The sequence below is a fragment of the Oleisolibacter albus genome, from assembly GCF_003336875.1.
In the GTDB taxonomy this organism is placed as follows: Bacteria; Pseudomonadota; Alphaproteobacteria; order Azospirillales; family Azospirillaceae; genus Niveispirillum; species Niveispirillum album.
In genome coordinates, this window is record NZ_QGNJ01000012.1 from 56993 (window position 1) to 114663 (window position 57671).

Consider the following 57671-nt stretch of genomic DNA (forward strand, 5'->3'; position numbering starts at 1 on the left):
ACGGCCGGACGGGTCAGGGTTGCGACGGGATGTCCTTTTCCAACAGGCCCGTCAAATGGCCGGCCTGTCCCCAGGCCCGATAAGTCCGGCCTGTGGCGGCAATGTCGCACTGCAAAGTTGCCAGAGGGTTACAGATCCGCCGTATCCTTGGCATACTATCCGTCAGGCGAGGCCGGTCGCGGTGCGGGGCCGGTCGCGGTGCGCGGATGGCGGGCGGGTCGTCGCCGGCCGAGACGTCAGTCCTCCTTGCGGCAGCGGGCACGGTTCCTGTTTTCCGCGACGCAGCGCATGCCGGTGGACACCTTGAAGCTGCCGTCGCTCTGGCGGCGGATGGAGGGGCCGTTGCTGAACTGCACCCAGCCGGCCGAGCCCCAATGGGCGGAGATGCCATTGCTGAAGGACAGGCTGCCATCCGGATGCTTGACCACGGTCACGCCGCTGTCGAAGGCGATGGCGCCGCGTTCATCCAGCCGGGCGGAGCGGCCATTGGTGCACAGAACCATGTCGCTGGTCACGGCGTCCTGGCGCGTGCAGGTGACGGGGTTGGTCCCGCCGGACAGAACCAGGGCGTAGATGGCGATTTCCAAGGGATTCACGGAGAAACGCTCCTTCCGCCCCATCTGATGTCCCGATAGATATCGCCGCTCCCGCCCGCGGGATCAATATCACTCCGGTACGGTGCCGATGGTATGGGGCGGAAAGGTTGCGCGCCGCCGGGAATCGACTACTTCCGCATGCCCTGGGCCGGAAATCCGAGGGCGAAGACGGTCCCGCTGCCGCTGCTGTCGAGCAGACGGAGGTCGCCGCCATGGGCGCGCAGGATTTCCTGGGCGATGGGCAGCCCCAGGCCGCTGCCATTGGCGCGGGTGGAGGCGGCGAAGGGCACGAACAGGTTTTCCCGCGCCCGCGGAGCCAGGCCCGGGCCGTCATCGCTGACCAGCAGCTCCAGCCGGCCCGGACTGGAGCGGGCGGACAGGGTGATCCGCGCCGCCCCGGCCTCCACGGCGTTGCGGCCGAGATTGGCCAGCACGCGGAACAGCTGCTCGCGGTCGGCCAGCAGCGTCGTCCCGGCGGGCACCGCATTGTCCCAGACCAGCCCGGCGCCTGGGCGCAGCGACTCGCCCACCGCGTCGATCAGGGCGTGCAGATCCACCGGCGCCTTGCGCAGGGGCAGCAGCCCGTCGCGGCTGTAGTCCAGGGTCTGGCCGCAGAGCAGCGCCGCCCGCTCCAGCGCCTCCAGAATGCGCCCGCTGGTCCGCTGCACGTCCGGATCGGGACTGGACAGCAGCCGTTCCGACAGCAGGGTGGCCGAGGCCAGCACGCCGCGGATGTCATGGTTGATCTTGGCCACGGCCGTGCCCAGGGCCGCCAGACGCTGGCGCTGGCGCAGGGCCTGACGGACCGCGGCCTGGAGCGCGATCAGCTCGCGCTGGGCGATGCCGACCTCGTCGTCGCGGTCGGTGGCCAGGGTCAGCGCCGGGCCGGTGCTTTCGGGGTCGCGCTTGAAGGCCATCATGGCCTCCACCAGCCGGCGCATGGGCCGTACCGTCATCACCAGCAGCGCCAGATAGACCAGACCGGCGGTGATGACGGAGATGACGATCGACAGCAGGACGATCCGGCCGGAATAGTCCAGCAGGGCCGCCCGCAGCGGTGCCTCGTCGATCAGCAGCATGACCCGAACGCCGGCATCCTTGGGCGACGGCCCGGCCACGCCGATGACCCGGTTCTCCTGCCGCGGCAGCAGCAGCAGGGCGTCGCGGATCAGCACCCAGGGCGAAGCGCCGGCAAGGTCATAGCGTTCCGCCGGGGCCGGGGTGTCCGGCGCCATCAGCATCAGCACCCGCATGTCGGTCACCCGCGCATCGACGGCATAGGCACCCACATGGCGCAGCAGTTCGGCCTCCAGTTCCCGCGTCACCATGCCTTCCGGCGCCGCGCGCACCGACAGGGCGGCCAGATGCCCGGCCGCCAGCCGGCCGTTGAGCCATTCCAGGCGGAAGCGGGCGGCGGAGGGCACATAGATGAACACCTCCGCCAGCAGCACGAAGACCATGGTCAGCAGCAGCAGGCGCGAGGACAGGCTGCGGACGAAGGGCGGCAGGGACAGGGCCAAGGGCGGCAGCCTCGACAGGGGAGCGGGGGATGACAATAGCGCCGCCGCCGCCGCGGGTCAGCCCAGCTTGGCCAGCCAGCGCACCAGCCGCCGGGTGCGGTCGCTGAACAGGCTGGGGGTATAGAAGGACCCCGCGGCCCGCTTGCTGACCTCGCCCAGGGTGGGATAGGGGGCGATGAGGCCGGTGAAGGCCCCGATCTTCAACCTGGACGCCAGGGCCAGCACCCAGGGCTGGATCAGCTCGCCGGCATGGGCGCCGACGATGCTGGCCCCCAGGATACGGCCGTTGCGGCGCAGCACCACCTTGGCCAGCCCTGCGGTCTCCCGCTCGGCCTGGGCCCGGTCGTTCTCATGCAGGGGCCAGCGCACCACCCGCACATCGCCGAACCGCTCGCGCGCCTGCGCCTCGGTCAGGCCCACATGGGCCAGTTCGGGATCGGTGTAGGTCACCCAGGGCAAAGCCGAGTAATCGACCTTGGCCGGCAGCCGGAACAGGGCGTTGCGCACCACGATGCCGGCATGGTAGCCGGCCACATGGGTGAATTGCGGCCCGCCCGCCACGTCGCCGATGGCGAAGACGCGGCGGTTGCTGGTGCGCAGACGCGCATCCACGGCGATCCCCTTGGGTGTGGCGGCGATGCCCGCCGCGTCCAGCCCGAGATCCTCGATATTGGGACGGCGGCCGGCGGCAACCAGCAGATCGCTGCCCTCCACCCGCTCCTCCCCATCCAGCCCCTTCAGCAGCACGGCGACACCGGCGGCGGCCGGCTCCACCCGCAGGATCTCCACCCTCTCGCGCAGGTCGATCCCCTCCGCCGCCAGCCGGCCGCGGACCACGTCCACCAGTTCGGGATCATCCTTGGGCAGCAGCGTCCCGCGCTCCAGCACGGTGACGCGGGCCCCCAGGCGGCGATGGGCCTGGGCCATCTCCAGCCCGATGGGGCCCCCGCCGATGATCAGCAGATGCGCCGGGGCGGTGGTGCGCTCGAACAGCGTCTCGTTGGTCAGCACCGGCACCCGGTCCAGGCCGGGGATGGGCGGCAGCGCGGCGCGGCTGCCGGTGGCGACGACGAAACGGCGGGCGCGGATGCGGTGGCCGTCAGCCGTTTCCACCACATCCGGGGCCGTGAAGCGGGCGCTGGTCTGCAGCACACGCACACCCAGGCCGGTGAAGCGCTCCACCGAATCATTGGGCTCAATGGCGGCGATGACGCCGTGGACATGGGCGTGGACAGCGGCGAAATCGACCTGCGGCTCGCCTGTGCGGATGCCGAACCGGCCGGCACCGCGCACGGCCTGGGCCGCCTTGGCCGCCGCCAGCAGCGATTTCGAGGGGACGCAGCCGGTGTTGAGGCAGTCGCCGCCCATGCGGTGCTTCTCGATCAGCACGGTGGGGCGGCCGAGCTGGGCCGTGCCGGCGGCCACCGACAGGCCGCCGGAGCCGGCGCCGATGACGCAGATGTCGGTGCGGATCTCCTCAGCCATGGCGGGCCTCCCCTGTGGGCTGTGTGGTGGTCGGCTGGTCAGCGGCCCTCTGGCCGTCGGTTCGTTGACCGGCAGCCGAATGATGCGCGCGGGCGGCCCGGCGGCGCTGCAACGCCACCGGCAGCAGGGACAGGAGCGCCAATCCCAGCAGGGGCAACAGCACCTCGGCCTGGAAGATGATGCCCAGGTCCGGCGTGCCGCCCTGGTCCAGCACCGCCCCCAGCCCGTTGCCGACGGAGACATAGACCAGCGTCCCTGGCAGGATGCCCAGCAGCGTGCCGGTCACATAGGTGGACAGCGTCACGCCGAGAAAGGCCGGCACCAGATTGACCAGCCAGAACGGGAACAGCGGCACCAGCCGCAGGAACAGCAGATAGCTCAGGGCATTGCTGCGGAATCCGCCCTCCAGCCGGCTCAGCCAGGGTCCGGCACGGCGGCGCAGCAGGTCGGACAGGGCCGTGCGCGCGGCCAGGAACACCGCCACCGCCCCCAGCGTGGCCCCCACCACCACATAGGCCGTGCCCGCCACCACCCCGAACAGCAGCCCGCCGGCCAGGGTCAGGAACACGGCCCCCGGCACCGACAGGGCCACGGCCAGGGCATAGACGGCGATGAAGCCGGCCGCCGCCGCCAGCGCATGGGCCGCCACCAGGGCCGACAGGGCCTGCCGGTGTTCGGCCAGCGCCGAGAGGCTGAGATAGCGGTGCAGGCCCGAAAGATAGAGCCCGGCCGCCGCCAGCAGCAGCAGAAGCAGCGGCAGCAACCGGCGGACGGGGTGGACGGGCCGGGCCGTGGACGGGGCCATGGACGGGGCCGTGGACGGGGCCTGGGGATGGCTTGGGTCGGTCATGCGCGGACTCAGCAGATAGCTCGGATCAAGCCGATGATGCGGTGACCGTAGCAACCCGCCCGCCGCACCACCATTCACCAGGGCGTGAGGGGCCATCACCGCCGCGTGAGCCGGCTTGGCCCTGTGCCCCACCCGCGCCGGGCGCAGGGCATCCCGGCGGGAAAACGGGGCACCGCCCGCGGGCCGCGGTTGACTCCCGATCCTCTCGCTACTATACAACGGCCTTCATTTTTGCCGTCAGATCACCGGAGTACCAGTCGTGAAGCGTCCGTTTCAGCCCAGCAAGATCGTGCGCGCCCGCCGTCATGGCTTCCGCGCCCGCATGGCCACCGTCAATGGCCGCAAGGTCATTGCCCGCCGCCGGGCCCAGGGCCGCAAGCGCCTGAGCGCCTGAGGCCTGCCGTCGTGGCGCGCCTCGCCAAAGGCAAGGTGGGGCGCCTGACCCGGCGGCCGGAGTTCCTGGCCGTGGCCGGGGCCCGTCGGAAATGGGCCATGCCGGGGGTTCTGCTCCAGGCACGGGTCCACGATGACAGACAGCACCCGGACCCCGGCGGACCGCCGATCCGGGTCGGGCTGACCGCCAGCAAGAAAGTTGGAGGCGCGGTTGCACGCAACCGCGCCCGTCGTCGTTTGCGCGCGGCCGTGGCCGAGGTGCTGGCCGAGCAGGCGGCGCCGGGCCAGGACTATGTGCTGGTGGCCCGGGCAGAGACCGTGGGTCGGCCCTGGGCCGACCTCAAGCGCGATATCACCCAGGCCCTGAAGAAGCTGAAGGCCCTGCGCGGACCGGCGTCCGATTCGCCGCCCGCGCCGGTTCCCCCGGTGCCGCCGCAGCCGCCCTCGGCCGCGGAGGGCACGCCGTGAGCCCGCTGGCCTGGATGCTGCGCGGCCTGGTGCTGCTATACCGCTGGTTCATATCGCCGCTGCTGGGTCCGCGCTGCCGCTTCGCCCCCACCTGTTCCGAATATGCGCTGGAAGCGCTGGCCCGGCATGGCGCCCTGCGCGGAAGCTGGCTGAGCCTGCGCCGCATCCTGCGCTGCCACCCCTGGGGCGGATCGGGCTGGGACCCGGTGCCGCCGCCGGACCGGCAGGGCGCGGCACAGGGCCACGCGGGGCACTGTTGCGGCCGGCATTGAGCCGCGGGCCTTTACAATTCCGCCGTCTCCCTGATTATCCCCGCTGCACAACGGGGCTGGAACCTGGAACAAGCACACATGACGGACCAGAAGAATCTTATCCTGGCGATCGTGATCTCGGTCGCGATCCTGTTCGGGTTCCATTTCTTCGTGGAGCTGCCGCGACAGAAGGCGCAGCAGGAGAATCTCGCCCGGCAGCAGGCGCTGTCCGGCGAAACCATCACGCCGGCCGAACCGGGCACCGCGCCGCCGCCGGCGCCGACCACGCCGGGCGTCGATGCCGCCGCCATTGCGCAGGCTCCCCTGCGCAGCCGCGACGCGGTTCTGGGCGAGAGCGGCCGGGTGACCATCAACACCCCGCGCCTGCACGGCTCGATCAACCTCAAGGGCGGCCGGCTGGATGACCTGACGCTGGCCAACTACAACGTCACCCCCGACCCCAAGAGCCCGGAAGTGGTGCTGCTGTCGCCGGTGGGTGCGGTGGATCCCTACTTCGCCGAGTTCGGCTGGGTGGCCGGGAATGGCGGTGCCGTGGCCCTGCCCGGGGCCAACACGGTCTGGAGCGCCAGCGCCGACCGGCTGGAGCCGGGCACGCCGGTGACGCTCAGCTGGGACAACGGCCAGGGGCTGGTGTTCGAGCGCACCATCGCCGTGGACGAGAACTACATGTTCACGGTGACCCAGCGCGTGCGCAACACCGGCGGCCAGGCCGTGGTGCTGCACCCCTATGGCTTCGTGCAGCGCCGCGGCACCCCGCACGCCTCGGGCATGTACATCCTGCACGAGGGTCCGGTCGGCATCATCGGCGGCGTGCTGCAGGAGTTCAAATACAAGGACCTGCAGGGCGAAACCGCCAAGGAGATGACCACCACCGGCGGCTGGATCGGCATCACCGACAAGTACTGGCTGGTCAGCCTGATCCCCGACCAGAAGACCTCGGTGGATGTGCGCGTGCTGCACCAGAAGGGCGCCACCGACATCTACCAGATCGACTACCGCGCTCCGGCCGTGACCGTGGAGCCGGGCCAGAGCACGGAGACGGCCCAACGGCTGTTCGCCGGTGCCAAGGTCGTGGATATCCTCAACCACTATGAGGACAATCTGGGCGTCGAGCGCTTCAACATGGCGGTGGACTGGGGCTGGTTCCGCTTCCTGACCAAGCCGTTCTTCTATGCCCTGGACTTCCTGGGCGGCGCCGTCGGCAATTTCGGCATCGCCATCCTGATCTTCACCGTGTTCCTGCGCGGCGCCTTCTTCCCGATCGCCAACAAGCAGTACGAGGCGTTCGCCAAGATGAAGCGGCTGCAGCCCAAGATGGAGGAGCTGCGCAAGCGCCTGGGCGACAACCGCGAACAGCTGTCGATGGAGATGATGAAGCTGTACAAGGAGGAGAAGGCCAACCCGCTGGCGGGCTGCCTTCCGATCCTGCTGCAGATCCCCGTCTTCTTCGCCCTGTACAAGGTGCTGTACGTCACCATCGAGATGCGGCACGCGCCCTTCTACGGCTGGATCCATGACCTGTCGGCGCCCGATCCCACCACGCTGTTCAACCTGTTCGGCATGATCCCCTGGGATCCGCCCACCTTCCTGCATATCGGCATCTGGCCGCTGCTGATGGGCGCCACCATGTTCCTGCAGCAGAAGATGAGCCCGGCCAACCCGGACCCGGTACAGCAGCGCGTGTTCCTGGCCCTGCCCTTCATCTTCACCTACATGATGGCCTCCTTCCCGGCCGGCCTGGTGATCTACTGGACCTGGTCGAACCTGCTGGCCATCCTGCAGCAGTGGTTCATCACCCGGCGCTTGAACGCCAAGGCGGCCTGACCCGCCCTGTCCCGGCCCGGCGCATGCCGGGCCGGGTCGTGTGACCGGGCGGTGCCGCGGCACCGCCCCGCTCCCTCGCCCGCCCGGAGAGGGAGTTTGTTTTTCGGGCATTCGGTTTCGGAGGAGCACGCCCATGTCCACGCCCCGCATCATCCCCAGCCTGATCGGCGATCTCAGCGCCGAGGAGATCGAGGCCGGGCGCCTGCTCTTCGCCAAGGAATGCGATTTCTTCTGGGGTGCCGAGGCGGCCACGACCCTGCCCGAGGCGGTCCTGCCGGAGATCTGCTTCGCCGGCCGCTCCAATGTGGGCAAGTCGTCCCTGATCAACGCGCTCACCGGGCGCAAGACCCTGGCCCGCACCAGCCAGACCCCCGGCCGCACCCAGCAGCTGAACTTCTTCAATCTGGGCCAGCGGCTGGTGCTGGTGGATATGCCGGGCTACGGCTACGCCAAGGTATCGAAGGAACGGTCGGAGGCCTGGACCGCCTTCATCCGCCAGTATCTCAAGGGCCGGGTGACGCTGAAGCGCGCCCTGGTGCTGATCGACAGCCGCCACGGGCTGAAGCCGCACGACATCGACATGATGAAGATGATGAACCAGGCCGCCGTGCCCTATCAGATCGTGCTGACCAAGGCCGACGCCCTGACCAACGCCGCCATTCCCAAGGCCCAGGCCGCCGTGGCCCAGGCCCTGACCAAGCACGGCGCCGCCCATCCCGAGGTCATGGTCACCTCGTCCGAGGCCGGCCTGGGCATCGCCGAACTGCGCGCCACCCTGACCCGGCTGGCCGACCCGGCTGGCTGATCCGGCTGGCTGATCCGGCGGCCTGACCGGCCCACGGGGTTGTGCCCGTGTCAGGCCGGACAATAGAACGCCCCGGCCGTTGGCACGGCCGGGGCGTTTCCGTTGGAGCAGATCACTGCAGGCGGTTGCCGTCGGTGTCCCAGATCTCCACCGGGCCGAGATTGGCGTTGCGCACCGCCGTCTCGATCTTCTTGCGGTCGCCGACCACGACCCAGAGCAGGTCGTCGGTCTTGGCCAGGGTGCCGACGGCGCCGGACACATCGGCGGGAGTCAGCCCTTCGTACTGGCCCTTGATGCTGAGGATGTAGTCGGGCTTGCGGCCATAGCGGGCATCGCCCAGCATCTGGCCCAGCACCGCGTCGGCCGTTTCGAACTGGCCGGGCAGCGAGCGGACCGAGTTCTCCACCGACTTGGCGATCTCATCGGCCGTGGCCGGACGGCTTCCGGCCACATCCTTCAGCTCCTTCAGGATCTCGGCCAGGGCGTCCCCGGTCTTGTCGGTCTGCACCGGGGCGCTGATGACCCAGGGCTGCTGTCCCACCGCGCTGCGCAGCCCGCTGCGCACGCCGTAGCTCCAGCCCTTGGCCTCGCGCAGGTTCATGTTGAGGCGGGCGGTGAACATGCCGCCGATGACGTCGTTGGCCACAGACAGCGGAATGTCGTCCTTTTCCGCATAGGCCGGACCGACGCGTCCGGCCAGAATGTAGCTCTGCTGCGCATCCGGGCGGTCGATCAGGGCGACCCGCGTCCCCTGGGGCTTCACGGCCGCCAGATTCTTCGCCGGCTTCGGCGTGGCCGGGGCCTTCCAGCCGCCGAACGCCTTCTCCAGTGCCGGGATCACCTCCTTCAGGGTGGTGTCGCCGACGACGAAGATGCGGGCATTGTCCGGGCGTATCCAGGTGCGGTGGAACTCCACCAGATCATCCCGGGTGACGGACTTCACCACGGCTTCGGTGCCGCTGCCGGTCAGCGGCTTGCCATAGGCATGATCCTTGCCGTAGAGGGCCGGCGGCAGCAGGCGCCACGCCAGATTCTGCGGATTGGCCTTCTCCTGCTGGATGCCGGCCAGCAGGCGCGGGCGGACACGGTCCAGCTCCTCCTGCTTGAAGGCCGGCTCCCGCACCACCTCGGCCAGCAGGGCCAGGCTGGGGTCCAGCTTGTCCTTCAGCGCGTCGATGCTGGCATAGGCGCTGTCCAGGCTGTTGCTGAGCGACAGATCGGCCCCCAGCGCCTCCAGATCGGCGGCCAGCGCCAGGGCGCTGTGGGCCTTGGTGCCCTCATCCATGAGGTTGATGGTGATGCCGCCCACACCCGGCTTGTCCGCCGGGTCGGCGGCATAGCCGGCATCGAACTGCAGGGCCACGGTCACGGTCGGCACGGCGGTGCGCCGGGCCAGGGACACGGACATGCCGTTGGACAGGGTCGCCGTCTCGATGGCCGGGAAGCTGAGGTCGGGGAAGCTGCTGACCGCCGGCAGGGCCGAGCGGTCGGCACCGCCGCCGCTGACGGAGAAGGCCGGCACCGGCACCACATCGACCTGATGCCAGCCGCGGCCGAGCCATTCACGGGCGGCGGCCTGCACCTCGGCCGGAGTCGCGGTCTCGATCCAGCGCAGCCAGGTGGTCACATGGCCGGGATCGCCGTTGTAAAGCTCGCCTTCGGCCAGCATGGTGGCCTTGCCGGCGAAGCCGCCCACCTTCTCCAGACCGCGCAGCACGGCAGCGCGGTACTGGGTCTTGGCCCGTTCCAGTTCCTCCGCCGTCGGCCCCTTCTCCAGGAAGGCGCGGACCACGCGCTCCATGGCCTGTTCCGCCTCCTCCGGCTTGACACCGGCCTTGGGCATCACCGACAGGCCGAAGATCGACGCCAGTTCGAACTCGGACAGGTTGGCCGAGGCCTGGGTCGCGATCTGGCGGTCATAGACCAGATCCTTGTACAGGCGCGAGGTCTTGCCGCCGCCCAGGACATGGGCCGCCAGGTCCAGCAGGGCGCTGTCACGGCTGCCGCGGCCGGGAACGGCCCAGCTGCGGTTCAGCATGGGCTGCGGCACCCGGTCCTCGATGCGGCTGCGGGTGTTGTCGCGGCGGTCCGGCACCTTCATCAGGTCGCGGCCCAGCATGGGACCCGGCCCGATATCGCCGAAATACTTCTCCACCAGCGGCTTGGCCGTCTGCACGTCGATATCGCCGGCCAGCACCAGCACGGCGTTGTTGGGGCCGTAATAGGTGCGGAACCAGGTCTTCACATCCTCCAGCGAGGCGGCCTGGAGATCCTCCATCGAGCCGATGGTGGTCCAGCTGTAGGGATGGCCCGCCGGGAACAGGCCCTTCAGCAGATATTCCCAGGTCCGGCCATAGGGGCGGTTCTCGCCCTGGCGCTTCTCGTTCTGGACGACGCCGCGCTGCTCATCGAGCTTGGCCTGATCGACCGAGTCGATGAAATGGCCCATGCGGTCGGATTCCAGCCACAGGGTCATGTCCAGGGCCGTGGTCGGCACGGTCTGGAAATAGTTGGTGCGGTCCAGGAAGGTGGTGCCGTTCTGGTCGGTGGCGCCCACGCGCTCGAACGGCGTGAACCATTCGCCCTTGTAGTTCTCCGTCCCCTGGAACATCAGATGTTCGAACAGGTGGGCGAAGCCGGTGCGGCCCGGTTTCTCGTCCTTGCTGCCCACATGGTACCAGACGCCCACGGCCACCACCGGGGCCTTGCGGTCGGTATGGACCAGCACCCGCAGGCCGTTGGGCAGGGTGAAGCGCTCATACGGGATCTCGACCCCGGCCGCCGGTCTGGCCGCCGTGGCGGGCGCCTTTGCAGGCTGTGCCAGGGCGGCAGGCGCGCCCCCGAGAATAGCGGCCGTGGCGAGGAGGAGGAACGTCTTGCTCCCAGCGTGGAAAACCATGGAAGGTCCCTGTTCTTATGTACAACCGCCGGATAGTAGGCACTCCCTCCAGCGGGACAAAGGGCTTTTCACCGGGATCGCACGGCCGTGATCCGGCGCCACTCACGCATTGCCCCTGTGCCCCGCGGGTGATAGACACTCGGCCGTTTGCCCGCCCGTCCGGGCACCCGCTGCCAGACCGGAGCCGCCCATGACCGCCCCGTCCGCCGCCACGCCGTCGCCCGATCGTGAGGCATGGCTTGCCAAGGCCCGCACCCTGTCCGAGGCGCTGCCCTATATGCGGCGCTACACCGGCAAGACCATCGTGGTGAAGTATGGCGGCCACGCCATGGGCGACGAGCACCTGGCGGTGCAGTTCGCCAATGACATCATGCTGATGAAGCAGGTGGGCATCCATCCCATCGTCGTGCATGGCGGCGGGCCGCAGATCGGCCGCATGCTGGAACGGCTGAAGATCAAGTCCGAGTTCGTGGACGGGCTGCGCATCACCGACCGCGAGACCATGGAAGTGGCGGAAATGGTGCTGTCCGGCAGCATCAACAAGCAGATCGTCGCCCTGATCAACGATGCCGGCGGCGATGCCATCGGCCTGTCCGGCAAGGACGACGACCTGATCGAGGCCCGCAAGGTCACGCGCACCAAGCGCGACCCGGACAGCAACATCGAGCGCGTGGTCGATCTGGGCTTCGTCGGCGACCCGTTCCGCATCAATCCCGGCATCCTGGAGAAGCTGCGCCAGGCCGATCTGATCCCGGTCATCGCTCCCATCGGCATCGGCGAGGACGGCCAGACCTACAACATCAACGCCGACACCGCCGCCGGCGCCATCGCCGCCGCGGTGAAGGCCACGCGCCTGCTGCTGCTGACCGATGTGGCCGGGTTCCTGGACAAGGACAAGAACCTGGTGCCGGCGCTGAGCGTGGACGGGGCCAAGCGGGCCATCGCCGACGGCACCGCCACCGGCGGCATGATCCCGAAGCTGGAGACCTGCATCGAGACCGTGGAGAACGGCGTGGACGGCGCCGTGATCCTGGACGGCCGCGTGCCCCATGCCATCCTGCTGGAGCTGTTCACCGAGGGCGGCGCCGGCACCCTGATCGGGAAGAAGTGATCCAACCGATTGCCGGCGCCGCCATCCGGCGGTGCCGGCTTTCCATTCCGGGGCCTAATCCCCGACGGCCACGCCGTCGCGGCGCGGGTCGGCTCCACCCAGGATGCCGGCGGGCGTCACCGCCAGCACATGCAGGCCGCTGATGGCGGCATCGCGCTTCACCGTGTGGCCCAACACGGCCAGCCCGGTGGCAATCCCGTCCGCCCGCGGCAGACTCTCCACCAGCGTCACCGGCCGGTTCTGGTTCATGACGATGGGCAGGCTGACCGCGGCCTGCGGATCCAGGCCCCAATCCAGCAGCCCGACCAGCGCCTGCGCCACATAGCCGATGATGGAGCTGCCGCCGGGCGAGCCGACAGCCATGACAGGCCGCCCCTCCCAGTCCAGCACCAGCATGGGCGACATGGAGGAGCGCGGGCGCTTGTGCGGCCCCGGCGCATTGGCCACCGGCCTGCCGTCGCGCACGGGCAGGAAGGCGAAGTCGGTCAGCTCGTTGTTCAGCACCACCCCACCGGCCAGCAGACCGGAGCCGAAGGCCGATTCCACCGAGGTGGTCATGGACACCACCATGCCCTGGGCATCGATGATGGACAGGTGCGAGGTGGAAGGGATCTCGTAATCCGGGCCGTTGCCCCACAGCGCCCCTTCGCGCCAGGGCGGATTGCCGGCCGCCACCGGGGCGGCGGCGGCATGGGCCGGATCGATGGCCTTGGCCCGTGCCGCCAGATAGGCGCCGTCCAGCAGGCCGCGCACCGGCACCGGCACGGCATCGGGGTCGGCCACATACAGTTCCCGGTCGGCGAAGGCCAGCTTCTCCGCCTCGGTCAGCAGGTGCCAGACAGTCGGGCTGGCCGGCCCTGGCCCCTTGAGGTCATGTCCTTCCACCAGCGCCAGGATCTGCAGCACGGCGATGCCGCCGGAGGTGGGCGGTCCCATGCCGCAGACGGTCCAGACCCGATAGGGCCGGCACACGGCCGGGCGTTCCACCGGCTGGTAGGCCTCCAGGTCGGCCCTGGTCAGCACCGGCGGCCCAGCGGATGCGGCCCCGCCGGAACCGGCGGCCGCCTGCAACCGGGTGACGATGGCGTCGGCCAGCGCCCCCTTGTAGAACAGGTCCGGCCCCTGGGCGGCCAAGCGCCGCAGCGTCTCCGCCATCTCCGGGAAGCGGACGGTCTCCCCGACCTTGGGAAGCCCCTCCGCACCGGCCCGGTAATAGACACGGGCCAGATCGGGTTTGCCTTCCAGCACCGGCCGCCATTCGGTCAGCACCTGCACCAGACGCGGCGGCGCCGGGAAGCCCTGCTCGGCCAGACGGATGGCCGGCTGGACCAGCGTGGCCCAGGGCAGCCTGCCATGCCTGGCGTGCAGCAGCCCCAACAGGGCCGGGACACCGGGCACGCCGACGGCGCGCCCCCCCTCCAGCGCCTGCAGGAACGGCATGGGCTTGCCATCGGCGCCCAGGAACAGGGTCGGCGTCACCGCCGCCCCGGCCATTTCCCGCCCGTCATAACTGACGACACCGCTCCCTGGCCGGGCCACCAGCACGAAGGCGCCGCCGCCCAGGCCGGAGGATTGCGGCTCCACCACGCCCAGGGCCAGCTGCGTGGCAATGGCGGCGTCGATCGCGGTGCCGCCCTGACGCAGCATCTCCAGCCCTGCCGCCGCCGCCAGCGGATTGGCGGCCACCACCATCTGCCGCTCCGCCCGCACCAGCACCTTGTCCGCCAGCCGCGACGACGGCTCCGGCCCCTGCAACTGGGCCGAGGCGGTCACAGGAACAAGCAGAAGCAGGCTCAGCAGGATCTGACGGGGGAGTGAGCGGCGGTACGGGGCAGCGGGCATGGGGACTCCTTGTCGGGAAGGGCCATCCGGGCAATCGTCCTGTGCCTGCCATTGTGCGCTGCAAAAGCGTGGCCCGGCAACAGACCATGCCCGAACCGGACCCGCCAAGGCATGGACCCACAAAGAAAAAGGCGCCACCCCGAAGGGTGGCGCCCTTTCCCAACACTGAACTCGAGCCCGTAAGCTCGACGCAGAGCGTCAGACAGTCTGATCCAGACAGTCTTGCGTCAGATGGTTTTCCGACGGCCTGTTGCGGACGAGATCAGAGGATCTCGACGCGGTTGGCCTGCGGACCCTTCTGGCCCATGCTGGTCTGCAGACGCACGCGCTGCTCCGGAACCAGGGCGCGCACGCCAGACCGCTCCAGCGCAGTGATGTGAACGAACACATCCTTGCCGCCGCCATCCGGGGTGACGAAGCCGAAGCCCTTGTCGGCGCTGAAGAACTTCACGGTGCCTTCGATGGTCTCGGTCGGGCCGGACTCGAAGCTGCGCGGGGGACGCGGGCCGCGCGGGGCATCGCCGTAGCCGCCGCCGCCGAAGCGGTCGCCACCGAAGCGGTCGCCGCCGCCGAAGCCACCGGGGCTGCGACGCGGACCGGGCGCCGCGGCGGTCGACTCATCCACGCTGTGGATGGACGCGACCTGCGGACCCTTCTGACCCTGCGACAGGTCGCAGACGATGGTCGTGCCATCGGCCAGGCTGTCATGGCCGACGGACTGAACCACCGACGCATGCAGAAAGGCGTCCGGCGACCCATCGGAGAGGGTCACGAAGCCGAAGCCCTTCGTGGGGTTATACCATTTGACGGTAGCGGTAACGCTCCGACGGGTGATCTGCGGGCTCTGCGGAGAACGGCGCTCGTACATGTGATCGTGAACTCGACTCGGACGTTGTCAGGAACTTCACCGGCGGACCGGCTGCAAGGACAGTACCCGTTTCCATCCCGCAGGGAAATCCCTGAATTCGGATGAGTCGAGCAGCCACCCCACGCGTACCTTATACCGGATGTCGGACCGATGCACCATCAAAGGTGCGGGGTGCCCCCTCTGGATGAACGGCATCCGCATCTCCGGCGAATATGACCAGAGCGGACAGAAGGGGGAAAGAGGCGGACATCCTTTCCACCGGAACGGAGACCCCCGGCCGCGGCATGATCGTTCGATGCAAATATAACGATATTGCCCGTATTGATGATGGTTTTTTCCGGAAACGGCACGCGGTAGAGTGTGTCGCCCTTGAGCCCCCGTGGTCCAGCCGCCCGCGATGTCCGCCCCCGTCAGCCTGCCCCCGTCCGGACCCGCCCAGCTGTCGCTGAAGCAGCGCTTCCTGGCATGGTGGGAAGGGTATGATCTATCGGCCCTTCTGCACCGGCATGGCGGCGGCGGGGAAGAGCTTGGCGCGCACACGGCCGGCCACCAGGGGGGCGGCCCGGGCGCTGGCCGCGGCCCGGGCGGCAAGCATCTGAACCGGAGCGGCAAGCCGCTGTGGAGCGCCACCCGCATCGAGGTGGCCGAGAAGATCTGGGGTGTCGGCTTCTGCACCCCCGGCAGCACCGAATTCGTCCCGACACTGGTGAAGCCCCTGGGCCTGAACCCGGCCATGAGCGTGCTGGACATCGGCGCCGGTCTGGGCGGCGCCGGCCGAACCATGGCCCAGCAATATGGGGCCTGGGTGACCGGGCTGGAGAACAACCCGGTGCTGGCCGACGCCGGCATGGCCCGTGCCCAGAAGGCCGGTCTCGGCCGGCAGGCCCCGGTGCTGTATGCCGATCTGGAAACACTGGTCTGGGACAAGCGGGTGGACGCCGTCTTCTCCAAGGAGGCACTGTTCACCATCCGCAACAAGGATGGGATGATCGATTGCATCGAGGCCGCGCTGAAGCCCCGCGGCCAGCTGCTGTTCACCGACTACATCATCGATCCGGAGACGCCGCGCGGACGCGACTTCGACCTGTGGCAGGAGCGGGAGCCGGTGGAACCCCATCCCTGGACGGTCGAGCAGTATGTGGCCGCCCTGCAGCAGCGCAACATGGACATGCGCATCACCGAGGACAATACCGACCTCCACCGCAGCAACATCCTGACCGCCATCCAGTCCCTGGTGGACCATCTGGAGACGGTCAGCATGGACCGCGACACCAAGATCGCCGTGGTGGAGGAGGTGGAACTGTGGGCGCGGCGGGTGGCCGCCCTGTCGGCCGGGCTGCGCGTCTACCGATTCTACGCCATGAAGCCGCCCGATCTCAGCTGAGGCGGTCCTAACCCGCCTGCCCCGGCCCGGCCAGGGGCAGCGGCACGAACACGGCCCCCTCCTCGGTCCGGCGCAGCACCACGACGGAGTCGCGGCCGGCCTTGCGCGCCTCCTCGACGGCACCGGCCACATCCTGCGGGCTTTTCACATCGGTTCGGTTGGCGCGGGTGATGATGTCACCGGGCCGGAACCCTCGTTCCGCAGCCGGAGAGCCCGGAGCCACGGCCGTGACCAGCGCTCCTTCCGCCCCCTCCTCCAGGCCGAAGCGCTGTCGCGTCTCCGGATTGATCGGGGCCAGCATCAGCCCCAGCGTTCCTTGGGGGGCCGGCGCCTCCGTCACCGCCGCTACCTGCTGATCCGCCCGCGGCAGTTCCCCGACCTTGGCGCTGAGGCTTTGCTGCTTGCCGTCGCGCAGCAGACTGAGTTTCACCGGCTGGCCGGGGTCGAGGTCGGCCACCCGGCGTGACAGGTCGCGGGGCCGCTCCACCCCCTGGCCATCCACCTGGGTGATGACATCGCCCGGCCGCAGTCCGGCATCGGCCGCCGGGCTGCCCGGAGCCACCGAGGACACGAGCGCGCCGGTGCGCGGGGCAATGCCCAAGGCGTCGGCGATGTCCGGCGTCACCGGCTGGATGGTGACGCCGAGATAGCCGCGCGTGACATAGCCCTTGTCGCGCAGGGCGGTCACCACCTCCCGCGCCATGCCGGAGGGCACGGCGAAGCCGATGCCGATATTGCCGCCGGTGCGGGAGAAGATGGCGGTGTTCATCCCCACCACCTCGCCGGCCAGGTCGATCAGCGGGCCGCCGGAATTGCCGGTGTTGATCGCGGCGTCGGTCTGCAGGAAGTCGTCATAGTTTCCGGCCCCGATATCGCGGGCACGGGCCGAGATGATGCCGGCGGTCACCGTCCCGCCCAGGCCGAAGGGATTGCCGATGGCGATGACCCAGTCGCCGACCTGGATGCGGTCGGAGTCGCCGAAGGACAGCGACGGCAGCGGCTGGCCGGCCTCGATCTTCAGCAGGGCAATGTCGGTGGCGGCATCGGTGCCCACCAGCGTGGCCTTGAAACTACGGTCATCCTGGAAGGTGACTTCGATCTCCTCGGCGCTCTCGACCACATGGTTGTTGGTCACCACATAGCCGGCCGGATCGACGACGAATCCGGAGCCGAGCGAACGCACGGCACGCGGGCGCATGGCGCCGCCGGGACCGCCGCGGCCGAAGAACTCGTCCAGGAAATCCTCGAAGGGAGATCCCGGCGGCACGGGAATCGGCGGCCCGCCCGGGACTTGCGGCCCGGCCCCCGGCGGCAAGCCCGGCACCGCCGGTCCGCCGGGGCCGGCCACCGCCTCGCCTCCGGCGGTGCCGGTGGCGGTGATGGTCACCACCGCCGGCAGCTTGGCCTTGGCCAGATCGGCGAAGCTGGCCGGGGCCTGCCGGACCGGGGACGCGGCGGGAGAGGCAGGGGGAGAGGCGGCGGCCGGCGCGGCATCCCGGGGACCAGCATCCTGGGAAGGGGCATCCTGGGAAAGGGCAGGCTGGGAAAAGGCAGGCTGGGCAGCGGCACAGAGGGCCGCCAGGGCCCCGGCGGCGGCCAGCGGCAGCGGGGACGGGACAGCCCTGGCGCGGGCTTCGGCACGGGCATGGCTGCGGGCGGTGGCCATGGTGGGCATCTCCCTACGCGGCAATCACAGGTTCTCACCCCCCTAAACCCGCGGGATCGGCGAATGGTCACGACGCCCCCGCAGAATCCTGGCTGCGGCCCGGCTGGGGCGGTTGACAGGACGAAACGGCGCGATTATGGTCCGCGCCTCATTTGGACAGCCCAGCGCCGAGTACCCATCATGAAAATCGTCAACTCGCTGAAGTCGATGAAGACCCGCCACAAGGCTTGCCGCGTGATCCGTCGCAAGGGCCGTGTCTACGTCATCAACAAGCTGAACCCGCGTTTCAAGGCCCGCCAGGGCTGATCCGCGACAGGCTTGGCCCGGAGCCACCCGGCTCCGGGAAATGAGACCGCGCCCTTTGGCGCGGTTTTCGTTGTTGGGCCGGGATTTATCCGTCGCCGCCCCACCCGTTCCGGTCCGCCGGTTTGCGCCCCCTCCCTTGGAGAGTCCGGGCGCCTTTTTGATTCCCCTCTGTTGAATGAAGGCCCGACGCGGCCCATCATGGCCTCCCACAGGACGTAGCCGACGAGAAGCGGCCAACAGGATGCGGGGGGAACGGCATGCGCATGCCGGTGCCGGATGAGCGGATCATCCGTGAGCGCGGGACGCTGATCGCCCGGTTGCAGGCGGCGGTGCCCGGCGGAGTCGTCGTCGACGAAACTTCCATGCGCCCGTTCGAAACGGACGCACTGACCGCCTATCGCCAGATGCCGCTGGTGGTGGTGCTTCCGGCCAGCACGGACGAGGTGGCGGCCGCCCTGCGCGTCTGCCGGGCCATGGGGGTGAAGGTGGTGCCGCGCGGCGCCGGCACCGGCCTGTCCGGCGGCGCCCTGCCCCTGGCCGACGGCGTGCTGCTGGTGCTGTCGCGGCTGAACCGCATCCTGGAGATCGATTACGACAACCGCGCCGTCCGGGTGCAGCCCGGCGTCACCAACCTGGCCATCAGCCAGGCCGTGGCCGGCCGCGGCTTCTATTACGCCCCCGACCCCTCCTCGCAGATCGCCTGCTCCATCGGCGGCAATGTGGCGGAGAATTCCGGCGGCGTGCATTGCCTGAAATACGGCGTCACCGCCAACAACCTGCTGGGGGTGGAGTTCGTCACCATCGACGGCGAGGTGATTCGCCTGGGCGGCAAGCATCTGGACCCCGAGGGTTACGATCTGCTGGGGGTGCTGACGGGATCGGAGGGGCTGCTGGGCGTGGTGACCGAGGTCACCGTGCGCATCCTGCAGAAGCCGGAGACGGCGCGGGCCGTGCTGCTGGGCTTCCCCAGCGTGGAAGCCGGCGGCGCCACCGTGGCTGCCGTCATCGCCGCCGGCATCATTCCCGGCGGCATGGAGATGATGGACAATGCCGCCCTGAACGCGGCCGAGGATTTCGTCCAGGCCGGCTACCCCCGCGACGTGGCCAGCCTGCTGATCGTCGAGCTGGACGGGCCGGCGGCCGAGGTGGACCATCTGATCACCCGGGTGGAGGCCATCGCCCGCGGCCACGGTGCCAGCTATTGCCGGGTGTCCGCCAGCGAGGAGGAGCGGCTGGCCTTCTGGGCCGGGCGCAAGGCCGCCTTCCCCGCGGTGGGCCGCATCAGCCCGGACTATGTCTGCATGGACGGCACCATCCCGCGCAGGACGCTGCCCGCGGTCCTGACCCGCATGGAGGCGCTGGGACGGGAGTACCGGCTGCGGGTGGCCAATGTCTTCCACGCCGGCGACGGCAATCTGCACCCGCTGATCCTGTTCGACGCCAACGACGCCGACGAGTTCGACCGGGCGGAGAAGCTGGGGGCCGCCATCCTGCGCCTGTGCGTGGAGGTGGGCGGGGTGCTGACCGGCGAGCACGGGGTAGGAATCGAGAAGCGCGACCTGATGACAGACCAGTTCGGGGCGGAGGATCTGGCCCAGCAGATGCGGCTGAAATGCGCCTTTGATCCCGACGGGCTGCTGAATCCCGGCAAGGTCTTCCCCACGCTGCACCGCTGCGCCGAGTTGGGCCGCATGGTGGTCCAGGGCGGCCGCCTGCCCTTCCCCGACATTCCACGCTTCTAAGGATGGTTTCACCATCCCGCCTGGCTCGTCGGGGTTCGGCGCGGCCTCACGCCGGCCTCCGAATCGGGATGGCAGCAAGTCGGGGAGACCACAGGGAACCCCGACGCATCGCACCCACCTATTTCCCGCGACACCACCGAGGCGGAACGCCATGACCACCCTGGCCCCCGAAACAGAATCGCAGCTGATCGAGGCCATGCGCTGGGCTGTGGCGGCGGAGCAGCCGCTGGAGCTGCTGGGCCGTGGCAGCAAGCGGGGCTTCGGCCGGCCGGTGCAGGCGGCCCATACGCTGGACCTGTCGCGGCTGTCCGGCATCGTCAGCTACGAGCCGGAGGAACTGCTGCTGGTGGTGAAGCCGGGCACGATGCTGGCCGATCTGTCGGCGGCGCTGGCCGAGCGGCGGCAGATGCTGGCCTTCGACCCGCCCGATCTGTCGCCCTTATGGGGCGGGGCGGCCGGAGCGGGAACCGTGGGCGGGCTGGTGTCGGCCGGCCTGTCGGGGCCGCGGCGGCTCAAGGCCGGGGCCGTGCGCGACCATGTGCTGGGCATCAGCGCCGTGTCGGGCCGGGGCGACCTGTTCCGGGCCGGCGGCAAGGTGGTGAAGAACGTCACGGGCTATGACCTGCCCAAGCTGCTGACCGGGGCGCTGGGCACGCTGGGAGCCCTGACCGAGATCGTGCTGAAGGTGCTGCCGGCGCCGGAGGTGACGCGGACGCTGGTGCTGGCGGGCATCGACGGTGCCGCCGCCCACCAGGCCATGGCCGACGCCCTGGGCAGCCCGGCCGAGCTGGCCGCCGCCGCCTGGGTCCCCGCCGGCCTCCCCTGGCCCGGCCTGCCGCCGCGCACCCCGTGCGTGCTGCTGCGGCTGGAGGGGGTGGCCGTCAGCGTGGAGGCGCGGCTCGGCCATCTCGGCCGGCTGCTGGAGGGACGGGCGGCGACGGCCGTGCTGGAGGCGGAGGACAGCGCCAGGCTGTGGGCCGAGCTGCGGGATGCGGCGCCGCTGGCCCGCCAGCCGGAGCGGGCGGTGTGGAAACTGTCGGTGCCGCCCATGCAGGGCATGGCCGTGCTGGACCGCATCCGGACCGCCCTACCCGGCAGCATCGGCTGGCTGGACTGGGCCGGCGGGCTGGTCTGGGTCGGGCTGCCGGACGGTGATGCGCGGGCCGGCCTGGTGCGCGGCGCGCTGCCCGGGGAGGGGCATGCCACGCTGATGCGCGCTCCCGACGGGGTACGCGCCACCACGCCGGTGTTCCAGCCGCAGCCCGAGCCGCTGGCCCGGCTGACGGCCCGGGTCAAGGCGCAGTTCGATCCCAAGGGGGTTCTCAATCCCGGCCGCATGGCCGCCGGTGGATAGGACGGACAGCGAATGCAGACGAATTTTTCCCTGGCGCAGCTGGCCAATGCCGATGTGGCGGAATCGGAGAAGGTGCTGCGCAAATGCGTGCATTGCGGCTTCTGCACCGCCACCTGCCCCACCTATGTGCTGCTGGGCGATGAGCGCGACAGCCCGCGCGGGCGCATCTATCTGATCAAGGACATGCTGGAGAGCGGCCGACCCGCCTCGGCGGTGGAGGCCCGCCACATCGACCGCTGCCTGTCCTGCCTGTCCTGCATGACCACCTGCCCGTCGGGCGTGCACTACATGCATCTGGTGGACCATGCCCGCACCTATATCGAGCGCACCTATGAGCGGCCTGTGGCCGACAAGGCGCTGCGGCGCCTGCTGGCGGACCTGCTGCCCCATCGCGGCCGCTTCCGCGTGGCCCTGCGGGCGGCCAGGGCGGCCCGGCCGTTCAAGGCGCTGCTGCCCAAGGACCTGCGCACCATGCTGGACCTGACCCCGGCCCGGGTGCATGGACCCGGCCGGCAGGAGCGGCCGGGCGTGATCCCCGCCATCGGCCCCCGGCGGATGCGGGTGGGCCTGCTGGCCGGCTGCGTGCAGCCGGTGCTGAACCCCGACATCAACGAGGCCGCCATCCGCCTGCTGACCCGGCTGGGGGCCGAGGTCGTCATCAGTGCGGGCGTGGGCTGCTGCGGTGCCCTGACCCATCATCTCGGCCATGCGGAACCCGACTTCGCCGGCCCCAATGTGCGGGCCTGGAGCCGCGAGATCGAGGGGGACGGGCTGGACGCCATCGTCGTCACCGCCTCCGGCTGCGGCACCACGGTCAAGGATTACGGCTTCGTGCTGCGGGAGCATCCCGCGCTGGCGGAGAAGGCGGCCAGAGTGTCGGCGCTGGCCCGCGACATCACCGAGGTGGTGGCCATGCTGGGCCTGCCGGACGGGGCCGCGGCACCGCAGCCGCTGACGGTGGCCTATCATTCCGCCTGTTCCATGCAGCATGGCCAGCGGCTGCACCGGCCGCCACGCGACCTGCTGAAACAGGCCGGGTTCCGGCTGGTCGAGGTGCCGGAGGGCCATCTCTGCTGCGGCTCCGCCGGCACCTACAATCTGCTGCAGCCGGATCTGGCGGCACAGCTGCGCGACCGCAAGGTGCGAAACATCGAAAGCGTGCGGCCGGACGTGATCGCCGCCGGCAATATCGGCTGCATGACCCAGATCGGCCAGGGCACCGGCCTGCCCATCGTGCATACGGTGGAGCTGCTGGACTGGGCCACCGGCGGACCGCGGCCGGCCGCCCTGGGGTAAGGGGGAGCAGGTCGGGATGCGCTGCGCCTATCCCGGCCTGCGGGCGGACAGGCCCCATCGGCGGTCGGTCTGACCGCCTGCCCTCATCACTTGCCCCCGATCCGCCCTCACCCCGGCTGGCGCTGCGCCTCGTAGGTGCGCAGATGCAGCAGGGCCAGGGACAGCAGCGGCGTGGACACGCCCAGCGCGGCGCCGCGGCGCACCATGTCGCCCAGGATGTGCTCGGCCTCGGTCGGTTTGCCGGCGGCCACGTCGCGGTACATGGAGGCGGTGACGGTGCTGGCCTTGTCGGTGATCTGGCCAAGGTAATCCGCCACCACCGCCGGACGCGGCGCGTGGCCGGCCGCGGCAGCCACAGCCCGGCATTCCTCGAACAGGCCGGTCAGGAAGGCTTCGCCGCCGGGCTGGCGGACGATGGCGCCGATCGACCCGCGCATCAGGCAGGTGCCGGCGGCCAGGGTGGTGAGGAAGACGAACTTCTCCCACAGATCCTGCATGATCCGGCCGCTGACGCTCCACTCGACCTGGGCGCCGGTGAACGCCGCCGTCAGCCGGTCCACCACCGGCTGCTGCGCCGGGCTGCGGGCGCCGAAGATCAGCCGGTGGATGGGGTTGAGGTGCCGGATGGTGCCGTCCGGGTCCATGGTGATGGGGATATGGCAGAGGCCCCCCATCACCCGTTCCGGCCCGAAGGCGGCCTCCAGCCGGTCGATATGGTTGAGGCCGTTCAGCAGCGGCATGACCACGCTGTCCGGCCCCATGGCCGGGGTGATAGACTCGATGGCGCTGTCCAGGTCGAAGGCCTTGCTGGTCAGCACCACCAGAGCATAGGCATGGCGCGGCTTCAGGATGGTCTGGGCCGGCAGGCGGATCGCGCCGTGGGGGCTGTCCACCACCAGCCCGTCCGACAGCAGCTGGGCCTGCCGGCGCGGCCGGACCAGGAAGGTCACGTCGGCCCCGCACTCCATCAGGCGTCCGCCGAAATAGCCGCCGGTGGCCCCGGCGCCCAGGAACAGGATGCGCATACCGGTGTCCTTTCCTTGTTCCGGGCCATGGCCCGATCATTATGGAGCCGGAAGGATAGACGGGAGCACGGAACCGGGCCAAGCGGTCTTATATCCGCTCCCGCCGGGCTCGGCTCACCGGGACCAGGGCGGAGCCAGGGACCAGGGCGGAGCCAGGGACCAGGGCGGAGCCAGGGATCAGCGTCTTTCCTTCGGCAGGGCCAGCAGGGCCTTGCGGATGTCGGTCAGGCGGGGACGCCTGTCCTCGGCGAAGGGCAGTGGCCGGCAGAGATGCATGGCGGTCAAGCCGATGCGGGCCACCAGCAGCCCGTTGACCAGCCCCTGGGCCAGGCGGGAGGAGACGGCGCCGACCACGCCCGCCCCCAGCGCCTCCGCCACCAGACTGTCGCCGGATTCGGCCAGGCCGGCGATGCCCATGTTCGTCACCATGCGCCGCAGCAGCCGGGCCGAGCCGAGCAGCCCCGGCCGCGCGGCATAGAGGCCGGCCACCTCCCGCAGCAGCCGCATGGTCCGCCACAGCACCAGGGCCGTGTCCAGCAGGGCCGACGGGCTGAGGGTGGTTCCCAGGGCCACGTCGCGGCTGGCCTTCAGCACCAGCCGGTAGGCGGCCCGGTCCAGCGGCGCCAGCAGCGTGGCCTCGGTCAGGTCCAGCAGCTCGCGGTCGTCATGGGCATCGGTGACGCTGGCCGTCAGCGCGCGGCCCGCGGCCGCCATGTCCCCCCGTCCGGCATAAAGGCCGGCGACGCGCCGCATCAGGGGCGCCGCACCGCCATGACCGCCCGCCGCCCGCAGCGACAGGGCGCGGGTCCGCAGCGCATCCACCTGCTGCAGGCGGAAATAGGCCCGCGCCTCCCGCCCGGCCAGCAGGCCCAGGCTGCCCACGGCCAGGGCACCCAGGCCCGACAGCACGCCGCCCAGCCAGGGCGACAGGGCGAAGGCGCGGCCGATGAGGTCGGCCGTGTCGAAGCCGACGGCCACCAGCACCAGCGCCGCCAGCGACCCGGCCAGCACCCTGGCCGCCCGCAGCCGGCGGCGGGGGGACGGGGGCGGCAGCCCCTCCCCGTCCAGGGCCGCATCCAGGGCCGCCGCCTCTTCCGCCGGGGCAGGCACCGCCCGGGCGGGATCGAACTCCATCGGCGGAATCCAGGCCGGCCGGCTGGCTGCCGCAGCGACTCCTGTCTCGGCCCCCCGGCCCCTCTCGGGAGAACGCCCGTGATCGCGTCCCGCGCTCATGCCAGCCGATCTCCCACCAGGAACTCCAAGGCCTTGTCCAGACGGATGTTGGGCAGGCCGCGCCCGTCGCGGCCCAGGCCCGGCGGCGGGCGGAAATCGGTGAAGTTGAAGCGGCCGGCCGCGTCCGCCCCGATCTCGTGGTGGCTGGCCGGCACCTCGCCGGGGAAGACCACCACCGGCCTGTCGCGTCCCAGGGGGATGCCCTGGACGCTGGGCAAGGGCTGCCCCTGCCAGTCCGCCAGCACCGTGTCGGTGGCCTTGACCGAGGCCAGGGCGAGGGTGCGCAGCTCCGCCCCGCTGAAGCGGATGGCGCCGATGGGACCGGCCAGGAAGCTTTCCAGCAGTGCCGCCAGATGGGCATGCTGGGCCGCGGCCACATGGTCGGCCTTGGTGGCGGCGAACAGCACGCGGTCGATGCTGGCCCCGCCCAGCCAGCCCAGCCAGCCGCCGCTGCCATGGCGGAAGCTCTCCAGCGTGGCGGCCAGGGCGCGCTCCAGATCGGCCAGTCCCGGCGCCCCGGCATTGAGGGCGGAGAGCACGTCGACCAGCACCACCTGCCGGTCCAGCCGGGCGAAATGCTCGCGGTAGAAGCGGCGCACCACCTTGTCCTTGTAGGCCTCGAACCGCTGGGCCATCAGGGCCTGGAGCGACCCCGGCCCGGCCGCGGCCCGTGGCGGCAGCGGCGCGAAGGTCAGCACCGGCGCTCCCTCCAGCTCCCCCGGCTCCAGGAAGCGGCCGGGCTGCAACAGGCTGAGTCCGACGCGGCTGGCGCGGCAATCGCGCAGATACGCGGTATAGCGGTCGGCCAGCCGGCGCGCCGTGGACTCGTCGGCCGGCCCGGCCGGGTCCAGCGTGTCCACATCCTCCAGGAAGGCGCGGGACAGCGGCGCCCGGCCCGGCCCCGCGGCCAGATCCAGCATGGTCCGCGACCAGGCGGCATAATCCTGGCCCAGCATGGGCAGATCCAGCAGCCATTCGCCGGGATAATCGACAATGTCCAGGGTCAGGGTGGCGGTGCTGGTCAGCTGGCGGCGCAGCCAGGCCCGGGGCGTGAAACGCAGGGCGATGCGGATCTCACTGACGGCGCGGGTGGCCTGGGGCCAGCCGGGATGCGGCGCCATCAGCTGGGCCAGATGGCCTTCGTAATCGAATCGCGGCACGGCGGGATCGGGCTGCGGCTCCAGGCGCGCCGCCCGCAGCCGGCCGCCGGACACCGCCTCCAGCAGCGGCAGGCGCCCGGCCAGCAGCAGATTGTTCAGCACCGAGGTGATGAAGACGGTCTTGCCCGAACGGCGCAGCCCCGTGACTCCCAGCCGCAGCGTGGTCCCGGCCAACCGATTGGCCATCTGCGCCAGCCCGTCGGCTGCCCGCTGGCCCGCATCGCCCAAATCCCCGATCAATCCACGCGACACCACACCTCCGTACCCTGACGGCCACGCCGTACCGGAAGGCGGCCGTGGACCGTGGTAAGTCTTGATAAGTCGGAAACGGCGCGGGCCGCGTCAAGGAAGGCGCAATGGAATTGTCATATCCAACGCGGAAGTGGCAGTCTAATCTTGGCTTGTGGGACGTCGGACCGCTGTGGGAACAATGGACGACTATGGCATCGGCCGCCGGACTTCGTGTTCGGCCGAGGAGCGGGATTGTGGCGTCGGGCATTGAACGGGCAATATCCTGTGACTGTAGACGGCATGGGTGGCCATGAATTCCGCATTGCCCCCGGCTGACGCGACCGGCGCGCCGCTGACGACCACCTCTGCGGCCGAGGCCCCGGTGCTGGTGCCCCTGCGCAAGCGCCTGTCCTTCAAGCAAGCCCGCAACACCGCCCTGCTGACCCTGGTTCTGGGCATGGTGCTGAGCACCGCCCAGATCACCATCGACCTGCTGGACATGGAACGGAAGTCCGACCAGCTGGTGCAGCAGGTGCTGGCCACCCTGCAGGAACCGGCGGCCGAGGCCGCCTATGCCTTCGACCAGGCCCTGGCCGACCGCGTGCTGACCGGCCTGTTCGAGTACCGCCCCGTCTACCGGGCCGTCATCCTGGAGGATTTCGGCAACCAGCTGGCGGCCAAGGAACGCCCCCAGGCCACCAGCCGCCTGTCCTGGCTGGCGGAACTGCTGCTGCCGCAGGAAAAGACCTTCGCCATCCCGCTGATCATCGAGCGCCACAACCAGAATGTGGGCGAGATGCGGGTCAGCATCGACCGGCTGCAGATCGCCGAGGAGTTCTTCCGCCGCGCCGGGATGGTGCTGGCCACCGGCGTCGCCTGGACCGTGTCGCTGGCCCTGATCCTGGTGGTGATGTTCTACACCAGCCTGACCAAGCCGTTCCTGCGCATGAGCGCAGCCATCGCCGCCATCAATCCGGCCCGGCCGGCCGAGCGGCTGTTGCCGGTGCCGGCGCAGCACGAGGATGATGAGCTGGGCCTGCTGGCCAAGACCACCAACGCCCTGCTGACGCAGTTCGACCGGTCGCTGGTGGAGCGCGAACGCACCCAGGATGCCCTGCGCGAGCGCGAGGCGCGCCTGTCGGGCATCATGGACAATGTGGCCGACGGCATCATCACCCTGGACGAGGAGCTGCGGATCGAGACCATGAACGCGGCCGCCCTGACTCTGTTCGGCTACGAGCCGGCGGAGGTGCTGGGCCAGCCCTTCGTGACCCTGATCCAGGACCGGGACTGGACCCGGGTGGCCATGGCGTTGATGGCCTGCCTGCGCCGGATGGACGACAGCCGCCTGCGCGACGGCCGGGCCGAGATCCACGGCAAGCGCAAGACCGGCGATGTTTTCGCCATGGCCTTCGGCGTCAGCCAGATGCATCTGGGCGACCGGCATACCGCCATCTGCGTGGTCCAGGACATCACCGCCCGCAAACGCAACGAACAGGCCCTGCGCGAAAGCGAAGAGCGGCTGAAGCTGGCCGTGCGGGCCACCCGCTCCGGCGTCTTCGACATCGACTATGTCAAGGGGACCTGGTGGTGGAGCCCGGAATTCATCGAGATGCTAGGCTATGACGCCGCCGAGGCGCAGCATGCCTTCAAGCTGTTCGAAGGTCTCCTGCATCCCGACGATCGCGACACGGTGATGGGCCGGATGCAGCGTTATCTGGCCGGTGATGTCAGCGATTATCTCTCGCTGTTCCGCCTGCGCCACAGCGATGGCAGCTGGGTCTGGATCGAGGCCCGCGGGCAGGTCCTCCGCGACGATCAGGGCAAGGCATTGCGCTTCACCGGCACCATGTCGGACGTGTCCGACCGCAAGCGGTTCGAGGAGCAGCTGATGTATGTCAGCACCCACGATCCGCTGACCGGCCTGCCCAACCGCAGTCTGGTCCAGGACCGGGTGCGCCATGCCCTGGCCCATGCCGAACGCAAGGGCACCACCGTGGCCGTGCTGTTGCTGGACCTGGACCGGTTCAAGCTGATCAATGACAGTCTGGGGCACCAGACGGGCGACAAGCTGCTGCGGGCCATGGCCCAAAGACTCACCGCCAGTGTCCGCGCCGCCGACACCGTGGCACGCCAGGGCGCAGATGAATTCCTGATCCTGGCCGAGGATCTGCCGGACCCGCAGATGGCCGGGCGCATCGCCGAGACCATCCTGCTCGGCATGTCCCGCCCCTTCAACATCGACGGGCAGCAGTTGTTCGTCACCGGGTCCATCGGCATCAGCCTGTATCCGACCGACGCCGCCGATATCGACGCGCTGATCCGCGATGCCGATACCGCCATGCATACGGCCAAGGTGGTGGGCGGCAACGGCTTCCGCTTCTTCACCCCGCAGATGAACGAAGTGGCGGTGACGCGGCTGTCCACCGAGCGCGCCCTGCGCGAGGCGCTGGAGACGAACCAGTTCCTGCTGCACTACCAGCCCAAGATCGATCTGGAGAGCATGGCGGTGGTCGGCGTCGAGGCGCTGATCCGCTGGCGGCACCCCGAACGGGGCTGGGTCAGTCCCGCCGATTTCATTCCGGTTGCGGAAGAAACGGGCCTGATCATTCCGATCGGGGATTGGGTGCTGCGGGCCGCCCTGACGCAGATCCGCGACTGGATCGACCGTGGCTTCGCTCCGCTGCCGGTGGCGGTCAATGTGTCGGTGCGCCAGATCACCTCCACGGAATTCGGGAAGCGGGTATGGACGCTGTGCCGCGAATTCGATGTCAGCCCGGATCTGCTGGAGTTGGAGATCACCGAGACGGCCATGATGTCCAATCTGGCCAGCATCGCCGATGCCCTGGCCGAGGTGCGCAGCCATGGCATCCGCATCGCCATTGATGATTTCGGCACCGGTTATTCCTCGCTGTCCTATCTGCGCCGCCTGCCGATCACGACGCTCAAGGTGGACCGTTCCTTCATCGCCGACGCCACCACCAACACGGACACGGCCGCCATCGCCGCCACCATCATCGCCATGGGTCGCCAGTTGGGCCTGACGGTGGTGGCCGAGGGAATCGAAACCGAGGACCAGTTGGACTTCCTGCGGTTGCACCGCTGCGACGAGTTGCAGGGCTACTTCATTTCCAAGCCCCTGCCGCCGAGCGAGCTGGAAGCCCGGTTCATGCAGGCCCGGACGACGGTTGCTGTCGCCGACTGACCGGGGGAACGCAACTTTCTTACGGGTCCAAAACCCGCAAACAAGCGCTAACCCCTTGTTACGTCTAGGTAAAGCGTGTCCTTTTTGCCAGGGACGCCAAACGATTTGCACGCCGTCACATGCACGGGCGCATAGAAGCCTTGACGTGCCGACATACCGTGTTTACTGGTCGGAGAGTGCCAATCCCCGCCCGGGAACGAGGCCGGCAAACCGATCCGATCCGGGCGCAAAAAAACCTGAGTGAGGAGGAACGCATGGCCCGGAAGTGCGCGCTGTTGGGGCGCCTCTCCCCCCGTATGCTTGCAGGTGTCAGTGCCGTGGCCATCCTGGCCCCCTTGGTGGGGGCGGGTGAGGCCCAGGCGGTCCAGTTCAATCGCGGCGACCTGTCCGGCAGCTTCGATACCACCCTGACCCTGGGCGCCCTGTTCCGGGTCCAGAGCGCCGACCCCGATCTGATCGGCGTCGCCAATGGCGGCCGGGCCTATTCCATCAATGGCGACAATGGCGATCTGAACTATGACAAGGGGCTGGTGTCGCTGGCGGCCCGCGCCACGCACGAGCTGAAGCTGAACTACGCCAATCTCGGCGCCTTCGCCCGCGCCACCTATTTCTATGACGCCGTCAATGCCAAGAAGGACAGCAGCAGCTTCGCCCGTACCGGCAAGTTCGACCTGTCGGATGAGGCGGTGGACCGTGTCGGCCGCGACTTCGAGTTGCTGGATGCCTTCGTCTTCGGCGATTTCGCCATGGGGGAAAGCGGCAATGTCAGCGTCCGCCTGGGCAACCAGGTGCTGAGCTGGGGTGAAAGCACCTTCATCGCCAACGGCATCAATGTCATCAGCCCGATCAACGTGTCGGCCCTGCGCATCCCCGGCTCCGAGCTGAAGGAAGCCTTCCTGCCGGTGCCCATCGCCGACATCAATGTCAGCTTCAACGAGAATTTCTCGGTCGAGGCCTTCTACCAGTTCAAGTGGGACAAGACCGAACCCGAGGCTGCCGGCACCTTCTTCAGCACCAGCGACGCCATCAGCCCCGGCGCCGACCATCTGTTCATCGGCTTCGGCAACTACCTGTTCACCGACAGCCGCAACCAGGGCGCGGTCCCCGGCTCGGCCCAGGGGGTGTTCCCGCGCTCGCTCTATCCCAACCCGGCCCTGGACGGTCCGCTGACCTGCATCGGCGTGCCGGGAACGGTGACCCTGCGCCACCCCTGCAACTCGCTGACACCGTTCGGCACCGTGGTCCCGCGGCTGGAGGATGACGAGCCCAGCGACCAGGGGCAGTTCGGCTTCGCCGCCCGCCTGTTCTCGCCCGACCTGATGAACACCGAGTTCGGCGCCTATTTCATCAATTACCATTCGCGCCTGCCGGTGCTGAGTTCGCAGCTGGCCACCTACGAGCAGTTCCTGGTGCCCGGCAACAGCTCACGCTTCACCGATCTCAGCGGCTACCGCGCCGAATATCCCGAAGACATCCAGCTGTTCGGCCTCAGCTTCAACACCAACATCGCCGGCATTTCACTCCAGGGTGAATACAGCTTCCGCAAGGACCAGCCGCTGCAGCTGGACGATGTGGAGCTGCTGCAGGCCACGCTGGCGGCCCCCAGCGTGCTGGGCAGCATCAGCCAGGGCCAGGCCGCCGGCACCGCCGCTGCCCAGCAATCCTATCAGACGGCCGTCAACCAGGTGCTGCAGATCGCAGCCCCGACCCTGGTCGGCACCCCGTTCACCAGCCTGCCCGCCCCCCTGCAGAGCGCGGTGCAGAGCCAGATCGCCGCAGCCGGCGGCCCGGCCAGCTATCAGGCCGCGCTGACCGCCGGCGCCACCGCCGGCGCCAACCAGGGGGCAGCGGGTGCCGCCGCCCTGTTCAACACCAACCAGATCGTGCGCCGCAACGGCCTCATCCCCACCAGCAGCGCGGCGGCGGCCACGGCCTTCCTGGCCCAGAACTATTTCGGCAAGCGCCTGCAGGGCTGGGAGCTGTTCGACGTCTCGCAGTTCCAGATGACGGCGACCAAGACCTTACCGCCCATCGTCGGCGCCGATCAGGTGGTGCTGCTGGGCGAGGCCGGCTTCACCTGGGTCCACGACATGCCGGGCGGCGAGACGCTGCGGCTGGAAGGCCCCGGCACCGTGGTCGGCGGCAACCCGGCGTTCCTGGGCCGGGGCGGCATGCCGGATGTGGCCACCGACGGGTTCGGCACCGAGTTCAGCTGGGGTTACCGCATGGTCGCCCGCTTCGACTATCTCAACGCCTTCAACGGCGTCAATCTGTTCCCGTCGATCAGCTGGCAGCATGATGTGCAGGGCACCACGCCGGCGCCGCTGGGCAACTTCGTCGAGGACCGCATGGCCATCGGCCTGGGCCTGCGCGCCGTGGTGCGCGAGACCTATACCATCGACCTGAACTACTCCACCTTCTTCGGCGGTGGAAACCGCAACCTGATCAGCGACCGCGACTTCGTGTCGGCCAGCATCAAGTACAGCTTCTAAAACAGGCCGCGACCAACGCGGCACGGAACGATAACTGGGAGGACGCCATGGTGAGTATGAAAGCGGTACTGCTTGGCGGCGCACTGGCCCTGGCCATGTCCGTTCAGGGCATGGCACAGGACGCGTCGGAGCTGGGCAAGAGCCTGACCCCGATGGGCGCCATCAAGGCCGGTAACGCCGATGGCAGCATTCCGGAATGGACCGGCGGTCAGGTGACGCCGCCGGCCGGCTGGAAGGCGGGAGAGCTGGAGATCGATCCCTACAAGGCGGACAAGCCGCTGTTCACGATCGATGCCAAGAATATGGACAAATATGCGGAGAAGCTGCCGGAGGGGCTGAAGGCCCTGATGAAGCAGTATCCGGATAGCTACAAGATGAATGTCTATCCGACGCACCGCAGCGCCGGCTATCCCGATCGCATCTACAAGGAAACCGCCGCCAATGCCGGCCGCGCCAAGCTGGCCGAAGGCGGCAATGGTGTCGAGGGGGCCAAGGAAGGCATCCCCTTCCCGCTGCCGAAGACCGGTGTGGAGGTGGTGTGGAACCATCTGCTGCGCTACCGCGGCACCGACACGGTGCGCCGCGTCGGCCAGGCCAATCCGCAGGTCGATGGCAGCTACACCATGATCATGCTCGAAGAGAGCGTGAAGTACCTCTACAGCGCCCCCGGCGGCACCGACGGCAACATCTCCCTGTATTTCCTGCAGGAGGTGGTGGCCCCGGCCCGTCTGGCCGGTGAAATCCTGCTGGTGCATGAGACCATCAACCAGGTCAAGGAGCCGCGCAACGCCTGGACCTACAATCCCGGCCAGCGCCGCGTCCGCCGTGCGCCCAATGTGGCCTATGACAATCCCGGCACGGCCTCGGACGGGCTGCGCACCAACGACAATTTCGACATGTTCTCCGGCGCGCCCGACCGCTACGACTGGAAGCTGGTCGGCCGCAAGGAGATGTATGTGCCGTACAACGCCTATACGCTGCACGGCAAGGACGTCACCTACGACCAGATCATCAAGCCGCGCCACATCAACCAGGATCTGGCCCGCTACGAGCTGCACCGGGTCTGGGTGGTGGAGGCGACGCTGAAGCCGGGCACCAGCCATGTCTATGCCAAGCGCACCTTCTATGTGGACGAGGACAGCTGGCAGATCCTGGTGGCCGATCATTATGACGGCCGCGGCCAGCTCTGGCGGGTGGGCGAGAGCCACGGCATCTCCTACTACAGCGTGCCGGCCTACTGGTCGACGCTGGACGTGCTCTACGACCTGCAGTCCGGCCGCTACACCGGTCTGGGCTTCGACAATCAGGAGCCGCCCTACAGGTTCGACGCCAACCTGACGGCGGCCGATTTCTCGCCCGACTCGCTGCGGCGGGCCGGTGTTCGCTGATCCCGTCTGACCCAGGGCCGGCCGGGCAACCGGCCGGCCCCTTTCTTTGAACGGACCCTTCCCCTGCCGAGCGCTGCAAACACCATGATTTTTCGCCCCCTGGTCCTTGCCTCCGTTCTCACCGCCCTGGCCGCCGCGCCGTCCGCGGCCCAATCGACGGGCACGCCGGCCGCCGCGCCCGCTGACGCCGCCATGGCCATCCATCCCGCGGTGCTGGCGCCCCTGGCCGCCAAGTCGCTGCTGCTGGCGGCCGCCCGGGCCGGCGACCGGCTGGTGGCCGTGGGCGAGCGCGGGCACATCCTGCTGTCGGATGACAACGGCACGAGCTGGCGCCAGGTGCCGGTGCCGGTGGATTCCGCCCTGACGGGCGTGTCCTTCGTCGATGCCAGGACCGGCTGGGCCGTGGGGCATGACGCGGTGATCCTGCACACCACCGATGGGGGCGAGAGCTGGACGCTGCAGCATGCGGACGCGGCGCTGGAGCAGCCGCTGCTGGATGTGCTGTTCGCCGACGCCCAGCATGGCGCCGCGGTCGGCGCCTATGGCCTCTATCTCGAAACCGCCGACGGCGGACGCAGCTGGACCCCACGCAAGATCGGCGAGGAGGATTTCCACATCAACGCCATCATCGCACCGTCGCCGCAGACGCGGCTGGCCGTGGGCGAGTTCGGCAGCATTGCCTTCAGCCCCGATGCCGGGGCCAGCTGGACAGCCCTGGCCTCCCCCTATGAGGGGTCTTTCTTCGATGCGCTGGCCCTGGGACCGGACACCTTCCTGGTGTTCGGCCTGCAGGGCCATGTCTTCCGCAGCGCGGATGCCGGCCAGAGCTGGACCGAGATCGCCACCGGCACCACCGCCGGCCTGATGGGCGGCACCCGGCTGGCCGATGGCCGCATCATCCTGGTCGGCGCCCAAGGCTTCCTGCTGACCAGCACCGACGACGGCCGCAGCTTCAAGACCGAGCGGCGGGCCGACCGCGTGGCCCTGGCCGACCTTATCCAGGCGGCCGACGGCAGCGTTATCTTCCTGGGCGAGGCCGGCGCCATGACCGCCCAGCCCGGATCCTGAGCGAGATGCACCAGATCATGCAGCAGAGCTTCCTTCAGACGCTGGAATCCTGGACGTTCCGGAACCGGGTCCTGATCCTTGTCGTCTTCTCCGCGCTGACCCTGTTCATGGGCTGGCAGGCCTCGAAGCTGCGCGTGGACGCCGGCTTCGAGAAGGGCCTGCCGCTGCAGCACGAATATATGCAGACCTTCACCCAGTACCGGGACGAGTTCAACGGCGCCAACCGCATCCTCATCGCGCTGTCCGTGGACAAGGGTGACATCTACACGCCCGAATTCATGACCCGGCTGAAGAAGGTGACCGACGCCGTCTTCTTCATCCCAGGTGTCGACCGGGCCAGCGTCACCAGCCTGTTCACGCCCAATGTCCGCTTCATTGAGATCGTCGAGGACGGCTTCGCCGGCGGCAACGTCATCCCGGCGGAGTTCCAGCCCAACGAGGAATGGCTGCCCATCGTCCGCGAGAATGTGCTGAAGTCCGGCCAGGTCGGCCGGCTGGTGGCGGAGGATTTCACCGCCGCCCTGGTCAGTGCCCAGCTGGTGGAGCGGGACCCCCGCACCGGCGACAAGCTGGACTATCTCGACGTGGCCAAGCGGCTGGAGGCCATCCGGGCCGAGTTCGAGGATCACGAGCAGGCGGGCAACGCCCCCCATGTCCAGATCCACATCATCGGCTTCGCCAAGGCCATCGGTGATATCGCCGACGGGGCCAAGAGCGTGGTGCTGTTCTTCGGTGTCGCCCTGGTCATCACCGCCCTGCTGGTCTACGGCTATGGCAAGAGCTGGCTGATGACGCTGACCATGCTGGGCGTGTCGCTCTGCACCGTCATCTGGCAGTTCGGCCTGCTGGTGCTGCTGGGCTTCGGCATCGACCCGATGTCGATCCTGGTGCCCTTCCTGGTCTTCGCCATCGCCATCAGCCACGGCGTGCAGAATGTCGGCACCATCACCCAGGAGATGGGCAAGGGCGCCGATGCCTTCACCGCCGCCCGCATCAGCTTCGAACGCCTGCTGATCCCCGGCGCCTCGGCCCTGCTGACCGACGCGCTGGCCTTCGTCACCATCGCCATCATCCAGATCCAGATGATCCAGGAGCTGGCGGTGGCCGTGTCCATCGGCATGCTGATCATCATCATCACCCATCTGTGGGTGCTGCCGGTGGTGCTGAGCTACCTGCCGCTGGGCGATGCCTACCGCAAGCGTGTGGCCGGCCAGGTGGACCGTTTCGACCGGCTGTGGGAGATGATGGCGGTGTTCGCCCGCCCGCGCGGCGCCATCGCCATGCTGGTGGCCGGCCTGCTGGTGCTGGGCTGGTCCTGGCAGACCCAGGAGCACATGATCGTCGGCGACACCGAGGCCGGCGTGCCGGAACTGTGGCCCGACAGCCGCTACAACCAGGACGCCCAGCTGATCTCCAGCCGCTTCGCCATCGGCGTGGACATCATCCAGGTCATCGCCGAGACACCGGCCAATGGCTGCATCCTGCATCCGGTGATCCAGGAGATCGACAATTTCACCTGGGCCATGGCCAATGTGCCGGGGGTGCGCTCGACCATGTCCATGGGCACGGCCATGCGGCTGGTCAATGCCGGCTGGAACGAGGGCAACCTGAACTGGCGGGTGCTGCCGCGTGACAGCCAGGTGCTGGTGCAGGCCCAGAGCAAGATCGAGACCTCCACCGGCCTGCTCAATGCCGACTGCTCGGTCATGCCGATCATGATTTTCACCGAGGACCACAAGGCCGAGACCATCCAGCGCGTCGTCAACGCGGTGAAGGCCTATCAGGTGCGCAATCCCGAGGTGAAGCTGCGTCTGGCCACCGGCAATGTCGGCACCATGGCCGCCACCAACGAGGTGGTGACCAAGGCGGAAAAGCCCATGCTGCTGCTGGTCTATGCCGCGGTGATCTTCTTCTGCCTGCTGACCTTCCGCTCGGTGGTCGGCTCCATCGCCACGGTGCTGCCGCTGATCGTGGTGTCGATCCTGTGCAATGCGCTGATGACCGTGCTGGGCATCGGCCTGAAGATCAGCACCCTGCCGGCGGCGGCCATCGGCGTCGGCATCGGCGTGGATTACGGCCTCTACATCTTCAACCGGCTGCAAAACTATCTGAAGCACGGGCTGAACTTCGCGGATGCCTATTACCGCACGCTGCAGGAAACCGGCAGCTCGGTCATGCTGACCGGCCTGACCCTGGCCGTGGCCGTGGCCACCTGGATGTTCAGCGATCTGAAGTTCCAGGCCGACATGGGCAAGCTGCTGACCTTCATCTTCCTGGCCAACATGATCGGCGCCATCGTCATGCTGCCGGCCGTGGCGGCCCTGCTCTACAAGATCTTCCCCAAGCTGTTCGAGAACGAGGTCAAACGCGCCTCCCAGCGCACCTTCGCCGCGCACTGACCCGGGCGCGGCTGGCCAAAGGACGGGCCGCAGGGGCAACCCTGCGGCCCTTTTGCTTGTGGCGGTCCCACACAGCCGGCGGACAGCAAAAGGGCCGCGGGAACGATCCCGCGGCCCTGTCTGGCCCGAAGCCGGGCAGATCAGAACTGGAGTTTGACCCGGCCGACAAAGGCGTTGTCGTCGCGGTCGCCGGTGAACTGGCCTTCCCAGCCCAGGGTGGCGGCGATGCTGCCGGACTCGAGGGTCAGGCCCAGACCGCCGACCAGCCTTCCCTCGTCACCGGAGCCGGATTCCATCATGTTGCGGCCGCTGCCCGGCAGGTTCGAGAAGATGCGGCGGTTATCGTTCAGGAACTCGTACTCATAGGCGATCTTGATGGTCGGCAGGATGGCCATGCCGGCATCGCCGAAGCGGCCCGCCGCCGAGACGCCCAGCGAGCCGACCAGGGATTCGGCATCGAACTTCTTGACCTGCAGGTTGAGGAAATTCGCCCCGTCCTCGGTATAGCCGTCGACGGTGATATTGGCATAGCGCAGCCCGGCCACCGGGCCGATCGACAGAGTCCCCACGCTGGGGGTCCAGCCCACGGTGGCGCCGGCACCATAGGTGTTGGCGAAGGTCGATCCTTCCGCCTCGGCATAATAGGGGAAGCGGGTGGCACGGCCGATATCGTAGCTGCCATAGCTGTAGCCCAGCCAGCCGTCGAACCAGAGCGCATCCACCGCTGCCGTACCATAGGCCAGGATGCCATAGCTGTCGGCATCGACCTTGCCGTAATGCGCATCGGTCTTCAGGTCGGCATTGGCGTAGCTGAAGGCCAGGCCGACCAGCAGATGCTGGTCCACCTGATAATCCACGCCGGCCCCCAGGCTGTAGCCGTCATAGTCGAAGCCGAACTGGCCCTCGATCTCGTCCTGGTCGCCATCCACATAGGAGCCGAAGGTGAACAGACCGTAGCGCCCGTCGCGGCCGGCCTGGGCGCTGGGCTGCATCGCGGTGACGCTGCCGCCGCCGAGGCGGGCCGCCGCCATGCGGCCGGCCACGGCCTGGCTGCCCAGGTCGAACAGGCGCAGTCCCAGCTGGGTGGCCGTGGTGATGGCCGCCGGCGCCTCATAGGTGGCCGACAGCGAGGCATCGGCCAGTTGGGCGATGATCTGATGCGCCGCCGTGGTGGGATGCACCGGGTCGTTGAACACGGTGGTGGCCGCCCCGGCCGCCGTGGCGCAGGCGCCCGTCGGCACATAGGTCCCGCCGGCTCCCGCTGGCACCGTGCAGGGGACGGTGGTGTTGGTCAGGCCGTAAAGGCTGGTATTGGCAGCCATGTCGCGGAACAGGCGGTTGACATCGACCACGGTGACGGTCGCCCCTTGTCCGCGCAGCCCCTGGGCCACGTCCTGGACGGCCTGGGCGTGCAGGTCGGACAGCTGGTCGGCACTGGCCTTGGTCGCCTCCGTCTGCGCACTGGTGGCTGGAATGCGCCCCAGCGGCGGCAGGTTGACCAGAAGAAAATCGCGGGCCCCGGCCGTATAGAGCCGGCCGGCCTGGGTGCGGACGGTGGTCGCCACGGCGCCGATGGTGGTCTGCACCTGGGTGGTGCTGGGGGCCGTCGCCCCGCCGAGCAGGGCCAGATAGTCGTTCCCGCCGATCCACAGCCCCACCAGCCGGTTCGAGGGCAGGGTCGGGTTGGCGGCCAGATAGCGGTCCACCTGCGGCGTCAGATCGGTCAGCGCCCCGACCGGCGTCGCACGGGTGACGGCGGTGGCGCCGCCGAAGGCCTGGCTGTCCACGGAGATGCCGCGCAGGCTGGCCAGATACTCCGCCCAGACCTGACCGTTGCTGAAGCGGCCGTTGGTGACGTTGGCCCCGGTGGGAGCGGGCTGGCCCAGGATACGGGCGAAATTGTTGGTGTCGCTGAGACTGTCGCCGAAGATCACGGCGGAGGAGAAGTCGAACGGCTCGGCGGCCGCGCCACCCGCCAGAGTCAGAATCGTGGCGGCTGCCGTGGTGGCAAGGAGATGACGAATCATGGGTGCTGCTTCCTCCCAAGGGCCGGGCATCTGATGCGCCCGTGCTGTGACACCCAACCGTAGCCAAACCGTCACGATGGGGAAAGAGAATGCGTGCAGGGGTGCCGGAAACTGCCGGTTAACCGTGGCAGAGCGGCAACCGTTCGCCCGCCATCGTGTTGGCATGCCGCCGTCCCGCCGGACGGGAGACCCCGGCCGACCGGCCCATCGGCAAGGAAAAGGGCGGCCGGTGACCGGCCGCCCTTCAATATTCATCGCGTGCATCACAGGTCCCGGTGGACCGGCAGGCCTACCCGCCTGCCCGGGTCTCAGCCCTCGGAGGCCTTGTGCAGATAGGCGATGAGGTCGGCGCGGTCCTGGGCGTTGGGCACGCCGGGGAAGGCCATCTTGTTGCCGGGCAGGAAGGCCTGCGGCTTGGTCAGCCACTGGTCCAGCTTGTCCGGCGTCCACTCGAAGTTCGCCCCCTTCAGCGCGTCGGAGTACTTGAAGCCCTCCACCGCCGCGGTGTGACGGCCGAACAGGCCGTGCAGGTTCGGGCCGACCTTGTTCGGGCCGCCCTTCTCGATGGTGTGGCAGGCCTTGCAGCGGGCGAACACCTTCTCGCCCTTGGCGGCATCGCCGTCCTCGGCGACGGCGGCGGTGGCGACCAGCGCGAGCGCCAGACCGGCAGCGGCAGCAAACAGACGCATAATGGGAGCACCCTCAACTTGGTGTGGCAGAGTTGAACCCGCAGGCTATGCCTGCCCCCGACGGGGGTCAACGCGCCTGCGGCGTGCGGTCGCGGGGCATTTGGTCAGGGTGGCGGGGCCTCGGACGCGGCGGCACTCAGCGGCAGCGCAGCCGGGCTGCGGCCCGTGCCACCAGCATGCCGAGCGCGGCACCGGCCGCCGCCGGCAGCGCGGCCACGGCGGCGGAGATCAGTCCGCGGTCCAGGCCCGTCATCTGACTGCCCGGCAGATCGGGACCCAGCAGATTGGCGGCCAGCACGCCGATGGCCAGCCCCAGCACCGCCGATAGCGCCCAGCGCGGAGCCGCCGCCGTCAGGATGAAGCCGGAGACGGCCAGCATCAGCAACGTCCCCTCCAGCTCGGCGGCCGTGAGATCCCACAGGCCGGCGCAGGCGCCGGACAGCAGGGACAGGACGGTCAGCAGCAGAGATTTGGCGGTCAGCATGGCGATTGGCCGGAAACAGGGGGCGGGATCATCCGACCCTTAATAAGGGGGGCGATTGCGGCGGAAGCCTGTCATCCCCCCGGCCAAGGCTTGGCTTTTCGTCCCCCTGGGCGTTTGCGGTCCCGTCAAAGGCCCCTAGAGGCTGTCGCCGGTCCCCTGCAGCGGCTCCGGCGTGCCGACCACGTAGCCCCGATCGGCGGGAAAGCGGGCCGATGTCTTGGCCTCTGCCAGTTTGGCTGCCGCCGCCCAGACCACATAGCGGCGCCCCTGGCGCCAGGACTCGGCCAGGTCGGCCGGCGCGTTGCGGGACAGGCTGCCGAAATGGGGATGCCGCACCGTGAGCACGAAACAGCTGTCTCCCTCCTGACGGCGCTCATCCACCACATAGAGCTGGGATTCCGAGCCGGCGCGGGCCCGTTCCACCGATGCCTCGCCCTGGTCGATGCCACCGGTCAGCCGGGCCAGTTCCCGTTCCATGCCCCGCACTTCCCGCCGCAGATCCAGGCTGCCCTTGGCCTTCTCCCGCATCTGGGCCACGGCCTGCTGCAGCTTGCGCCGCCGCACCAGATGCAGGTGCCGGACGCGGCGGATGCGCTGGGACACCGATGCCGCCACCTGCGCCGCCGTGACCAGACCGCCCAGCAGACCGAACCACAGGCCGAGATGCTCCATCATGACAGACCATCCGACCGGGCTGCCGTCGCAGGTGCAGAGACCGCCCCGTCCGCATCGCCGGACTCGGAGATCTCGATGATGAAAAAGCCCATGGCCGGCGGGAAAGCGCGTTCGATCATCACCTTGGCTTCAGCGATGCTGTAGGTCCAGACCAGCACCTGCTGCGACCGCGCCCAGGATGGCGACAGGGTCGGGTGCTCCTTGCGCTCCGACTGGGCACGCTGGACGTGACGGTTCACCACCTGGGCCAGGAAGCGGCGGGCCGGGCGTTCCGGCCGCTGGAAGGCATCCTCCTCCCCCAGCACCCGCATCAGCTTGGAGCGGCTGACCTGCATATCGGCCACACGGCGCGTGACCATGTAGTGGCGGCGCCGGGCCGATTTCAGCTGGGCATCCAGCTGGGCCAGCCGGGGCAGCAGGGCGGCCCGCCGCTGCTCGAACCGGTGGGACAGACCGGCCACCTTGCGCAGCCGGTCATCCAGACCGTCCACCCCCAGGCTGCGGGCGGCGGCCTGCTCCAGCAGATGTGCGACGGCCAGCCCGGTCAGATAGGCGATGCCCGCGACCGCCAGGAAGACGACCCCGGCCTCGACCAGATTCTGCAGCATGCTCCGCCATCCGATAAACCCGCGCGCAGTATAGGCCGGACAGGACGGCGGACGGAAGCGGAGGCAGGCCGGCCATGCAGCCGCCGGCCCGCCCCGACCAATGCCGTGGGATCAGCCCCGCGCCGGCTCCTCCGACACCTGGAGCGCCAGCTTGCCGGTATTGCCGCCGGTGAACAGCTTCTTGAAGCTGGTGATGGTGTTCTCCAGCCCCTGGTCCAGATCCACCTTCCACTTGATGCGGCCCTCGGCGATCCAGGGACCCATCTCGGCATACAGCTCGCCCAGGCGCGGGGCGTAATCCAGCACCAGGAATCCCTCCATGCGGGCGCGGCGCGACACCAGGATCGACAGGTTGCGCGGGCCGGGCTGGGGCTCGGTGGCGTTGTACTGGCTGATGGCGCCGCAGAAGGCGATGCGGGCCTTGATGTTGAGCAGATCCAGCACCGCCTCGCCGATCTCGCCGCCCACATTCTCGAAATAGACGTCCACACCGGCGGGGCAGGCGGCGCGCAGTTCCTTGCGCCAGCCCTGCGCCTTGTAGTCCACGGCGGCGTCGAAGCCCAGCTCCTCCACCAGCCAGCGGCCCTTCTCCGGCCCGCCGGCGATGCCGACCACGCGGCAGCCCTTCAGCTTGGCGATCTGGCCGACCATGGAGCCGACGGCCCCGGCCGCGGCGGAGACCACCACCGTCTCTCCCTCCTTTGGCTTGCCGATGTCCAGCAGGCCGAAATAGGCGGTGGCGCCGGTCATGCCCAGCGGCCCCATATAGGCCAGCAGCGGCAGGCCGGGAATGTTCGGCACCTTGCTGAAGGATTTGCCGTCGGTGACCACATAGTCGGCCCAGCCGCCCATGCCGCTGACCAGATCGCCGACCTTCACCTTGTCGTGGTTGGAGGCGTCCACCACCCCCAGCACCAGCCCGCGCATGGTGCTGCCCAGCGGCACCGCCGGCAGGTAGCTGTCATACTGCATCCACACGGCGTTGGTGGGGTCCAGCGACAGATAGATGGTGCGGACGCGGTACTGGCCGGGACCGGGCTGCGGCGCCGGCTCCTCGCGCAGGCTCAGCACCTGCTCGAAATTCCCCCCCTTGGGACGCTCGGTCAGCACCCAGTGCCGGTTCACGGCGGCATTGCTCGACATGGTTCCTCCTTGACGCAGTATTCGGGACACAGTGGTTGGGCGCCGCATTGGCCGCGCCGGGTGCGGGGTTCATCCCCGTTCGCCGCCAGCATCGGCGAAAGCACTGCCGGCCTCAACGGAAAAAACGCACGATCGTTCGTTATATGCGGTCTGTGGCCGGGTACGGACGTGGCCTGTCGGTCACAGGCCACGGCTCCAAGGACAGCGGGCCGGAGCAAGGGCTTTACAAACCGGGGACGCATCCGTATGCCTGCGCTCGAAATGCAAATCATTTGCATTATTAGTCTCAGTCCGGACTGGCGCAGCCTGTCCCGGCCCAACCGATCGGCGTCGACGAGGGGAAAATGAGGGGAACGATGATGCGGCACGGCGCGGCGATGAGCGGACACGGCACACTCCGCCCGGCCCTGCGCCGCGGGGCGGCCGCGGTGGCCCTGCTGGCCCTGGGCACACCGGCCCTGGCCCAGACCGCGACGTCGCCGGCCCCCTCCCAGACCGAGGAGGTGGTCGTCATCGGCCAGCGTCTCCCGGGCAGTTCGGCCGTGAAGAGCGATGCGCCGCTGATCGAGACGCCCATGTCCGTCAGCGTGATCGACGCGGACCGGATCGACCTGCTGGGCCAGCTGACGGTCAACCAGGCCTTGCGCTACACCGCCGGCATCACGCCGGAGACGCGCGGTGGCGTGGTCACCCGCTACGACCAGTTCACCCTGCGCGGCTTCGCCATCAACAACAGCTTCTATAACGGGCTGTCCGGCATGTATGCCGGCTGGTACGCCCTGATCCAGCCGGACGTGACGACGCTGGAACGGGTCGAGGTCCTGAAGGGGCCGGCCTCGGTGCTCTATGGCAGCAGCACGCCCGGCGGTCTGCTGGATCTGGTCGGCAAGAGGCCGGTCGACCATGCAGTCAACAGCGTCGATCTCACCGTCGGCAGCCGCGACCTGTTCGGCCTCAGCGCCGACCTCGGCGGCCGGGTCGACAGCGACGGGAAGGTGCTCTACCGGCTGGTCGCCACGGCCCGGCGCGGCGACGGCCAGGCCGTGACCACGGAAAACGAGCGCATGGTCCTGGCTCCCTCGCTGACCTGGAAAGCCGGCGAGAACACGACACTGACCCTGCTGGGCCTGTTCCAGCGCGACCCGAAGTCCGACGGCTATGGCGGCGTCCCGGCACTGGGGTCGGTCATGGACAACCCGCTGGGCAAGGTTTCGACCCGCTTCTATGACGGCGAGCCGGGCTTCGAACGCTATGACCGTACCCAGAAGATGGCGGGCTATGAGGTGGAGCACCGCTTCAACGACATCTTCGCGGTGGAGCAGAACCTGCGCTGGCAGGATGTGGAGACGGATTACCGGCAGGTCTATGCCAGCGCCCTGGCCGCCGACAACCGGACCCTGTCCCGCGCCTCCATCTACTCCGTGGAGGATGCCGAGGGCGTGGCCGTCGATACACGGGCCAAGGCCGACTTCGCCACCGGCGCGGTGCGGCATATGGCTCTGGTCGGCGTCGACTACCAGACCCAGGACGCGACCATGGAGATCGGCTATGGCGCGGCGCCGAGCATCGACATCTTCAACCCGGTCTACGGCCAGACCATCGCCCAGCCGCCGGTCTATTACGACATCGATATCGACTTCCATCAGACCGGCCTGTACGCCCAGGACCAGATGAAGCTGGACCGCTGGGTGCTGCTGCTGGCCGCCCGCCACGACTGGTACAAGCAGACCCAGACCGCGCGCCGGCCCCTGGCCGGCGAGCAGGTGGTCGACCAGGGCAAGACCACCTATCGCGGTGGCCTGCTGTATCATTTCGACAGCGGCTTCGCCCCCTACATCAGCTACAGCCAGTCCTTCGAGCCGGAGGGCGGCGTGGACTTCAATGGCCAGCCCTTCGACCCCACCAGCGGCGACCAGTGGGAAGCCGGCGTCAAGTATGAGACCCGGGACAAGCGCACCCTGGTCACGCTGTCCGCCTTCCGCCTGACGCGGGACAACATCACCACCACCGATCCCGACCATCCCGGCTTCTCGATCCAGACCGGGGAGGCGCGGTCCCGCGGCGTGGAACTGGAAGCCCGCATCGGCCTGACCGAGACGGTGGAGGCCAATGCCGCCTACACCTACCTCGACATGGAATACACCAAGGACAACAGCGGCCTGAAAGGCAAGACCCCGACCGGCGTGGCCGAGAACACGGCCAGCCTCTGGCTCTACAACACCTTCCGCGACGGGGCCCTGAAGGGCCTGGGCCTGGGAGCCGGCGTCCGCTATGTCGGCAAGACCTGGGGCGATGCCGAAAACAGCTTCAAGGTTCCGTCCTACACGCTGGTCGATGCCGCCCTGCGCTATGACCTGCAGTCCCTGTCCGACGGGCTGGAGGGCTGGCGCCTGGATCTCAGCGTCAACAACCTGTTCGACAAGGAGCATGTCAGCTCCTGCTACTCCACCGCCTGGTGCTGGTACGGCGCCACCCGCACCGTCCAGGCCGGCCTGCGCAAGAGCTGGTAATACCCGTTTCGGGGCGCCCGGCGGCACGCCGCCGGGGTCCCTGAAGGCGGCGCCGGCGACGGACTCCAGGCAACTGGTTCTGAACAGCCGGATACGGGCGGTCGGCACAGGGCAGACGTGGCGGCGATGCAGGCCGGGGAGGCTTGGCGTCGCCGCCGGCTTGCACTACGCTCAACCCCATGACCCGGCTCGACATCCGCATCGTCCCGGCCCTGGCCGACAATTACGTCTACCTGTTGCGCGACACGGCGACGGGGGCGGTGGGCGTTGTCGATCCCGGCGAGGCCGAGCCGGTGCAGGCCGAGCTGGACCGGCAGGGCTGGCGCCTCAGCCACATCTTCAACACCCACCACCACGCCGACCACATCGCCGGCAACGAGGATCTGCGGCGGCCCACACGGGCGCCGGTGATCGGGCCGGAGGCCGACCGCTATCGCATCCCCGACCTGACCCAGGGCGTCGGCGACGGCGACCGGCTGCTGTTCGGACGGCATCCCGTGCAGGTGCTGGCCGTGCCCGGCCACACCAGCGGCCATATCGCCTTCTGGTTCCCGGACGATGACGTCCTGTTCAGTGGCGACACCCTGTTCTCGCTGGGCTGCGGCCGGCTGTTCGAGGGCACGCCGGCACAGATGTGGGCCAGCCTGCTGGCCCTGCGCGCCCTGCCGGACGCCACGCTGGTCCATTGCGGCCATGAGTACACCGCATCCAACGCCCGTTTCGCCCTCAGCATCGACCCGGACAACGCCGCCCTGCGGGAGCGCGCGGCCGAGGTCGAGCGGCTGCGCAGCACAGGCCGCCCCACGGTGCCCACGCGCCTGGGCCAGGAGAAGACCACCAACCCCTTCCTTCGCGCCGACGACCCCGCTCTGGCCGAACGCCTGGGCCTGGCCGGCGCCGACCCGGTGAGCGTGTTCGCCGAGATCCGCCGACGCAAGGATGTGTTCCGCTAACCCCTCCCCTCTCCCCGTGCCGGATTCCGCGCCATGAAGCTGCGCTACAGCCAGACCAGCCCCTATGTCCGCAAAGTCATGATGGTGGCCCATGAGACCGGCCTTGCCGGCCGCATCGAGCTGGTGCCCACCGATGTCTGGGCCCCGGACAGCCCCATCGTCCGCGACAATCCCCTGTCGAAGATCCCGACCCTGGTGACCGACGACGGGCTGGTGCTGTTCGACAGCCCGGTCATCGCCGAATATCTGGACAGTCTGCAGGCGGGCCGCCGCCTGTTCCCGGCCGAAGGGCCGGCCCGCTGGATGGCCCTGCGCCAGCAGGCCCTGGGCGACGGCATCTGCGACGCCTGCGTGCTGCGCCGGCTGGAGAGCCTCCGCCCCGAATCCCTCCGCTCCGCCGACTGGGACCGTCGTCAGGCCATGGCCGTGGCCCGCGCCCTGGACAAGCTGGAGGAGGAGGTGGCGACGCTGCCGCCCCCCGACGCCCCCACCATCGGCAGTCTGGCCATCCTGGCGGCCCTGGCCTATCTGGACTTCCGCTTCAGCGCCGAGAGCTGGCGCCGCGGCCGTTCCGCCCTGGCCCACTGGTTCGAGCAGGCATCGGCGCGGGAGAGCTTCCGCCTGACCCTGCCGCCGACGGAATAACCCACCTGGAACGCCCCCCAATGGATCAGCTCACCCCCGACCGCATCATCGCGCTGCTGGGCATGAAGCCGCACCCGGAGGGCGGGCATTATGTGGAGACCTACCGCCACGTTCCGCCCGATGGCGGGCGTGGCGCCTCCACCGCCATCTATTTCCTGCTGCAGGCCGGGGAATATTCCCACTGGCACCGGGTGCGCGATGCCGACGAGGTCTGGCATTGGCATGCCGGCGCCCCGCTGGTGCTGACCGTCAGCCCCAACGGCCATGACGCCAGCGCCCACCATCTGGGCCCGGACCTTGCCGCCGGGCAGCGCCCGCAGCTGGTGGTGCCGGCCGGCCACTGGCAGACCGCCGTCAGCCTGGGCCGCTGGACGCTGGTGGGCTGCACCGTCAGCCCGGCCTTCGAGTTCGCAAGCTTCGAGATGGCCCCGCCGGACTGGCGCCCGACACCGCGGGCGCCGTCCCGCTGAGCCGCCGGGACGGCGGGACTGTGCACAGTCCCGCCGGCGGGGTCCCGTCCGCGCGGCGCGCCCTCCCACCTGCCCCGCGTGCCGGATGGTTGCCAAGCGGGGCCGGATCGCCCATAACCTGCGGCACTCCACGATCCAGCAGCGAAGTACCGACCCATGGGTTTCAATTGCGGCATCGTCGGCCTGCCCAATGTTGGCAAGTCGACCCTGTTCAACGCCCTGACCAGCACGGCGGCGGCGGAAGCGGCCAATTATCCCTTCTGCACCATCGAGCCCAATGTGGGCCGGGTGGGCGTGCCGGACCCGCGGCTGGACAAGCTGGCGGCCATCGCCAAGTCGCAGAAGACCATCCCGACCCAGCTGGAGTTCGTGGACATCGCCGGTCTGGTGCGCGGCGCCAGCAAGGGTGAAGGGCTGGGCAACCAGTTCCTGGCCAATATCCGCGAGGTGGACGCCATCGTCCATGTGCTGCGCTGCTTCGAGGATGGCGACATCACCCATGTGGAGGGCTCCATCGGTCCGGTGCGCGACGCCGAGACGGTGGAAACCGAACTGATGCTGTCCGACCTGGACAGCCTGGAGAAGCGGGTGGTCCCGCTGCAGAAGAAGGCCAAGAACGGCGACAAGGACGCCAAGGCCCAGGTCGAGCTGATGGAGAAGGTGCTGGCCGTGCTGCGCGACGGCAAGCCCGCCCGCACCGCCCAGGTGGACAAGGAGGAGCTGGAGCTGTTCAAGCAGATGCAGCTGCTGACCGGCAAGCCGGTGCTCTATGTCTGCAATGTGGAAGAGGCTAGCGCCGGCACCGGCAACAGCTTCTCCAAGGCCGTGGCCGAGATGGCGGAGAAGCAGGGCGCGGCCGCGGTGGTCATCTCCGCCGCCATCGAGGCCGAGCTGAGCCAGCTCAGCCCCGAGGACAAGCTGGATTATCTGCAGTCGCTGGGGCTGGAGGAGCCGGGCCTGAACCGCCTGATCCGCGCCGGCTACGGCCTGCTGAACCTGCTGACCTTCTTCACCGTCGGCCCGAAGGAAGCCCGCGCCTGGACCGTGCGCCGCGGCGCCAAGGCGCCCGAGGCGGCCGGTGTCATCCACACCGATTTCGAGCGCGGCTTCATCAAGGCCGAAACCGTCTCCTACGATGATTATGTGGCACTGGGCGGCGAGCAGGGCGCCAAGGACGCCGGCAAGATGCGCATGGAAGGCAAGGAGTATGTCGTCCAGGATGGCGACATCTTCCATTTCCGCTTCAACGTCTGATCCTGGTCCGGCCCGGACATGATCCGGGCCGCCAGGGCGTGACGGGGCCAGTATGACAGGGCCAGTATGACAGGGCCGGCGTGACGAAGGGGGCGGGCGACCGTCCCCTTTTTGCCGCCCGCCTCCGGGACGCGGCACGGGACAGCGGATTCCGGAAACAGAAGACGGTCTCCGGACGAAAAGGGGGAGCGGTGCTCCGCTCCCCCTGATCCGGCCGTCCTGGTCTGTTGCCCTGCAACCTGACGGGCAGGCGCCCCGCCGGAGCACCGGATGGCGGTGCTGGCGACGACAGCCCGGTCCCGCTCGGCGGGAGCCGATATCAGTCCAGAAAATAGCGGTCGGTCGCCTTCAGATCCTTGTCCAGCTCATAGACGATGGGCTTGCCGGTGGGGATCTCGAACTTCACGATCTCGTCGTCGCCCATCTGCGACAGGTACTTCACCAGACCGCGCAGCGAGTTGCCGTGAGCCGCCACCAGCACGCGCTGGCCTGCGCGGATCTGCGGGGCGATGCTCTCGGTCCAGTAGGGCACCACGCGGGCCACGCAGTCCTTGAGGCTTTCGGTGCGCGGCAGCTGCTCCTTCGACAGGGCGGCATAGCGGCGGTCGGCGTCGGGCAGACGCTCATCGCCCTCGGGCAGGACCGGCGGCGCGATGTCGTAGCTGCGGCGCCAGATCAGCACCTGCTCCTTGCCGTGCTTCTCCGCGGTCTGGGTCTTGTTCAGCCCCTGCAGCCCGCCATAGTGGCGCTCGTTCAGGCGCCAGCTCTTGAACTGGGGCAGCCACAGCCGGTCCATGGCTTCCAGCGCCAGATTGCAGGTCTTGATGGCCCGCTTCAGCACCGAGGTGTGGCAGACATCGAAGTCGAAGCCGGCCGCCTTCAGCTTCTCGCCGGCCTTCCTGGCCTCTTCCACGCCCAGCGGCGAGAGGTCCACATCGGTCCAGCCCGTGAACAGATCTTCCTGGTTCCACACGCTCTGCCCGTGGCGGATCAGGACAAGCTTGGTCGTCATCGCCGGGTTCCCCTTGGCTGCAGATTCAATCGTCTCGCTCCTATCACAGCCCCGACCGCAACCCAAGCCCCAGACCGTGCAAAGACCCGCGCCACAGCGACGCGCTCGGGGTAGATCCGGAAGGAACCGGCAGCCTTCGGCACCGTTGCCTGTTCATGGATGGCCCCCGCTCCGCAGGCAGCATGACCGACAGCGCCAGCTCCCCGCCGCCCCCGATCCCCTTGGATCCCGCGCGGTCCAGGCCACCCGATGCACAGACGGCCGTCATCGTCGGCGCCGCCGCGGTGCTGGTGCTGTATTTCGGCCGCAGCCTGCTGGTGCCGCTGGCCGTGGCCATCCTGCTGACCTTCGTGCTGGTGCCGCTGGTGCGCCGGCTGCGGCGGCTGCGCCTGGGACGGGTTCCGTCGGTCCTGCTGTCGGTGCTGGTGGCCCTGGGGGTGCTGACGGGGGTGTTCAGCGTTGTCGGCATGCAGCTGGTGGACCTGGCCAACAACCTGCCGAAATACGAAAACAATCTGGTGGCCAAGATCCGGGCGCTGCGTCCGGAGCCGGCCCAGGGCGGGTTGGTGGAGCGCACCAGCCGCGTGATCGAACATCTGGGCCGGGAGATCCGGGGCGCCACCGAGGCCGCCGAAGGGGCCGCCGGGCAGGCGGCGGAAGCGGTGCGGGAACCGGCCCCCCTGCGGGTTCAGGTGGAGCCGCCGCCGGCCACGCCGCTGGCCGTGCTGCAGGAGGTCGGCGGCCCGCTGCTGCATCCGCTGGCCAGCGCCGGCATGGTGCTGATCTTCACCGTGTTCATGCTGCTGCAGCAGGAGGATCTGCGCGACCGGCTGATCCGGCTGACCGGGGTCCAGGACCTGAAGCGGACCACCCAGGCGCTGGACGAGGCGGCCCAGCGCGTCACCCGCTATCTGCTGATGCACCTGACGCTGAACCTGCTCTATGGCATCCCGGTCGGCATTGGCCTCTGGCTGCTGGGGGTGCCGAACGGTCCCTTATGGGGCCTGCTGGCCACGGTGCTGCGCTTCATCCCGTTTCTGGGGCCGGTCATCGCCGCCTGCTTCCCCGTGGCCCTGGCCGTGGCCGTGGACCCGGGCTGGACCCTGCCGCTGATGACCATCGGCCTGGTGGTCGCCATCGAACTGTTCAGCAACAACGTGCTGGAACCCTGGCTGTACGGCACCAGCACCGGCATCTCGTCCCTGGCCGTGGTGCTGGCTGCCATCTTCTGGACCTCGCTCTGGGGGCCGGTGGGGCTGCTGCTGGCGACACCGCTGACCGTGTGCCTGGTGGTGCTGGGCCGGCATGTACCGCAGTTGGGCTTCCTGGAGGTGGCGTTGGGCAACCGCCCCGCCCTGCCACCGCCCGCCCGCATCTATCAGCGGCTGCTGGCGCGTGATCCGACCGAGGCGGCCGAGATCGCCGACGATCATTCCAGCACGGCCGAGCCGCCCGCTGCCGTCTATGACCGGCTGTTGCTGGGCGCCCTGCGCCTGGCCGAGCAGGACCGGCTGCGCAACGCCCTGGACGAGGAGACGCTGCAGACGCTGCTGACCGGCATGGGGGACGTGACCGGCTACTTCGCCGAGGATACCCAGACGGTGCCCCCACCTCCCTCCGGCGGGCGCATCCTCTGCGTGGCCGGCCGCTCACGCCTGGACGAGGCGGCTGCGCTGCTGCTGGCGGACCTGCTGCAACGTCAGGGCCGGCGGGCCGAGGTGGTCCCGTGCGAGTCGGTCAACAGCCGCCACATCGTCACGCTGGACCGGGGCGGCGTGGAGCTGGTGGTGCTGACCTATCTCAGCACCGGCAGCGGCCGGCACGCCCAGCGCCTGCTCCGGCGCCTGCGCCGGCGGGTCGGCCCGGAGGTGCCGATCCTGCTGGGCCTGTGGGATGGGGCAAGCCTGCCATCGCTGCCGCCGCCCGACGGACCCGAACAGCGGGTGACGAGCCTGCCGGACGCCCTTGCCGCCGTGGCGCGGTTGCGGCCGCTCGCCACTGACAGGCAGGAAGACGTCCAAAGGGGCGACCAGCCCGACAGGGCCGCACCGGCTGCCTGACCGGTCCGGCGGCAACCAAAGGCGGCTGCCGGGCGTTTCCCGTCTGGGACCTATGACGGGTCACTGGAAGGAGAGACAGATGAAACTGCATGGATCGATCGCCCTGCTGGCCCTGCTGCTGCCCCTGGCCGCCTGCGGCAGCTCCGGCGAGCAGCGGGCCGCCTCCGGCGGCTTGGGCGGGGCCGCGGCCGGCGCCCTGGTGGCCGGCCCGGTCGGTGCCGTGGTCGGCGCCGCCGCAGGCGGCGGAGGCGGCGCCGCCATGGATGAAGGCGTCGACAAGAAGGTGGAGGACGCCACCAGGGACGACAAGCCGGCCACCGCCGGGCCGGCCGATGACCGGCCGGCCGGGGACACCCGCACCGGCCAGCACTAGGACGGCGAAGGGGGAGGCCGGACCTCCGGCCTCCCCCTGGCAAAGGACCCGATCAACGGCGCCGGATCAGAAGCCGACCTTCAGCAGCAGGCGGATGTCGCGGCCGGGCTGCGGCACCTCGTCCTTCAGGAACGAGGTGGCGAGCCGCACCTCCTCATCGGTCAGGTTGCGGCCTTCCAGCATCAGGCTGACATCGCGGTCGGCGAACGGATGCCAGTCGATGGAGGCATTGAGCACGGTGGCGCCCTTGGTCTCGGTCTCCAAGGGGGCGTTGCGGTCCTGGCGGCCGGTGCGCACCACCTCGACCCGGGTGGCCAGCTGGGTCATCTCGTAGCCGATGCCGCCCCGCAGGCTCAGCGGCGGCATGCGCGGCAGCGGCTGGTCGCGCTCCGTGTCGGTGGCGCGGACATAATCCAGGCCGGCATCCACCGTCACCGCCTTGTCGCCCTGACGCCACAGCGCCGTGCTGGCCTCCAGCTCGAAGCCCCAGAAGCGGGCGTCGGTGGCGGTGAACTGGGCCACGGGCAGCCCGTCCTCCTCGGCCCCGGTCAGGCGCTCGAAGACGAAGTCGTCATAATGGGTATAGAACAGGTTGACCGACCCGTCGACCGGCCCGCCGGTCTTCTTCAGGGTCACCTCGCCGCCCAGTGCCGTTTCCTTGCCCAGGCTGGCATCGCCCCGCTCATAGGTGCGGGTGGCGTCGTGCGGACCGTCGGACAGCAGCTCCTCGGCGTTGGGCGCCCGCTCGGTGCGGGACAGGCTGACACCGGCCAGCCAGCCGCCCGGCAGGGTGTAGGACACGCCGGTGGACAGGCTGATCATGGTGAAGTCGCGGTCGAAATCCACGGCGTCGGCCTTGACCGTCTGCCGCTCGACACGGCCGCCGGCCTCCAGCGCCCAGGGGCCGAGATCCAGACGCTGCACCGTGAACAGGCCGAGCTGGAGCGTATCGCTCTTCGGCAGGAACGACTCCTCGCCGATGGCCTGGAAGTCGCGGTGGGTGGCCTGCACGCCGACGGCACCGGACAGGTCGCCCTGCCGCTTCTGCACCATCTCCAGCCGGCCTTCCCAGCCCTTGTTGAGGAAGCGGGTGCCCACCTCCTCCCCTTCCATCTCCTTGTGCTCGTAATCGGCCCAGCCGAAGCGCACACGGGCGGTCTCGAACAGGGCGGTGTCCATATTGATCTCGCCCATCAGGTCGACACGGGTCTGGCCCAGATCGATGCGGGTGCCTTCCTCGTCCGGGTCGCCGCCGGGAATGCCGTAATTGGTCTCGTCACGGGTGATGCTGGCACCCAGGAAGCCCCAGTCGCCGACGACGGAGGCACCGCCGGTGACGCCCTTCTGCTCCAGATCGCTGTTCTCGACCTTGCCGCGCGGCTCGTCGGCCAGGGGGTCGCTGGCGCGCAGGGCGGCGGAGCGGACGAAGCCGTCCACATGCATGTCGTCGGTCTTGCGCCAGTAGCCGTCCACATGCAGCACCACCGGGCTGGTGCCGACCGCCGCATCCAGCGAGGTGGCCCCCATGCGCTCATCGGCATTGCTGCCATAGCCCAGGCGGACCATGCCCGAGGCACCGTTGTCCGGCTTGGCCACGGGGATGCGCCCGTCCAGCACGTTGACGACGCCGCCGGTGGCGTTGCTGCCATAGAGCAGCGTGGCCGGGCCGCGCACCACTTCCACCCGCTTGGCCGTGGCCAGCTCGACAGCCGGGGCGTGATCGGGGCTGGTGGTGCTGGCGTCGATGGTGCCGATGCCGCCGACCAGGATGCGGATACGGTCACCGCCCAGGCCACGGATGATGGGGCGTGAGGCCCCCTGGCCGAAGCCGGTCTGCGACACGCCGGGCAACCGGTCCAGCGCCTCGCCGATATTGGCCGACAGCGCCTTGTCCAGCGCCTCGCCCGACAGGACCGAGGTGCCCTGCAGCACATCGAAGCGCCGCGGGCCCAACGGGGAGGCGGTCACCACCACCTCTTCGATGTCGCTGCCGCCATGATCCACCGCCGCCACCTGGGTTTGGGCCACGGCACTCTGGGCCGCCGCGCTCTGGGTCAGGGCCACACCCGCCGTGAACAGACCGCCCATCAGGCCCGCGAGTGCGGCCGTGCGCATCTTTCCTGCCATGTCAGATCCTCAGAATTCCGGCCTGCCCCTGGGGCACCGGCCCGCATATGTAACGTTATAACGTGCTTTCTAGGCGCACACAGAAGCGGCGGTCAACGGACTTTCGGCCCGGACGTCTGCCGATACGGCGGAGGTGTGTCTTTATGGACGCGGGGCACCGGCCCGGCAGCGCCCGTCAGCCGACGAACTTGCGGGCGTTGGCGACCATGGTGGAATACATGGTGCGGATGAAGTCCGTGGGCCGCAGGCGGCCGAAGGGGATATTCTCCGACGCGAAGGTGACCAGCGCGTCGGGCGGCGTCACCGGCACCACCTCGAAGCCGTGTTTGCGCAGCGCCTCGACCACGGACTTGGCCTGCTTGCCGTAATCCTCGTTGAAATAGCTCTTGTCGGCCGTCTTGATCGCCAGGGCGATGATTTCCACCAGGGACTGCGCCACCCACCTTCTCCGTTGCCGATTGCCGTCGCCGGTCCCGGCTGCCGGTTCCCGCCTGCGCCGTTCCTACGCCAGCACTCCGGCCCGGCGCAACTCCGGCCCCAGCCGTCCGGCCAGGAACAGGAACAGCATCCTGTAATCGGCCAGCAGCGACCAGAGCGGATAGGTGAAGGTGGCCGGCCGGTTATGCTCGATCAGGGCGTGGCTGAGCCAGGCGAAGAAATAGCCGGACAGCGGCATGCCCAGCAGGTACAGGGGATCGGCCCGGACAATGGCCGCCGCCAGGAAGCCCAGGGCGATGAGGCTGCCCACATAGTGGAAGCCGCGGGTGCGGCGGTCGCTGTGTTCCTTCAGGTAAAACGGCCAGAACTCGTCGAAGGTCCGGTAGATCCGTTCCGCCATTCTGCATTCCTCCCGTCTGTTCCACGCGCAGGTCGTTCCTTGCCAACGCGCCATGGCCCGCATAAGTCAGGACAGGAGCGTTCCCGTCCACCGGCCGGGGCGCTCCACCATGTGACCGTTATTCTGGGGGATCGAGAGATGGGCTACAAGGTCGCCGTCGTGGGCGCCACGGGCAATGTCGGCCGTGAGATGCTGCAGACCCTGGCCGAGCGGGAATTCCCGGTGTCCGAGGTGGTGGCGCTGGCCTCCGAGCGCTCCATCGGAACCGAGGTGTCCTTCGGCGAGGACGATGTGCTGAAGGTCCAGGATCTGTCCACCTTCGACTTCGCCGGCACCGACTTCGTGCTGTCCTCCCCCGGGGCCAAGGTCTCCGCCCAGTTCGCGCCGCGGGCGGCTGCGACCGGCGCCTGCGTCATCGACAACACCAGCCATTTCCGCATGGACCCGGACGTGCCGCTGGTGGTGCCGGAGGTGAACCCGGAGGCCCTGTCCGGCTGGCGCAAGAAGGGCATCATCGCCAATCCCAACTGCTCCACCATCCAGATGGTGGTGGCGCTGAAGCCGCTGCACGACGTGGCCCGCATCCGCCGCGTGGTCGTCTCCACCTACCAGTCCGTGTCCGGCGCCGGCAAGGAAGCCATGGACGAGCTGTTCACCCAGACCCGCGCCATCTATGTGAATGACACGGTCAAGAAGGAGAAGTTCACCAAGCAGATCGCCTTCAACGTCATCCCGCATATCGACGTGTTCATGGATGACGGCTCGACCAAGGAAGAGTGGAAGATGATGGTCGAGACCAAGAAGATCCTCGACCCGGCCATCAAGGTGGCGGCCACCTGCGTGCGCGTGCCGGTGTTCATCGGCCATGCCGAGGCCGTCACCGTGGAGTTCGAGTCACCGTTGAGCGCCGAGGACGCCCGCCGCATCCTGCGCGACGCTCCTGGCATCGGCGTGGTCGACCACCGCGCCGACGAGGGCTATGTCACCCCGGTCGAGGTGACCGGTGAGGACAAGGTGTTCGTCAGCCGCATCCGCGAGGACATCAGCGTGGAGAACGGGCTGTCCCTGTGGGTCGTGGCCGACAATCTGCGCAAGGGTGCCGCACTGAACGCGGTGCAGATCGCCGAGGCCATGATCCGCGACGGCCATATCGGCCCGGCGGACTGACGCCCGCAGAGATGCCCCGGGCCTCCGGGGCATCCCCGGCGCCGGACACGGCCTCGAAGAAACAAAACCGGGCGTGCCCCGCAGCCCGTGCGGGAACGCCCGGCGGCATCAGACCGGCGCGGCGGAGCTAGGTGGCGAACGCGTCCTCCGTCACGTCCCGGCTCGCCAAACCAACGACCATGGCCGCACAATTATGGCAGTCATGGCAGCCGGACCCATTTTCTGAACATCCTGTTCCCACAGTATATGGGAACAGGAACCGGGCAAAGACAGAGTCAGGCGCTGTGGTACACAGCCGGGGCAGGATGGTCACGCAGCCGTCAAACCCCCTTCCCCTTCGGCGCCCAGGCCTCAAGGAAGGCCTTCACCTTGGCGCGGTCATGGCCCTTCTCGCCGCCGGCCGGCAGTTCCAGCTGGCTGGTGTCCTGGCTGTGCAGCAGGGCGCCATCGGCGTCCAGCACATAGAGATGGGGATAGCCCGCCGCCTTGGGGTACTGGCCCAGGAAGTCGGCGTTCTGGTTCACCTTCTTGTCGTAATGGACCTTCAGCAGCACGAAGTTGCGGTCGCGCAGCGCGGCAAGGTCGGCATCGCGGGCGAACATCGCGTCCAGCAGCTTGCACCAGATGCACCAGTCGCCGCCCACATCGATCAGGATGTTGCGGCCGCTGGCTTTGGCGTCGGCCATGGCCGCCTTGAGGTCGGCCGCGGGGTCGCGGGCCGGATCGAAGGCCTGGGAATAGGCGGCGGTCTGGGCGGCCCGGGCGGAGGGCGCCAGGGGTGCTGCCAGCATCAGGGCCGTGGCCGCGAGGCCGGCAAGGGCGGCGAAACGCATGGAGGCACAGGTCCTTTCGTGGTTGGGATCAGCTCTTCAGCGAGACGGTCAGGTCGCAGACGCCGCTGCCATAGCCCCGGTAGAAGAAGCGGATGATCATGCCCTGCCGGTCGCGCACGGTCATCACCTGACTCTGGCCCGGCGACAGCTCCATGCTCTTGCCGGTGGCGGCCAGGGTGGATTCGGTGATGCTGTACTCCAGCGAGCAGCGGCGGTTGCCCTCATTGAGGAAGGTGACCTCGCCGGGGCCGGAGATCTTGAACTCGAACGAGCGGCCCTTCTCGAAATCCACCCGCCCCTTGCAGGGATTGTCGGGGGACACGGAACAGCCGAATTCGGCGGTGGGCTGGGGCGGATCGGCCTGGGCCAGGGCGGAGGATGCCGGGATCAGCAGCGCGGCCGGCAGCAGCGTGGCGGCCAGAAGGGCGGGAACGGTCGAACGCATGGGGGGCTCTTTTCCAGGGGGCGGGGGCTTCACGGGTGGGATTCGCGGGGGTCAACGGACACGCACCGGCTCGAACCAGCGTGGCGGCACCACCAGCTGGTCCTGGGCACGGATCAGTTGCAATTCGCGCAGGCCGGACTGCCGGGTGGCATCGAATACGGCATAGATGGCCGACGCCGCATGCCCCAGCGCCCTGGCCGGTTCGGCGGTTTCCATCAGCTTGGCCAGGAACAGGGCGGCGGTACAGTCCCCCGCTCCGTTGGGCATGGGCGACAGGTCCAGCCGTGGCGTCGTCACCAGGAATGCCCCCTCCGGCCCGACCAACAGCATTTCGATGCTGTCCGCCGGTGCGTCGGCGCGGGTCAGGCTGGTGACCAGGACCCAGCGCGGCCCCAGGGCACGCGCCGCGTCCGCCGCCTCCAGCGCCGAGGCGAGGTCGCCCACCTGCCGGCCGGTCAGATATTCCAGCTCGAACT

At 69.1% G+C, this 57671-nt stretch carries 48 protein-coding genes (1 of these 48 cut by a window edge); 24 read left to right on the top strand and 24 right to left on the bottom strand.

Annotated elements, in window-relative coordinates:
• Window positions 1-236: 236 nt before the first annotated feature.
• From DK368_RS15840 to DK368_RS15855, 4 genes are all read right to left on the bottom strand, one after another.
• Complete coding sequence (locus tag DK368_RS15840) at window positions 237-596, bottom strand: hypothetical protein (RefSeq protein ID WP_155524599.1); 360 nt, start codon at window positions 594-596, stop codon at window positions 237-239.
• A gap of 128 nt (window positions 597-724) precedes the next feature.
• On the bottom strand, window positions 725-2116 hold the full coding sequence (locus DK368_RS15845; protein WP_114394947.1) for a sensor histidine kinase: 1392 nt from the start codon (window positions 2114-2116) through the stop codon (window positions 725-727).
• Window positions 2117-2173: 57 nt separating this feature from the next.
• Window positions 2174-3601, bottom strand: coding sequence for a dihydrolipoyl dehydrogenase family protein (locus DK368_RS15850; RefSeq protein WP_114394948.1), 1428 nt, complete (start codon window positions 3599-3601; stop codon window positions 2174-2176).
• Window positions 3594-4451, bottom strand: coding sequence for a TVP38/TMEM64 family protein (locus tag DK368_RS15855; protein ID WP_240002528.1), 858 nt, complete (start codon window positions 4449-4451; stop codon window positions 3594-3596). Before DK368_RS15855 ends, DK368_RS15850 begins: the two co-directional genes overlap by 8 nt.
• A gap of 259 nt (window positions 4452-4710) precedes the next feature.
• Between DK368_RS15855 and rpmH the strand changes: the two genes are divergently transcribed.
• The 5 genes from rpmH to yihA all read left to right on the top strand — a co-directional run bounded on the left by rpmH (window position 4711) and on the right by yihA (window position 8213).
• Entirely contained in the window at window positions 4711-4845 is a 135-nt protein-coding gene (gene rpmH, locus DK368_RS15860) for a 50S ribosomal protein L34 (protein WP_114394949.1), read from the top strand.
• Window positions 4846-4856: 11 nt separating this feature from the next.
• Complete coding sequence (gene rnpA, locus DK368_RS15865) at window positions 4857-5312, top strand: ribonuclease P protein component (protein ID WP_114394950.1); 456 nt, start codon at window positions 4857-4859, stop codon at window positions 5310-5312.
• Entirely contained in the window at window positions 5309-5584 is a 276-nt protein-coding gene (gene yidD, locus DK368_RS15870) for a membrane protein insertion efficiency factor YidD (protein ID WP_240002529.1), read from the top strand. Before rnpA ends, yidD begins: the two co-directional genes overlap by 4 nt.
• Window positions 5585-5662: 78 nt before the next feature.
• On the top strand, window positions 5663-7408 hold the full coding sequence (gene yidC, locus DK368_RS15875) for a membrane protein insertase YidC (RefSeq protein ID WP_114394951.1): 1746 nt from the start codon (window positions 5663-5665) through the stop codon (window positions 7406-7408).
• Window positions 7409-7541: 133 nt separating this feature from the next.
• Window positions 7542-8213 carry a ribosome biogenesis GTP-binding protein YihA/YsxC gene (yihA, locus tag DK368_RS15880; RefSeq protein WP_114394952.1) on the top strand — a complete coding sequence of 224 codons (672 nt, stop codon included), beginning with the start codon at window positions 7542-7544 and terminating at the stop codon, window positions 8211-8213.
• Between the two features lie 112 nt (window positions 8214-8325).
• Here yihA and DK368_RS15885 read toward each other — a convergent pair whose 3' ends face one another.
• Entirely contained in the window at window positions 8326-11112 is a 2787-nt protein-coding gene (locus DK368_RS15885; protein WP_114394953.1) for a M16 family metallopeptidase, read from the bottom strand.
• Window positions 11113-11302: 190 nt separating this feature from the next.
• Here DK368_RS15885 and argB point away from each other — a divergent pair, with 190 nt between their 5' ends.
• Entirely contained in the window at window positions 11303-12223 is a 921-nt protein-coding gene (argB, locus tag DK368_RS15890) for an acetylglutamate kinase (protein WP_114394954.1), read from the top strand.
• Window positions 12224-12277: 54 nt separating this feature from the next.
• Here argB and ggt read toward each other — a convergent pair whose 3' ends face one another.
• Together ggt and DK368_RS15900 are read right to left on the bottom strand one after the other, a co-directional pair.
• Window positions 12278-14065 (bottom strand): gamma-glutamyltransferase, encoded by a 1788-nt coding sequence (gene ggt, locus DK368_RS15895; RefSeq protein WP_114394955.1) that lies wholly within the window; start codon window positions 14063-14065, stop codon window positions 12278-12280.
• Window positions 14066-14327: 262 nt separating this feature from the next.
• The gene (locus DK368_RS15900) at window positions 14328-14933 is read right to left on the bottom strand and encodes a cold-shock protein (RefSeq protein ID WP_114394956.1); all 606 of its coding nucleotides are present in this window, start codon (window positions 14931-14933) and stop codon (window positions 14328-14330) included.
• 397 nt (window positions 14934-15330) lie between these two features.
• Here DK368_RS15900 and DK368_RS15905 point away from each other — a divergent pair, with 397 nt between their 5' ends.
• Window positions 15331-16317, top strand: a complete 987-nt coding sequence (locus tag DK368_RS15905; protein WP_114394957.1) for an SAM-dependent methyltransferase — start codon at window positions 15331-15333, stop codon at window positions 16315-16317.
• A gap of 7 nt (window positions 16318-16324) precedes the next feature.
• On the opposite strand, the gene DK368_RS15910 is transcribed toward DK368_RS15905, so the two are convergent.
• The gene (locus DK368_RS15910; protein WP_114394958.1) at window positions 16325-17983 is read right to left on the bottom strand and encodes a DegQ family serine endoprotease; all 1659 of its coding nucleotides are present in this window, start codon (window positions 17981-17983) and stop codon (window positions 16325-16327) included.
• A gap of 180 nt (window positions 17984-18163) precedes the next feature.
• Between DK368_RS15910 and ykgO the strand changes: the two genes are divergently transcribed.
• The 4 genes from ykgO (at window position 18164) to glcF (ending at window position 22681) form a co-directional block, all read left to right on the top strand.
• Entirely contained in the window at window positions 18164-18289 is a 126-nt protein-coding gene (gene ykgO, locus DK368_RS15915) for a type B 50S ribosomal protein L36 (RefSeq protein WP_029014073.1), read from the top strand.
• Window positions 18290-18546: 257 nt separating this feature from the next.
• The gene (locus tag DK368_RS15920; RefSeq protein ID WP_114394959.1) at window positions 18547-20031 is read left to right on the top strand and encodes an FAD-linked oxidase C-terminal domain-containing protein; all 1485 of its coding nucleotides are present in this window, start codon (window positions 18547-18549) and stop codon (window positions 20029-20031) included.
• A gap of 151 nt (window positions 20032-20182) precedes the next feature.
• Complete coding sequence (gene glcE, locus DK368_RS15925; protein ID WP_114394960.1) at window positions 20183-21385, top strand: glycolate oxidase subunit GlcE; 1203 nt, start codon at window positions 20183-20185, stop codon at window positions 21383-21385.
• Between the two features lie 12 nt (window positions 21386-21397).
• On the top strand, window positions 21398-22681 hold the full coding sequence (gene glcF, locus DK368_RS15930; protein ID WP_114394961.1) for a glycolate oxidase subunit GlcF: 1284 nt from the start codon (window positions 21398-21400) through the stop codon (window positions 22679-22681).
• 107 nt (window positions 22682-22788) lie between these two features.
• Here the strand turns inward: glcF and panE are convergent, their stop codons facing one another.
• The 3 genes from panE to DK368_RS15945 form a co-directional block, all read right to left on the bottom strand.
• Complete coding sequence (gene panE, locus DK368_RS15935) at window positions 22789-23706, bottom strand: 2-dehydropantoate 2-reductase (protein ID WP_114394962.1); 918 nt, start codon at window positions 23704-23706, stop codon at window positions 22789-22791.
• A gap of 177 nt (window positions 23707-23883) precedes the next feature.
• Window positions 23884-24840 (bottom strand): TIGR01620 family protein, encoded by a 957-nt coding sequence (locus tag DK368_RS15940; protein ID WP_240002530.1) that lies wholly within the window; start codon window positions 24838-24840, stop codon window positions 23884-23886.
• A 95-nt stretch (window positions 24841-24935) separates the two neighbouring features.
• The gene (locus tag DK368_RS15945) at window positions 24936-26351 is read right to left on the bottom strand and encodes a YcjX family GTP-binding protein (protein ID WP_114395025.1); all 1416 of its coding nucleotides are present in this window, start codon (window positions 26349-26351) and stop codon (window positions 24936-24938) included.
• A 289-nt stretch (window positions 26352-26640) separates the two neighbouring features.
• Here DK368_RS15945 and DK368_RS15950 point away from each other — a divergent pair, with 289 nt between their 5' ends.
• The 5 genes from DK368_RS15950 to DK368_RS15970 all read left to right on the top strand — a co-directional run bounded on the left by DK368_RS15950 (window position 26641) and on the right by DK368_RS15970 (window position 36882).
• Window positions 26641-29535 carry an EAL domain-containing protein gene (locus tag DK368_RS15950; RefSeq protein ID WP_114394964.1) on the top strand — a complete coding sequence of 965 codons (2895 nt, stop codon included), beginning with the start codon at window positions 26641-26643 and terminating at the stop codon, window positions 29533-29535.
• Window positions 29536-29789: 254 nt separating this feature from the next.
• The gene (locus DK368_RS15955; protein ID WP_162306057.1) at window positions 29790-32027 is read left to right on the top strand and encodes a DUF1302 domain-containing protein; all 2238 of its coding nucleotides are present in this window, start codon (window positions 29790-29792) and stop codon (window positions 32025-32027) included.
• A gap of 47 nt (window positions 32028-32074) precedes the next feature.
• Complete coding sequence (locus DK368_RS15960; RefSeq protein ID WP_114394966.1) at window positions 32075-33415, top strand: DUF1329 domain-containing protein; 1341 nt, start codon at window positions 32075-32077, stop codon at window positions 33413-33415.
• An 84-nt stretch (window positions 33416-33499) separates the two neighbouring features.
• Entirely contained in the window at window positions 33500-34483 is a 984-nt protein-coding gene (locus DK368_RS15965; protein WP_114394967.1) for a WD40/YVTN/BNR-like repeat-containing protein, read from the top strand.
• A 5-nt stretch (window positions 34484-34488) separates the two neighbouring features.
• Complete coding sequence (locus tag DK368_RS15970) at window positions 34489-36882, top strand: efflux RND transporter permease subunit (protein WP_240002531.1); 2394 nt, start codon at window positions 34489-34491, stop codon at window positions 36880-36882.
• A gap of 140 nt (window positions 36883-37022) precedes the next feature.
• Here the strand turns inward: DK368_RS15970 and DK368_RS15975 are convergent, their stop codons facing one another.
• The 6 genes from DK368_RS15975 to DK368_RS16000 all read right to left on the bottom strand — a co-directional run bounded on the left by DK368_RS15975 (window position 37023) and on the right by DK368_RS16000 (window position 42508).
• On the bottom strand, window positions 37023-38909 hold the full coding sequence (locus DK368_RS15975) for an autotransporter domain-containing protein (RefSeq protein WP_162306058.1): 1887 nt from the start codon (window positions 38907-38909) through the stop codon (window positions 37023-37025).
• A 308-nt stretch (window positions 38910-39217) separates the two neighbouring features.
• Entirely contained in the window at window positions 39218-39598 is a 381-nt protein-coding gene (locus tag DK368_RS15980; RefSeq protein WP_193552303.1) for a c-type cytochrome, read from the bottom strand.
• A 136-nt stretch (window positions 39599-39734) separates the two neighbouring features.
• Window positions 39735-40082, bottom strand: a complete 348-nt coding sequence (locus DK368_RS15985; RefSeq protein WP_114394970.1) for a hypothetical protein — start codon at window positions 40080-40082, stop codon at window positions 39735-39737.
• Window positions 40083-40217: 135 nt separating this feature from the next.
• Window positions 40218-40757, bottom strand: coding sequence for a hypothetical protein (locus DK368_RS15990; protein WP_114394971.1), 540 nt, complete (start codon window positions 40755-40757; stop codon window positions 40218-40220).
• A complete protein-coding gene (locus DK368_RS15995; RefSeq protein ID WP_114394972.1) occupies window positions 40754-41365 on the bottom strand; it encodes a hypothetical protein in 612 nt (203 codons plus the stop codon). Before DK368_RS15995 ends, DK368_RS15990 begins: the two co-directional genes overlap by 4 nt.
• A gap of 111 nt (window positions 41366-41476) precedes the next feature.
• Window positions 41477-42508: an NADP-dependent oxidoreductase gene (locus DK368_RS16000; RefSeq protein ID WP_114394973.1), complete on the bottom strand. Its 1032-nt coding sequence runs from the start codon at window positions 42506-42508 to the stop codon at window positions 41477-41479.
• Window positions 42509-42864: 356 nt separating this feature from the next.
• Here DK368_RS16000 and DK368_RS16005 point away from each other — a divergent pair, with 356 nt between their 5' ends.
• The 5 genes from DK368_RS16005 to ychF all read left to right on the top strand — a co-directional run bounded on the left by DK368_RS16005 (window position 42865) and on the right by ychF (window position 48340).
• The gene (locus DK368_RS16005; RefSeq protein ID WP_155524600.1) at window positions 42865-45018 is read left to right on the top strand and encodes a TonB-dependent siderophore receptor; all 2154 of its coding nucleotides are present in this window, start codon (window positions 42865-42867) and stop codon (window positions 45016-45018) included.
• Window positions 45019-45197: 179 nt separating this feature from the next.
• Window positions 45198-45971 (top strand): hydroxyacylglutathione hydrolase, encoded by a 774-nt coding sequence (gene gloB, locus DK368_RS16010; protein WP_114394975.1) that lies wholly within the window; start codon window positions 45198-45200, stop codon window positions 45969-45971.
• A 33-nt stretch (window positions 45972-46004) separates the two neighbouring features.
• A complete protein-coding gene (locus DK368_RS16015; protein ID WP_114394976.1) occupies window positions 46005-46616 on the top strand; it encodes a glutathione S-transferase N-terminal domain-containing protein in 612 nt (203 codons plus the stop codon).
• A gap of 20 nt (window positions 46617-46636) precedes the next feature.
• Window positions 46637-47086, top strand: a complete 450-nt coding sequence (locus DK368_RS16020) for a cupin domain-containing protein (protein ID WP_114394977.1) — start codon at window positions 46637-46639, stop codon at window positions 47084-47086.
• A gap of 156 nt (window positions 47087-47242) precedes the next feature.
• Window positions 47243-48340: a redox-regulated ATPase YchF gene (gene ychF / locus DK368_RS16025; protein WP_114394978.1), complete on the top strand. Its 1098-nt coding sequence runs from the start codon at window positions 47243-47245 to the stop codon at window positions 48338-48340.
• Between the two features lie 319 nt (window positions 48341-48659).
• Here the strand turns inward: ychF and gpmA are convergent, their stop codons facing one another.
• Complete coding sequence (gpmA, locus tag DK368_RS16030) at window positions 48660-49352, bottom strand: 2,3-diphosphoglycerate-dependent phosphoglycerate mutase (protein ID WP_114394979.1); 693 nt, start codon at window positions 49350-49352, stop codon at window positions 48660-48662.
• A gap of 182 nt (window positions 49353-49534) precedes the next feature.
• Here gpmA and DK368_RS16035 point away from each other — a divergent pair, with 182 nt between their 5' ends.
• Entirely contained in the window at window positions 49535-51412 is a 1878-nt protein-coding gene (locus DK368_RS16035; RefSeq protein ID WP_162306059.1) for an AI-2E family transporter, read from the top strand.
• A 79-nt stretch (window positions 51413-51491) separates the two neighbouring features.
• Window positions 51492-51785 (top strand): hypothetical protein, encoded by a 294-nt coding sequence (locus tag DK368_RS16040; RefSeq protein ID WP_114394981.1) that lies wholly within the window; start codon window positions 51492-51494, stop codon window positions 51783-51785.
• Window positions 51786-51851: 66 nt separating this feature from the next.
• Here DK368_RS16040 and DK368_RS16045 read toward each other — a convergent pair whose 3' ends face one another.
• From DK368_RS16045 to DK368_RS16055, 3 genes are all read right to left on the bottom strand, one after another.
• Entirely contained in the window at window positions 51852-53912 is a 2061-nt protein-coding gene (locus tag DK368_RS16045) for a TonB-dependent receptor (RefSeq protein WP_114394982.1), read from the bottom strand.
• Window positions 53913-54087: 175 nt separating this feature from the next.
• On the bottom strand, window positions 54088-54351 hold the full coding sequence (locus DK368_RS16050; RefSeq protein ID WP_114394983.1) for a hypothetical protein: 264 nt from the start codon (window positions 54349-54351) through the stop codon (window positions 54088-54090).
• 63 nt (window positions 54352-54414) lie between these two features.
• Window positions 54415-54750 carry an Mpo1-like protein gene (locus DK368_RS16055; RefSeq protein ID WP_114394984.1) on the bottom strand — a complete coding sequence of 112 codons (336 nt, stop codon included), beginning with the start codon at window positions 54748-54750 and terminating at the stop codon, window positions 54415-54417.
• A gap of 138 nt (window positions 54751-54888) precedes the next feature.
• Between DK368_RS16055 and DK368_RS16060 the strand changes: the two genes are divergently transcribed.
• A complete protein-coding gene (locus tag DK368_RS16060; RefSeq protein ID WP_114394985.1) occupies window positions 54889-55917 on the top strand; it encodes an aspartate-semialdehyde dehydrogenase in 1029 nt (342 codons plus the stop codon).
• 320 nt (window positions 55918-56237) lie between these two features.
• Here DK368_RS16060 and DK368_RS16065 read toward each other — a convergent pair whose 3' ends face one another.
• The 3 genes in view from DK368_RS16065 to pdxY are tightly spaced (at most 51 nt apart) and all read right to left on the bottom strand, a layout consistent with a single transcriptional unit that may run on beyond the window.
• Complete coding sequence (locus DK368_RS16065; RefSeq protein ID WP_114394986.1) at window positions 56238-56750, bottom strand: thioredoxin family protein; 513 nt, start codon at window positions 56748-56750, stop codon at window positions 56238-56240.
• 28 nt (window positions 56751-56778) lie between these two features.
• Window positions 56779-57195, bottom strand: coding sequence for a hypothetical protein (locus DK368_RS16070; RefSeq protein ID WP_114394987.1), 417 nt, complete (start codon window positions 57193-57195; stop codon window positions 56779-56781).
• A 51-nt stretch (window positions 57196-57246) separates the two neighbouring features.
• Window positions 57247-57671: the final stretch of a pyridoxal kinase PdxY gene (gene pdxY, locus DK368_RS16075; RefSeq protein WP_114394988.1), read on the bottom strand. It continues 436 nt past the right edge of the window; the window shows 425 of its 861 coding nt (coding positions 437-861); its start codon lies off the right edge, out of view; the stop codon is at window positions 57247-57249.

What these genes read in the sequence shown, in the direction of transcription:
- DK368_RS15850 (WP_114394948.1), bottom strand. Translation starts at nt 3,601, where the DNA reads ATGGCTGAGGAGATCCGCACCGACATCTGCGTCATCGGCGCCGGCTCC.
- DK368_RS15855 (WP_240002528.1), bottom strand. Translation starts at nt 4,451, where the DNA reads ATGACCGACCCAAGCCATCCCCAGGCCCCGTCCACGGCCCCGTCCATG.
- yidC (WP_114394951.1), top strand. Translation starts at nt 5,663, where the DNA reads ATGACGGACCAGAAGAATCTTATCCTGGCGATCGTGATCTCGGTCGCG.
- yihA (WP_114394952.1), top strand. Translation starts at nt 7,542, where the DNA reads ATGTCCACGCCCCGCATCATCCCCAGCCTGATCGGCGATCTCAGCGCC.
- DK368_RS15885 (WP_114394953.1), bottom strand. Translation starts at nt 11,112, where the DNA reads ATGGTTTTCCACGCTGGGAGCAAGACGTTCCTCCTCCTCGCCACGGCC.
- argB (WP_114394954.1), top strand. Translation starts at nt 11,303, where the DNA reads ATGACCGCCCCGTCCGCCGCCACGCCGTCGCCCGATCGTGAGGCATGG.
- ggt (WP_114394955.1), bottom strand. Translation starts at nt 14,065, where the DNA reads ATGCCCGCTGCCCCGTACCGCCGCTCACTCCCCCGTCAGATCCTGCTG.
- DK368_RS15900 (WP_114394956.1), bottom strand. Translation starts at nt 14,933, where the DNA reads ATGTACGAGCGCCGTTCTCCGCAGAGCCCGCAGATCACCCGTCGGAGC.
- DK368_RS15905 (WP_114394957.1), top strand. Translation starts at nt 15,331, where the DNA reads ATGTCCGCCCCCGTCAGCCTGCCCCCGTCCGGACCCGCCCAGCTGTCG.
- DK368_RS15910 (WP_114394958.1), bottom strand. Translation starts at nt 17,983, where the DNA reads ATGGCCACCGCCCGCAGCCATGCCCGTGCCGAAGCCCGCGCCAGGGCT.
- ykgO (WP_029014073.1), top strand. Translation starts at nt 18,164, where the DNA reads ATGAAAATCGTCAACTCGCTGAAGTCGATGAAGACCCGCCACAAGGCT.
- DK368_RS15920 (WP_114394959.1), top strand. Translation starts at nt 18,547, where the DNA reads ATGCGCATGCCGGTGCCGGATGAGCGGATCATCCGTGAGCGCGGGACG.
- glcE (WP_114394960.1), top strand. Translation starts at nt 20,183, where the DNA reads ATGACCACCCTGGCCCCCGAAACAGAATCGCAGCTGATCGAGGCCATG.
- glcF (WP_114394961.1), top strand. Translation starts at nt 21,398, where the DNA reads ATGCAGACGAATTTTTCCCTGGCGCAGCTGGCCAATGCCGATGTGGCG.
- panE (WP_114394962.1), bottom strand. Translation starts at nt 23,706, where the DNA reads ATGCGCATCCTGTTCCTGGGCGCCGGGGCCACCGGCGGCTATTTCGGC.
- DK368_RS15940 (WP_240002530.1), bottom strand. Translation starts at nt 24,840, where the DNA reads ATGGAGTTCGATCCCGCCCGGGCGGTGCCTGCCCCGGCGGAAGAGGCG.
- DK368_RS15950 (WP_114394964.1), top strand. Translation starts at nt 26,641, where the DNA reads ATGAATTCCGCATTGCCCCCGGCTGACGCGACCGGCGCGCCGCTGACG.
- DK368_RS15955 (WP_162306057.1), top strand. Translation starts at nt 29,790, where the DNA reads ATGGCCCGGAAGTGCGCGCTGTTGGGGCGCCTCTCCCCCCGTATGCTT.
- DK368_RS15960 (WP_114394966.1), top strand. Translation starts at nt 32,075, where the DNA reads ATGGTGAGTATGAAAGCGGTACTGCTTGGCGGCGCACTGGCCCTGGCC.
- DK368_RS15965 (WP_114394967.1), top strand. Translation starts at nt 33,500, where the DNA reads ATGATTTTTCGCCCCCTGGTCCTTGCCTCCGTTCTCACCGCCCTGGCC.
- DK368_RS15970 (WP_240002531.1), top strand. Translation starts at nt 34,489, where the DNA reads ATGCACCAGATCATGCAGCAGAGCTTCCTTCAGACGCTGGAATCCTGG.
- DK368_RS15975 (WP_162306058.1), bottom strand. Translation starts at nt 38,909, where the DNA reads ATGATTCGTCATCTCCTTGCCACCACGGCAGCCGCCACGATTCTGACT.
- DK368_RS15980 (WP_193552303.1), bottom strand. Translation starts at nt 39,598, where the DNA reads ATGCGTCTGTTTGCTGCCGCTGCCGGTCTGGCGCTCGCGCTGGTCGCC.
- DK368_RS15985 (WP_114394970.1), bottom strand. Translation starts at nt 40,082, where the DNA reads ATGCTGACCGCCAAATCTCTGCTGCTGACCGTCCTGTCCCTGCTGTCC.
- DK368_RS15990 (WP_114394971.1), bottom strand. Translation starts at nt 40,757, where the DNA reads ATGATGGAGCATCTCGGCCTGTGGTTCGGTCTGCTGGGCGGTCTGGTC.
- DK368_RS15995 (WP_114394972.1), bottom strand. Translation starts at nt 41,365, where the DNA reads ATGCTGCAGAATCTGGTCGAGGCCGGGGTCGTCTTCCTGGCGGTCGCG.
- DK368_RS16000 (WP_114394973.1), bottom strand. Translation starts at nt 42,508, where the DNA reads ATGTCGAGCAATGCCGCCGTGAACCGGCACTGGGTGCTGACCGAGCGT.
- DK368_RS16005 (WP_155524600.1), top strand. Translation starts at nt 42,865, where the DNA reads ATGATGCGGCACGGCGCGGCGATGAGCGGACACGGCACACTCCGCCCG.
- gloB (WP_114394975.1), top strand. Translation starts at nt 45,198, where the DNA reads ATGACCCGGCTCGACATCCGCATCGTCCCGGCCCTGGCCGACAATTAC.
- DK368_RS16015 (WP_114394976.1), top strand. Translation starts at nt 46,005, where the DNA reads ATGAAGCTGCGCTACAGCCAGACCAGCCCCTATGTCCGCAAAGTCATG.
- DK368_RS16020 (WP_114394977.1), top strand. Translation starts at nt 46,637, where the DNA reads ATGGATCAGCTCACCCCCGACCGCATCATCGCGCTGCTGGGCATGAAG.
- ychF (WP_114394978.1), top strand. Translation starts at nt 47,243, where the DNA reads ATGGGTTTCAATTGCGGCATCGTCGGCCTGCCCAATGTTGGCAAGTCG.
- gpmA (WP_114394979.1), bottom strand. Translation starts at nt 49,352, where the DNA reads ATGACGACCAAGCTTGTCCTGATCCGCCACGGGCAGAGCGTGTGGAAC.
- DK368_RS16035 (WP_162306059.1), top strand. Translation starts at nt 49,535, where the DNA reads ATGACCGACAGCGCCAGCTCCCCGCCGCCCCCGATCCCCTTGGATCCC.
- DK368_RS16040 (WP_114394981.1), top strand. Translation starts at nt 51,492, where the DNA reads ATGAAACTGCATGGATCGATCGCCCTGCTGGCCCTGCTGCTGCCCCTG.
- DK368_RS16045 (WP_114394982.1), bottom strand. Translation starts at nt 53,912, where the DNA reads ATGGCAGGAAAGATGCGCACGGCCGCACTCGCGGGCCTGATGGGCGGT.
- DK368_RS16055 (WP_114394984.1), bottom strand. Translation starts at nt 54,750, where the DNA reads ATGGCGGAACGGATCTACCGGACCTTCGACGAGTTCTGGCCGTTTTAC.
- DK368_RS16060 (WP_114394985.1), top strand. Translation starts at nt 54,889, where the DNA reads ATGGGCTACAAGGTCGCCGTCGTGGGCGCCACGGGCAATGTCGGCCGT.
- DK368_RS16065 (WP_114394986.1), bottom strand. Translation starts at nt 56,750, where the DNA reads ATGCGTTTCGCCGCCCTTGCCGGCCTCGCGGCCACGGCCCTGATGCTG.
- DK368_RS16070 (WP_114394987.1), bottom strand. Translation starts at nt 57,195, where the DNA reads ATGCGTTCGACCGTTCCCGCCCTTCTGGCCGCCACGCTGCTGCCGGCC.